Genomic DNA, 57,269 nt, shown 5'->3' on the forward strand with positions numbered 1-57,269 from the left:
ATCGAGATGATCGGCTGCATGGCTGAAAACGGCTGCTTGAAACAGAGTGTTGATTTAATCCGCTGAATGTCGGTCCGCAAATCCGGATGTCAATGCCGCTCCTGACAGTTCTCGACATCGAGGTTCGCCGGAATAGGCAACACCTGCCCGCTCGTCCAGCCAAATTCCATGCAAAAGCAGATTAACCGGCACTGCGGCGTTCCGCCTCGCGGCGGGACGCCGCTTTGACCGTCCGGTGCATCAAGCCTATCCTTCAACAAACAAGCAGCAGCCGGAGCCGCCATGGACCCGCTCATTCTGTCGCGCATTCAGTTCGGCGCGAACATCTCGTTCCACATCCTGTTCCCGGCGATCACCATCGCGCTCGGCTGGGTGCTGCTGTTTTTCAAGCTCCGCTACAACGCGACAAACGATTCAGCCTGGATGCGCGCTTATTTCACCTGGGTTAAGGTATTCGCGCTGTCCTTCGCCATGGGCGTGGTTTCTGGCGTCACCATGAGTTTTCAGTTCGGCACCAACTGGCCGGGCTATATGGAGACGGTCGGCAACATTGCAGGCCCGCTGCTGGCCTACGAGATTTTGACCGCCTTTTTCCTCGAGGCAGCGTTCCTCGGCATCATGCTGTTCGGCTTCCGCCGCGTCTCGAACCGCGTCCATACACTGGCGACGGTGCTGGTGGCCGGCGGCACCACCTTGTCCGCCTTCTGGATCATCGCGCTCAATTCGTGGATGCAGACGCCGGCGGGCTTCGAAATGCGCGATGGTGTGGCGCACGCCACCGACTGGTGGGCCGTTGTCTTCAATCCATCCATGCCCTACCGGCTCGTCCATATGCTGCTTGCTTCGGGGCTAACCGTCTCGTTCTTGATCGCCGGCCTGTCGGCGCTGCGCTATCTCTACGGCGATCGCTCGGAATCGATGTGGAAGGCCTTGCGCACCGGCGTCTTCACCGCCGCGATCCTGATCCCGATCCAGATCTTTGCCGGCGACCAGCACGGCCTCAACACGCTTGAACATCAGCCGCAGAAGATCGCCGCCATGGAGGCCAACTGGAACACCGGTCCCAACGTGCCGCTGGTGCTGTTTGCGCTTCCCGATGAAGCGGCCAGGGAGAACAGGTTCGAGCTCACCATTCCCGACGGCGCCAGCCTCATCCTCAGGCACAGCGCCGGTGGCATCGTACCGGGGCTGAACGACTATGCCGGCAACCATCCTCCGGTGTTTCCGGTGTTCTGGGGCTTTCGCATCATGGTCGGCACAGGCCTGTTGATGCTCGCCGTCTCCTGGTCGGCGGCGTTCTTCCTCAAGCGCCGCTACAGCCTGCCCAAGCCGCTGGCGCTTGTCATGGTGCCGATGGCGCTGTCCGGCTGGCTGGCGACGCTGGCCGGCTGGTACACCACCGAGATCGGCCGCCAGCCCTGGCTGGTCACCGGCGTGCTGCGCACCGCCGATGCTGTCGGCCCGGTCGCCGGCAGCCATGTCGCGCTGTCGCTGGCGGTCTATCTCATCCTCTATGTGCTGCTGCTGATCGCCTATCTCGGCGTGCTGGTGCATCTGGCATTGAAGGCGGCGAAGGATGGTGACACCTCGCCGCTGCCGGGCGTCATGGACAGGCCGCTGTCGCAGCCGGTTGCGCAACCGGGAGAAACGTCATGAGCTTCGACTGGCCGACCCTGCTGCCTCTGATCTTCGCCGGCCTGATGGGCCTCGCCATCCTGATCTACGTTATCCTCGACGGCTTCGATCTCGGCATCGGCATCCTGTTCGCCGCAGCCGAAGACACCGAACAGGATACGATGATCGCCGCCATCGGCCCGTTCTGGGACGCCAACGAGACCTGGCTGGTGCTGGCGGTCGGCCTGCTGCTGGTCGCCTTCCCATTGGCGCACGGCACCATCCTGACGGCGCTCTACATTCCGGTCTTCGTTCTGCTGGTCGGCTTGATCCTGCGCGGCGTCGCCTTCGATTTCCGCGCCAAGGTGCCGGCCGGCAGGAAACATCGCTGGAACCGCATCTTTTTCCTCGGCTCGGTCATCGCGTCGCTGGCGCAGGGTTACATGCTCGGCGTCTATGTGCTCGGCCTCGACGTCGGTCCTGGCGGCGTCGCTTTCGGGGCGCTGGTGGCGCTCTGCCTTGCCGCGGCCTACGCGGCGATGGGCGCGGCCTGGGTCATCTACAAGACGGAAGGCGACCTGCAGAGGAAGGCGGTGCTGTGGCTGCGCACGGCGCTGGTGCTGACCGCGCTCGGCATGGTCGCGGTATCGCTGGCAACGCCCTTTGCCAGCGCGCGCATCTTCGACAAATGGTTCGTCTGGCCGGCCATGCTCTATTTGTCGCCGCTGCCGATCCTGTCGGCAGTGCTGTTCCTGTGGCTGTGGCGCCAGACTTTCCATCTGCCGAAACCCGGCGACCGCCACGCGCTGCTCCCGTTCCTGACATTGGCCGCGATCTTCACGCTCGGCTTTGCCGGCCTCGCCTGGTCGTTCTACCCTTTCGTGGTGCCCGACCGGCTGACCATCTGGCAGGCTGCTTCGGCACCCGAAAGCCTGGCCGTCATTCTGGTCGGGACGGTCGTCGTGCTGCCGATCATCATCTTCTATTCGTTCTTTGCCTACCGGGTGTTCGCCGGTAAGGCGAGGGATCTGACCTATGATTGACCGGCATCGCTGTCGCCGCCTGAAACAGAATATTCATCTTCAAGCGGAATAACCTTCTCTGGCCGGCCCCAGCAGAATCGCCGGCAAGAAGAAGGGCAACAGAATGAACCCCTTTTCTGCGGCAGCACAGGATCGGCTGCTGCTTTTGCTGATCCGGACGGTCGCGCTGATCGGCGCGCTCGCGCTTGCCGGCCTGCTGCCGGCCATGCCGCAGGCGCATGCCCAGGACGCGGCCAACTGGACCGGCGTGTGGGACACGAAGTGGCGCGGCGGCGGCGCCCAGATCAAGTTCGAGCAGACCGGCACTGACGTAAAGGGCGTCTACCCGCTTTACAACGGCCGCATCGAGGCCAAGGCCGAAGGCGGCAAGCTTGTCGGCCACTGGTTCGAAGGCGACCGCCAGGGCGCTTTCACCTTCGTCCAGTCGCCCGACGGCGGCAGCTTCATGGGTCGTTTCGATGCCGCCACCGCCGAATGGTGGACAGGGGTGCGTGTCAGCGCCGTCGAGGACGTCCGTGTCGACCAGTCGAGCCCGATGAGCACCATGCGCTCGTTCCTGCAGACGATGAACGAGAGCGGCGCCGACAACGTGCCGCGCGCCACCGGCGGCGGCATGGGTCTTGCCGGTCTGGCAGCAGGTCTCGTCGACGTCACCGAGGCCGACCGCGGCGGCCTCAACATGCCCGATTATACCAAGCTCCTGTTCACCGTCATCGACAACGCGACGTTCCGTCTGTGGAGCCTGCCGCATGATGCGATTGCCGGAGACGAGGTGACGGCGACGCTGCCGCAATACGGCACCAGGGTTTCTTTCGATCTCACTTTTCGCCGCAAGAATGGCGACTGGTTCATCGTCGGGCCGCCACTTGCCCAGCTTCAGGCCAAGCTCGCCGAATTCCAGGAAGCGCGTGGCGAAGCCGTCGACATGGTCGACGATCCGAGCAGGCTCGCCTCGCCGCGCGACACGTTCAAGGTACTGTTGAGCGGCCTCACCGAAGCCGGCGATCCGGCACAGGCGGCGCTCGACCTGCGCAACTACAGTCAGGCGGTGCGCGGCGACGAGGCGTTCCTGCTCGAGCGCTATCTCAAAAAGGTCATCGACCGCATCGGCTATGTCTATTGGCAGGAGATCCCCGACGACCCGAAGAGCAACACCCCCTTCGTCTATTTCGAGCATCCCGCCGGCAACATCGTCATCGGTCCGGTCGAGACCGACCCCGACGGCACCGGCAAGCGCAAGATCTGGCAGTTTACGCCCGAGACGCTCGCCCACATCCGCGCGCTCTATGCCGATGTCGAAGACGTGCCGGTGGCGCCGGAATTCGCCGCCTTCGCCAGCACCGACCCGTTCTTCATCGCCCGTGGCCTCGCCCGCGAGATCAGCCCCGGCCTGCTCACCCGCGCCGGCCCGATGGAGCACTGGCAATGGTGGATGCTCGGCCTTGCCGTACTGGCCGGCATCGTCTTCGGCTTCATCGCCAATGCGCTGATTTCCTTGTTTGTGCGAAGGACGGACAGCCCGGCCTTCTTCCGCATTGTCGAATGGGCGGTGCGCTCGATCGTGCTTGGCTTCTTCCTGCTGTTGACGCTGCGCCCGCTCGGTCTGCCGCAAGTGGTCGCCGCTCCGGTCAAGGCAATCGCCTGGAGCCTGATCGTGATCGGCGCCGTGCCGGTGGTCTGGCACCTGATCGGCAAGGTCGCCGACCATTATCGCGGGCTGTGGCAGGTGCCCGGCTATCACGACACGCTGATTTCGCTGTCCACCGGCGTGGCGCGCGTCGCCGTGCTGGTCGTCGCCTTCCTGCTGTTGGCTGAAGTGCTCGCCATCCCTTACGAAGGCGTCATCGCCGGTCTCGGCATCGGCGGTCTGGCGGTGGCGCTGGCGGCGCAGCCGACGCTGCAGAATTTCCTCTCCGGCCTGACGCTCTATGCCGACCGGCCGGTCAGCGTCGGCGACTTCTGCAAGTTCGGCGACCAGTCCGGCACGATCGAGCATATCGGCATGCGCTCCACCCGCATCAGGTCGCTCGACCGCACGATCATCTCGGTTCCGAACTCGGACTTTGCCGGCATGCAGATCGAGAACTACGCGCATCGCGACCGCACCCGGTTCGCGACGACGCTGCAGCTGCGCTACGAGACGACGCCCGATCAGCTACGTTACGTCCTGGCTGAGCTGCGCAGGCTGCTGATCGCCCATCCGCGCGTCATCGACGAGCCGTGCCGCGTGCGCTTTGCCGGCTTCGGCGCCTATTCGCTCGACATCGACGTGTTCACTTACGTCAAAACCGCCGACGTGGCGGACTTTCAAGCCATCCGCGAGGACATCCTGTTGTCCATGATCAACATCATGGATGATGCCGGCGCGCAGTTCGCCTTCCCTTCGTCACTGGAATACAGAGCCACCGACCTTCCGGTCGACGACGAAAAACGCATCGCCGCGGAGAAACGGGTCGGCGATTGGCGCGAGGCGCAAAATCTGCCTTTCCCCGACTTCAGCCAGATCGATAAATTCGCCCTCAACAACACGCTTGCCTACCCGCCTGAGGGCTCGGCGCACTATCGCGAGACGGAGCCCGACCCGGACTCGGCCGAGGCAAAGGCGACGCTGGAGAAAGTGCGCTGGAGCCTGCCCTGGAAAAAGGGGGTATAGGGTCGTTGCACGGAGGCGAAGGCGATCCTTCGCGCCCCCCTCTGGCCTGCCGGCCATCTCCCCCACTTGGGGGGAGATTGGATGTCCCGCGGCTTTCGCCAATCACCGATGTTGGAAGAAGGGAGCCGGCGCGTAAGCTGCGATCTCCCTCCTTGTGGGGGAGATGGCCGGCAGGCCAGAGGGGGGCGCTGTCCCGCCGACGCTTCCAATTTAGGCAGGCCCCAAAAGCTCAACTCTTGCTGGCGGCCAGCACCAGCACCGGCTTTTCGCTGTAGAGGTTAGGGAACAGCCGCTTCAGATTCTCGACCTTGGGCAAATCATTGTAGACGATATAGGGATAGGTCGGGTTGAGCGTCAGAAAGTCCTGGTGATAGTCCTCGGCCGGATAGAAGGTCTTACCGGTCTCCAGCGTCGTCACGATCGGCTTGGGAAACACCTTGGCTTTGTCGAGTTGGGCGATGTAGCTTTCGGCGATCTTTTTCTGGGTGTCGTTTTCGGCAAAGATCGTCGAACGGTACTGGGTGCCGCTGTCCGGGCCCTGGTAGTTCAGTTGCGTCGGATTGTGCGCCACCGAGAAATACACCTGCAGCAGCTGGCCATAGGTCACCTTGGATGGCTCGTAGGTGATCTCGACGGATTCGGCATGGCCCGTCCGGCTGGTGCCGACCATTTCATAGACGGCCGTGTCCTTGTCGCCGCCGGCATAGCCGGAGACGGCGCTGGTGACGCCCTTGACGTGCTGGAACACGCCTTGCACACCCCAGAAGCAGCCGCCGGCGAAGACCGCCTTTTCGGTGCCGGCGGTGGCCTTCTCGTCCATTGCCGGCGGCGGGATCACCACCGCGTCTTCGGCCGAGACTGCCGGCGTCTGCCAGAATACGGCGGCGGCCGCCGTGAGGATAAGCGCGGCAAGTGCTGCTTTTGCGAAAATCGACGATCGTTTCACGGCTGCGGTCATGTCTGATCTCCCATGATGCTGGTGTGGATTATACGACGGATAGGTCCGCCGGGCTCTCACTTTGCTGTGCGCATCGCCTATTTGGCCGGAGCCATGGCATCGCAGGCCTTGGTCGCTTCGGCTTTCTTCATGGCGTCCGTCTCGGCGGCTGCCTTGTTCATGCAGTCGGTCTTCATCGGATCTGTCGCCTTCATCGCAGTCGTGGCCATGGCGCCAGCTGGTTTCATGGCGTCCGTTGCCGGTTTCATGGCGTTTGTCGCCATCGCCGGCTTCATCGCATCTTCGGCCCTCGCCGCGCCACCGGCGAACAGCGCCGTCGAGCAAAGTACGAAGGCCGCCAGGGTCGGGCGATTGGTCAAACGATTGGTCATGGTGGTCTCCTTGGGTTTGGCACGGGTTGACGGCATGCGGCGGCGCCGCTGCGCGTTGGGGAATTTCGCGAGGGTTTCTAGTTCGTGGCGGCAGCCAGGATCGGCCCGCCGCCCGGCACTTGGAGCAGCACCGCGGTGCTGAGGCCGCCCGTCGTCGCCGGCAGCGGCAGCGCGGTGGCGTCGCCGGTCCAACTGCCCAGCCTGGTCAGCGAATGCACGACATTGGCGTGCGGCAGCGTGCGGCCGGTGTTTTCGCCGCGCGCCACCGGCACCTCGATGACGCCCTTGCCGTAACGCACCAGCCAGACATCGGCCTTGCCGCCGGGCACCGCACCGGCGCCGATGCTGACCTTGCCGCCGGCGAGCGACAGCGAAGGTCCATCGGCGTGGCCGCCGCTCGAAATCAGCTGCTCGATCTCGCCTGGCCTGGCGCCGACCGCATCGGCCTTGCCGTTGACCACCACTTGCGGCGTGAACGGGCCGGAACGGCCGAGCGACGGTTCATAGCGGACCTGGCGCTGCGTGAATTCTTCCTTGCCGAATGTGTCCTTCCAGCCGAGATAGTCCCAGTAGGTGACGTTGAAGGACAGCGCCAGCACGCCGGGCCGGTCCTTGACCTTGATCAGATTGGCGTTGGCCGGCGGGCAGGACGAGCAGCCCTGGCTGGTGAACAGCTCGACCACGGTCAGCGTCTGGCCGGCAGCCGCGCTGGCTGCCGATAGCACAGTCGCCGAAAACAGTGCCGCGGCGAGCCCCATCAGGGCTGTGCTGCGTTTCGATCCGGTCATCGCTGTTCTCCTGTGCGGTTCCATGCCCACACTTCGCCGCCGACACACGGTTCGTTACAGCATCACCGCTTCGTGATTGAGGAGAAGTCCGAGTTTTTCGTCCTGGCGCATTGGCGAGAGCCGAGGCGACATCCGATCTCCCCCCTTGTGGGGGAGATGTCCGGCAGGACAGAGGGGGGCGCCACAGAGCGTCATCCTACGTGGACGCCGAGTAACGCCAACTCAATGCAACAGCGGGCCAAGCGAGTCGCCAGACTTGCAGATTACGAGGGCCGCGGGACAGCGCCCCCCCTCTGGCCTGCCGGCCATCTCCCCCACGCGGGGGGAGATCGGATGTCGCCTCGTCTATTGTGTAAGCACGGTCTCCGAAGGCCGCTTGTTGAAGGCGCACTTGCCGGTCACAAAATAGGAGAAATCCGCGTCGTCGATGGTGTTGTTGGTAAGTGACCCGCCGTCTTCCCACGCTTGACTGCTGGTGATGCCGCACGGCACGGCCGTAAAGATGTCGACAGTCGTGTTGGCTAGCGTCTTGACCTTGTCGATGAACAATCGGTCGGAGGTTACCGGATCGTCCGATCGCAGGGTTGTTTTCGTGCCCGTCTCCAGGTAGCCGCCGCCAAGACCAGGATTGGGATTCGGAATCTTCATCTCCAGAGACAGGTTATCCATGTCCTTCACGTCGATCACCGCACCGGCGCCGGTCGCGGGATACATCGTGTTGACGCAGGTGGTTGCGTATTTCCTGGTGCCGCTGATCTGGGTGATTGTGCCCGTGGGCAAGCCGTAGAAGCTGAGCACCGTGGTGGTCGTGCATACTTGTTTCTGGACCAGCGTCTCCGTCGTTCCATTGATCGTGTACACAGAGGAGGTTCCGTAGCCTTTCGGATCGCCAAACCTGTTGTAGGCGTAGGAAATCCTCATCAGCTTGTTGGCCACCGTGTCCCCGGATTTCGTGCCGTAGAGCGTCACCGTCTTGTCCCACCAGCCCGAGATCTTGTCGACCTTGAACGTAGCCTCCACCAGTGCCGGCCTCTTGGTCACTCCCGACGCGACGCCGACCTGCACCGTGTTGATCTTGACGATCTGCATGAAACTCGTCGGCATGGCAAAGCCGGCCGAAGCCTTGATGCTGGCGGCGCCGTCGGTGGCGACGACGAAGCTGTCGAGCTTGGCAGTGCCTTGCCCGCCATTGGCCAGGTATGCCTCCTGCAGCTTCACCTGGCGGTCCGCCAACGTCGTGGTCGTCTCCAGCGTCGTGATCGACAGCGACGCTGCATCGAGCGCGTTCTGCATCGAGGCCCTGGTTGAAACCGCAGAGGTATAGTCGACGGAAAAACCCAATGCGGCAACCATCGGGATAAGCAGGATGGCGAGCAATGGCGCGAACGAGCCACTCACCGATCTGAGAAATTTGCATGCTGACAGCGGCATTCCGACCCCCCGAAACGGCGATAGGCCAGTGGGCTATCACGCCGGGCGCGAACTATGCTCTAATCTCATGGATCAAAGTTTAACGACTTTGCCGCCTTGCCGCCGCACCCGCGCCCCGCCGCTTGCCGATATACCGTGCCCCTGCTAAAGCGCGCCGCATGACCACGCCGATCAAGAACATCCGCAACTTCTCCATCGTTGCCCATATCGACCATGGCAAATCCACGCTTGCCGACCGGCTGATCCAGTCGACCGGCGGGCTGGAGCTGCGCGACATGAAGGAGCAGGTGCTGGACTCGATGGACATCGAGCGCGAGCGCGGCATCACCATCAAGGCGCAGACGGTGCGGCTGAAGTACCACGCCAACAATGGGCAGGACTATATCCTCAACCTGATCGACACGCCCGGCCATGTCGACTTCGCCTATGAAGTGTCGCGCTCGCTGGCCGCCTGCGAGGGTTCGCTGCTGGTCGTCGATGCCTCGCAAGGCGTCGAGGCGCAGACGCTGGCCAATGTCTACCAGGCGATCGACAACAACCACGAGATCGTCGTGGTGCTGAACAAGGTCGACCTGCCGGCGGCCGAGCCCGAGCGCATCCGCGAGCAGGTCGAGGAGGTGATCGGCATCGACGCCTCCAATGCCGTGCTGATCTCGGCCAAGACCGGGCTCGGCATTCCCGATGTGCTCGAAGCCATCGTCAACGATCTTCCGCCGCCGCGCGAGGGCGACATTGCGGCTCCGCTGAAGGCGATGCTGGTCGATAGCTGGTACGACGCCTATCTCGGCGTCATCGTGCTGGTGCGCATCATCGACGGCGTGCTGAAGAAGGGCCAGACCATCCGCATGATGGGCACCGGCGCCAGATACCTGGTCGAGCGCACCGGCGTCTTCACGCCCGCCCGCATCAATGTCGACGAGCTCGGCCCCGGCGAGTTCGGCTTCTTCACCGGCTCGATCAAGGAAGTGGCCGACACCCGCGTCGGCGACACCATCACCGAGGACAAGCGGCCGACGGCACAAGCCCTGCCCGGCTTCAAGCCGGCGCAGCCGGTGGTGTTCTGCGGCCTGTTTCCGGTCGACGCCGCCGATTTCGAAGACCTGCGCGCCGCTGTCGGCAAGCTGCGCCTCAACGACGCCTCTTTCTCCTTTGAAATGGAAACCAGTGCCGCGCTCGGCTTCGGCTATCGCTGCGGCTTCCTCGGCTTGCTTCATCTGGAGATCATCCAGGAGCGGCTGGAGCGCGAGTTCAACCTCGACCTCATCGCCACCGCGCCGAGCGTCGTCTACCGCCTGCTGCTCAACGACGGCACGGTCAAGGAACTGCACAACCCGGCCGACATGCCCGACGTGGTCAAGATCTCGGCTATCGAGGAGCCATGGATCCGCGCCACCATCCTCACCCCGGACGACTATCTCGGCGGTATCCTGAAGCTCTGCCAGGACCGCCGCGGCATCCAGGCGGACCTGTCCTATGTCGGCAAGCGCGCCATGCTGATTTACGATTTGCCGCTCAACGAGGTGGTCTTCGATTTCTACGACCGGCTGAAGTCGATCTCCAAGGGCTATGCCTCCTTCGACTATCACCTCACCGACTATCGCGAGGGCGACCTGGTGAAAATGTCGATCCTGGTCAATGAAGAGCCGGTCGACGCGCTGTCGATGCTGGTCCACCGCACGGCGGCGGAAAAGCGCGGCCGCCAGATGTGCGAGAAGCTGAAGGAGCTGATCCCGCACCATCTGTTCAAGATCCCGATCCAGGCGGCGATCGGCGGCAAGGTCATCGCCCGCGAAACGATCTCGGCGCTGCGCAAGGACGTCACCGCCAAATGCTACGGCGGCGACGTCTCACGCAAACGCAAGCTGCTCGACAAGCAGAAAGAGGGCAAGAAGCGGATGCGCCAGTTCGGCAAGGTGGATATTCCCCAGGAGGCGTTTATCCAGGCCTTGAAGATGGGGGATTGAGCGGGGCCGTTCCCGATTTCGAGCTGACCGAACCGCCTCCCGATGCGATCAAATACGCGCCGGCCAATGCCCTTCGCTCTAGGCAGCGGGCCGCCATTGGAGAACGTCCCGTCTTGAAGTATCCTTGAGCTTGGAAAGGGAGGTCTCGATGCGTCCCGCCAGCCCTGCTATCTCCGACGTTATCGCCGCGATCGGCCTCGCCATCGGCGGCGCTCTGGGCCTCGCCGGCACCTTCGTGGCGAGCGCCGCCCTTCGCGAAACGCTCTGGACGATCGACGGCGTGGCGCTCGTGGTGGCGACCGCGCTGTTGACGATGAAGTATCAGCGGCTGGGCAATGACTGGGTGGCGGCCGGATTTTTGACCTTTCTCGCCGGCGAAAGCCTGCTGCTCGCCGGCAATGCGGCGGGGCTTGAGGCCAGCGTTCCCTCCTATGTCGGGGGTATCTCGCTCTGGGCGGCGGCGCTGGTTATGGTCAGCGCGCCGAAAACCTTCGCCCTGTGGATGCGGCTTACCGCTGTCGTGGCGGCTGTGCTGTTTGTCGTCTCAGTGGGCCTGATCCTGTGGGACGCGCCTTTGCTGCCGACCTCGGTGCCGCTGCCCGCTGCCGGATATCCCTTCCTGGTTCTCACATTCATCGGCTGGATCTGGACGCTGCTGAAGCCTGGCCGTTGAGCCCGGTCGGACTGCCCCCTCTCCGGTTTGCTTCGCAAACCACCTCTCCCCCATCAAGAATGGGGGCGAGGAAACGCCAATCGCCGAAGCTGCGCCCTCGCAAGACTTGGGTTCCTCGCCCCACGGAGTGGGGAGAGGTGGTTTGCGAAGCAAACCGGAGAGGGGACTTGCTTAGCAACGGTGCGCCTTTCGCTACGCAAAATGCCGCAATCGCCTCTTCCACCCGTTTAGCCGCCATGCCATGTTCCCCCTCGCGGCCGGACAGGCCGTTTCGTTCCGGGGGGAATTGCAATGTCGTCTTACGCTTTCGCGCGCCGCGCTGCCGCGGCGCTTTGCCTTGCCGCCTTGTTTGCGCCCGTCGCGCATGCCGGTGATGTCACTTTCGAGATCAGGAACAGCCATCCCAACGCCATGCGCGTCGAGCTCTACAGCCAGGAGCGCGACCATGTCTGGCCGGGCAACAATCAGGATTATTATCTCAACGACGGCGAGACCAAGTCGATCCCGCTGTCCTGCAATGACGGCGAATCGATCTGCTACGGCGCCTGGGTCGACGGCGACGAGAACACCTATTGGGGCGTTGGCCCCGGCAACACGGAAAAATGCGACGATTGCTGCTACACCTGCAGCGGCGGCGAGACCGAGGAAATCGACCTGGTGCCGTGAGTTGGCAGATCTCCCCCTTGAGGGGGAGATGTCGCCAAAGGCGACAGGGCCGCGCATAGAGCGCCAACCTGTTCTGCAGTAGTAGGCCGAGTCCGGTCGTGCCGACCCCCTCTGGCCGCTGCGCGGCCATCTCCCCCTCGAGGGGGGAGAGGGCCGTCCTGCAGGCCGGCAACACCGGAATTCAAAGCTGAGAAACAAAAAACCCGCCTCGGTGGGCGGGTCCTTGGAGCCAATTGGCACCATACCCAAATTAGTAGCATAGCTGCCGGCACAAAGCAAGAACAAAATGTGGCGCGGCGGCAAAAAAGCGAATTCGCTCCCCCGCCGCGCTTTGCCCCCGATTCTCGAGAGGCTGCCTTGACGCCGTCCGGGCCGCCGCCATAGCGTGAGGCATCAGCAAGGAGATGCGTCCATGGCCGTAGTCGAAGGCGAGAAGATCGATGTCGGCTTTGCCGGAAAGCGCTGCATCCATTCGCGCAATTGCGTGCTTGGCGATCCCCATGTCTTCGTGCCCAACGCGCCCGGGCAGTGGATCCACCCCGAGGCGGCCAGCGTCGAGAAGATCGTGGCGCTCGCCGAAGCCTGCCCGTCCGGCGCCATCACCTATGTCCGCAAGGATGGCGGGCCGCAGGAACAGCCGCCGGTGGTCAACACCGTGCGCATAAGGGAAAACGGCCCGCTGGCCGTCCATGCCGAGATCGTGCTGGGCGGCGAATCGGTTTTCCGCGCCACGCTGTGCCGCTGCGGCGCCTCGGAAAACAAGCCGTTCTGCGACGGCAGCCACGCCAAGGCGGGCTTCACCGCCACCGGCGAGCCGCCGCTGAAGGATACGCCGGCGCTGGAAGCGCGGGATGGGCCGCTGACGGTGACGCCGACGACCAACGGCCCGCTCAAGCTCGAAGGCAATGTCGAAATCGTCACCGGCACCGGCCACACCGTCGACCGTACGCAACGCGCCTTCCTCTGCCGCTGCGGCCATTCGGCGAACAAGCCGTTTTGCGATGGCAGCCACAAGCGTGTGGGGTTTGTCGGGTAGGTTGACGCTGCGGATCTCCCCCCTCGAGGGGGAGATGGCCGGCAGGCCAGAGGGGGTCGTTGCGCGTGGAGCGCCGGCTTCTTCTTCGCAAAAAGGACGACTTCCTTTGCAGAGAGGGCGTCGCGTCAGGACATTACCGACCCCCTCTGTCGTCTTCGGCGACATCTCCCCCTCGAGGGGGGAGATTAGGCGTCGCGGCAAAGCGCTCGCCGCCAATATCGGCCTTCGACAACTGAGCCCGGTTGATGTTAGATCTTTGCTACCGGTGCGTGCATGTGCCGGAGTGGCGGTTCGTCGGGCTTGGGGACTTCAAATTGCGCAAATATGTCTTGCTGTTTCTCAGCCTTTGTATCGATTACGTCTGGGTAAATGCCGCCGTCGTCCTGGCCGACCAGCTGTTTCCCGGCATTGCCGAGACCGTTCTTGGCCAGCCGGCGTCATGGGCGGCACGGCAGGTCCTTTCGCTGATCCTGTTCAGCCTTGTACGGGTGGCAAACGTCTCGGTGGGCGAATGGCTGCTGTCCTATGCGCAGATGGAGCAGTCGGCCGGCCAGCGACAATGGGCCAATCTGTTGCTTGGCACGCTTGGTGTCCTGTCCGGGATTTGGTACCTGCTGCGCCTCACCGGACCAGACGACGGCGCGCCGTTCCTTTTCATGGTGGAGGACACGCCGCTGAAGACCGCGGCCGTTGCGCTTTACAGCGCCGTATACAGTTGGTGTGGCGTGATGCTGTTGCGGTTCGAGCCCAAGGCGAAGCTCTGCAATGCCCTGCTGTTCGCCTCGGTCCTGCCATTGACCGCGATAAACCTGATCTTCTCCCGCGACGCACTGGTTGCCTCGATGGTGGCGCGCGCCGCCAGCCAGGGCCGTTCGTTCCCGGTGGAAAAGGCGGAGCTCTATGCCCGCGTGTCGATCTACTATGCCATCCTGCTTGTCGCGGTGATGCTGACGATCTTGTATTTCTGCCGCGAACGGCCCATCGCTTCTGTCGGCAGGCCGCTCGAAGGCTCGCCGGGGGCGTAGCCCTATTCGGCCAACAAGCCTTTTCTTGTGGGGTAGGCGGCCAAGCTGCCAATCTCCCCCCTCGAGGGGGAGATGGCCGGCAGGCCAGAGGGGGTCGTTGCGCGTGGAGCGCCATCGCCCTCCGTCGGCGACAGGAGGGCCGCATCAGGACGTACCGACCCCCTCTGTCGCCTTCGGCGACATCTCCCCCTCGAGGGGGGAGATCGCAGCTTGGCCCAGCCATCACGGCTTTATCGATCGGCCGGTATCCGCTAAGGGGCGGTGACGAATTCTCCGGACCCAAATATGACCGCCAAGACCAAACCCTCCCCCCTGTTCCTCGGCATCGACACCGGCGGCACCTATACCGACGCGGTGCTGTGGTCGGAAGCCGGCGGCCCCGGCGGAAAAGTGCTGGCCAAGGCCAAGGCGCTGACCACGCGCCACGACCTGGCGGTCGGCATATCGGGCGCGGTCGATGCGGTGCTGCAAAAGGCCGGCACCGACCCGACTGCGATAAAACTGGTGTCGATGTCGACGACGCTGGCCACCAATGCGCTGGTCGAGGGCCAGGGCGGGCGGGTCGCACTTGTGATGATCGGCTTTGCCGAGGGCGACCTGGCCCGCGACGGGCTGAGGGCGGCGCTCGGCACCGACCCGGTGGTGTTCTGCGCCGGCGGCCACGACGTGCACGGCAATGCGGCAAAGCTCGATCTTTCCGGGCTGGAGGCGGCGCTGCCGGAACTGGAAAAGTCGGTGTCCGGCTTTGCGGTCTGCGCCTATTTCGCCACCCGCAACCCGGCGCACGAGCTTGCCGCCCGCGACCTCATCCGCGAAAAGACCGGGCTGCCGGTCACCGCCAGCCACGAGCTTTCGGCCAAGCTCGGCGGCCCGCGCCGGGCGCTGACGACGCTGCTCAACGCCCGCCTGATCTCGATGATCGACCGGCTGGTCGCGGCGACCGAAGGCTTTTTGGCCGCGCGCAACATCGCCGCCCCGCTGATGGTCGTGCGCGGCGACGGCGCCTTGGTCTCGGCCGCCTTTGCCCGCCAGCGGCCGATCGAGACCATCCTGTCCGGCCCGGCGGCCAGCCTTGTCGGCGCCCGCCACATGACCGGCCTCGACGATGCCGTGGTCTCCGATATCGGCGGCACCACCACCGACGTTGCCGTGCTCGACAAGGGCCGGCCGCGGCTCGATCCGGAAGGCGCCACCGTCGGCGGTTTCCGCACCATGGTCGAAGCCGTCGCCATGCGCACTTTTGGCCTCGGCGGCGATTCCGAAGTGGCGCTGGAGGACGGCGTGCTCAGCCCGAAGATCCTGCTCGGGCCGCGCCGCCTGGTGCCGCTGGCGCTGGCCGGCTTGATGCATGGCGAGGCCGTCACAGCAGAGCTCGAACGCCAGCTGCGCGCGCCCAATCCGGGCCGCATGGATGGCCGCCTCGCGGTGCGCACCGGGGTGCCGGAGCGTCTGGCGGCCGGCCTGACCGGCGCAGAGGCGAAACTCTATGAGCTGATTGGTGCCGTGCCGCTGGCTCTCGACAGGTTGCTGACCTCGAATGCCCAGAACGCCACCTTGAACCGGCTGGTGTCCCGCGGGCTGGTGCATATCGCAGGCTTCACGCCGTCGGACGCCGCGCATGTGCTGGGCAGGCAGGCCAATTGGGATCCGGCCGCGGCGCGTCTGGGTGCCGAGCTGTTCGCGCGCAGGCGTGACGGCCGCGGCCAGTTCATCGCCGCCTCGCCGGAGGCGATCTCGGAACGGGTGCTGACCGCGCTGACCCGTCTGTCGGCCGAAGTCATCCTCGAAACCGCCTTTGCCGAGGATGGGCTGGATGGCGCCGCGACCGTCGCTCATGCCCTGGTCCAGCGCGCCGTCGATGCGCATCCTGGCATCGCTCGCCTCAGCGTCGCGCTCGACCGTCCGGTGATCGGCCTCGGCGCCTCGGCGCCGCTGCATTATGCCGGCCTGGCCGAGCTGGTCGGCAATCGATGCGTGGTGCCCGAGGATACTGACGTCGCCAACGCGCTCGGCGCCGTCGTCGGCCAGGTCCGGGTATCGGCCGAGGCGCGGGTCAGCCAGCCCAAGGAAGGGCTGTTCCGCGTCGCCTCAGGCGAAAGCGTGCGCGATTTCAACGACGAGGCGGCGGCGATCGCCGCGGCGGAGAAAGACGTGCGCGCCATCGCCGCCGGGCGGGCGAAGGACGCCGGCACCGACAGCGCCGAGATCGAAATCGCCAGCGAATTCCGCGTCTCCACCGTAGAGGGCCAGCGCATGTTCATCGAGGCGCATGTCGTGGCGGTGGCGTCGGGACGGCCAAGGATTGCGGTGTAGGTTCAGTCGATCTCCCCCCTCGTGGGGGAGATGGCCGGCAGGCCAGAGGGGGGCGCTGTCCCGCCGACCTCTCAGTCGTTTGCTGTTGTGCCCTCAGACTTGCGGCTGGTCGTAAATGACAAGGTCCGCGATCCTTCACGCCCCCCTCTGCCCTACCGGGCATCTCCCCCACAAGGGGGGAGATTGGCAGCTTTGGCCAGCGGCGAAAATGCCCTACCTTCGGCCTAAGCGAATTGACCCTGTAGCCATGGCATGTCAAACGCCCCGGTGCCGGCAACCCGGCCAAGCCTTGGAGAAGCCCTGATGACCGATCGCGTCGAGATCGCCGGATTGCGGATTGCCCGCGAGCTTCATGATTTCGTCGTGAACGAGGCGCTGCCGGGCACCGGCATCGAGGCTGGGGCATTCTGGAACGGCTTTTCGGCGATCGTCCATGATCTCTCGCCAAAAAACCGGGCGCTGCTCGATAAGCGCGATGCCATGCAGGACAAGCTCGACCGCTGGTATCGCGACAATGGCGCGCCCGTCGACATGGAGGCCTACAAGAGCTTCCTCCGCGAGATCGGCTATCTCCTGCCCGAGGGGCCGGCCTTCGGCGTGACGACCGAAAATGTCGACCCGGAAATCGCTTCGGTCGCCGGGCCGCAACTGGTGGTGCCGGTGATGAACGCGCGTTATGCGCTGAATGCCGCCAATGCGCGCTGGGGCTCGCTGTACGATGCGCTCTACGGCACCGATGCCATTCCGGAGACGGACGGCGCCGAGAAGGGCAACAAATTCAATCCAGCGCGCGGCGCCAAGGTCGTCGCCTGGGTGAAAAGCTTCTTCGACGAGGCGGTGCCGCTCACGACAGGCAAATGGGCGGGGGTCAACGGGCTTTCGGTCGCCAACGGCATGTTGCGGCTGGGCGAGGGTGCCGGCGCCACCACGCTTGCCGACCTCAAGCAGTTTGCCGGCTATCGCGGCGATGCCGCCGACCCCGAAGCCGTCCTTTTGGTCAAGAACGGCCTGCACATCGAAATCATTGTCGACCACAACAACCAGATCGGCCGCACCGATCCGGCCGGCATTGCCGATGTCGTGCTGGAATCGGCGCTGACCACCATCCAGGACTGCGAGGATTCGGTGGCGGCCGTCGATGCCGAGGATAAGGTGCTGGTCTACCGCAACTGGCTCGGCCTGATGAAGGGCGACTTGGCGGAGGAGATCACCAAGGCCGGCAAGAGCTTTGTCCGGAGGCTCAACCCCGACCGTACTTACACTGCGCCGGATGGCGGCACGCTGACCTTGCCCGGCCGCTCGCTGATGCTGGTCAGGAACGTCGGCCACCTCATGACCAATCCGGCGATATCAGACCGCGACGGCAACGAGGTGCCGGAAGGCATCATGGATGCGGCGCTGACGGCGCTGATCGCGCTGCACGACATCGGCGTGAACGGGCGCCGCGCCAACTCCCGCGCCGGCTCGATGTACATTGTAAAGCCCAAGATGCACGGGCCCGACGAAGTCGCCTTCGCCGTCGAGATTTTCGACCGCGTCGAAGCGCTGCTCGGCATGGCCAAAAACACCATCAAGATGGGCATCATGGACGAGGAGCGGCGCACCACCGTCAACCTCAAGGAGGCGATCCGCGCCGCGAAAGACCGCATCGTCTTCATCAACACCGGCTTCCTCGACCGCACCGGCGACGAGATCCACACCTCGATGGAAGCCGGCCCGATGATCCGCAAGGGCGACATGAAGCAGGCCGCCTGGATTGCCGCCTACGAGGCCTGGAACGTCGATACCGGGCTGGAATGCGGACTGGCCGGCCACGCCCAGATCGGCAAGGGCATGTGGGCGATGCCCGACCTGATGGCGGCGATGCTGGCCGAGAAAATCGCGCACCCCAAGGCCGGCGCCAATACCGCCTGGGTGCCATCGCCCACGGCGGCAACCCTGCACGCCACGCACTACCACAAGGTCGACGTCCACGCCGTGCAGCAGGCGCTGAAAAGCCGGCCCAGGGCCAGGCTCGACGACATCCTGTCGGTGCCGGTGGCAAGGCGGCCGAACTGGTCGCCTGAAGACATCCAGAAGGAACTCGACAACAACGCACAAGGCATTCTGGGCTATGTCGTGCGCTGGATCGACCAGGGCGTCGGCTGCTCCAAGGTGCCCGACATTCACGATGTCGGCCTGATGGAGGACCGCGCCACGCTGCGCATCTCCTCGCAGCACATCGCCAACTGGCTGCATCACGGCGTCTGCACGCCCGCGCAGGTGATGGAGACGATGAAACGCATGGCGGCGATCGTCGACCGCCAGAACGAAGGCGATCCGCTCTACCGGCCGATGGCACCGGATTTCGACAAGTCCATCGCCTTCCTCGCCGCCTGCGACCTCGTCTTCAAAGGCCGCGTCCAGCCCAACGGCTACACCGAGCCGGTGCTGCATAAGCGGCGGCTGGAACTGAAAGCGAAAGAGCAGGCGGGATAAAAACCTATGACAGTCAGGCTGTGAACGGTCGCGGATCCTCAGGCATTAAATATTTGAACAATGTACTGTAGGGTGGGGTGAGCGTGACTGGATACCGCCACGACAACGTGCGACGAATTTCTCAGGGGCCAAATGAGCAACAACAGGTCTGAACTAAACGTCAGAAAATTCTTTGTATCGATAATAGTCATTTGGGAAGCATTGCTATTCAATTCGCTGCCGACCCAGGCTACGGAAGAGGTGCCATTAGCTGTTCCTCTGATAAAATTGGAGTACCCGGGAAATCCACCCAATATCCGGATGTTGTATGTTAAGGTGCTGTCCCTTGGTAACCGAAAAGTAAATCAACCGCTCTTATTGGATACCGGATCCAGTGGCATGACGATCGACTGTGCTTCTGTGCTTCCCAAGAAGCTGTGTTCCGTCGAAGGAATAAAAATCACGAAAGATCTGGAACGGGATGGGATAACTGTTACCACCCAAAAAGCCGTCATGAATTACGGAACCTACGACGAGTACGGAAATGTTGCGTTGGCCCGAGTGACTTTCGGCTCCCGAGGCTCTTCCATCTCCACCGAGGCATCCATCCCCTTCCTTATTCGCTATAAGGAGGTCAGACGCAGCACAGGTGAAATTGTCGGTGGCCGGCTCTGACCAAAAGGAATTTTTGGCATTTCTCCTATTGGGGGTGGTGGACCAAATCAAATGCTGAAATCCCCGATGGATGCCGTGAGTCCCAGAAATGGCTTGCGAAAGGGGTATTATCTTTCTCCGGTAGGAGCCGATTGGAGAGCTTGCACGAACGAGGAGGCGAATTGCCCGGCAGTTAAGGCACTTCACATTGGGATATCGGACAGCGTGAAAAGCGGGTTCAATATGGATAAATGGAAAACCGCTAGCGATCGCTATAATTTCCCAACCATAGGTTCATGTATACTGTTGAGAGAAAAGACAACTTGCCGGCCGACGCTTTACGACACGGGAAATTCGACAATCGTAATAGCGGACAGCCCGCCAAAAGATTCGGGCGGATCAATGGATGTCGGGACCAGAGTGGCGGTAAAAATCGCGATGCTGGGGGAGTGGAAGTTCGACACGTCATACAGATCCGAGTTGGAATTCTCTCCAACGATCGCCCACAACATCATTGGCATACGGTATTTTGAAACGAATAGTTTACTTGTTGATCTTGAAGCGAAAGAAATCGGAATTCGTATCGGGAATTGACCAGAGCTCTTTGTCGTGTTCGGCCGCAGGACGGGACGCTCCTACGCCGCTTGTGCCATTCGTTCCGAGCTCATGCGGTAGGAAATCGCTTCGGCCAGATGGATGCGGCCGACCGTTTCGCTGGCCTCGAGATCGGCCAGCGTCCGTGCCACCTTCAAGACGCGGTGATAGGCGCGCGCGGAAAAGCCGAGCTTTTCGCTGGCGTCCCTGAGCAGCGACAGGCCGGCGGCATCGGGCATGGCGATCTCCTCGATGACCGACGGCGAGCAATGCGCGTTGGTGGTGGCGGAGGTCGCGCCGAGCCGCTCGAAGCGCTCGCGCTGGATCGTACGGGCACGAGCGACGCGCAGTGCCACGGCTGCACTCTTCTCAGCCCGGTCCGGCCGGATCAGATCGCTCGCCGAAACCGCCGGCACCTCGATCCTGAGATCGATGCGATCGAGCAGCGGGCCGGAAATGCGGGCCTGGTAGTCGGTGCGGCAGCGGTCGCCGCGCAGGCAGCGATAGCCCGGCTCGCCGGCCATGCCGCAACGGCACGGGTTCATCGCCGCGACCAGCTGGATACGCGCCGGATAGGTAACGCGATGATTGGCGCGCGCGATCATGCAGTCGCCGGTCTCCAGCGGCTGGCGCAGCGCATCGAGCGCCTGCGGCGAGAATTCGGGAAACTCGTCGAGGAACAGCACCCCGTGATGGGCAAGCGAAGCTTCGCCCGGCCGCACGCGCAAGCCGCCGCCGACCATCGCCGCCATCGAGGCCGAATGATGCGGAGCCCGGAACGGCCGCCGGTCGGTGAGTTTTCCTTCGCCGAGCTCGCCGGCCACCGAGGCGATCATCGAGACTTCGAGCAATTCCCTGGGCGCCAGCGGCGGCAGGATCGACGGCAGCCGCTGCGCCAGCATCGATTTACCGGAGCCCGGCGGACCGACCATCAGAAGATTGTGGCCGCCGGCTGCCGCCACCTCCAGCGCCCGCTTAGCGGTCTCTTGCCCCTTGATGTCGGCAAGGTCGGGCAGGTCGCGCGCCGAGGCATGGATGCCGGCTTCCGGCCGCGACAGGACCTGCGTGCCGCGAAAATGATTGGCGATGGCGATCAGGCTGCGCGGCGCCAAGATGTCGAAATCCTTGCCGGCCCAGGCCGCTTCCGGGCCGCAGGCGAACGGGCAGATCAGGCCTTTGCCTTCGGCATTGGCGCCGATCGCCGCCGGCAGCGCCCCGGCCACCGCGGCAATGGTGCCGTCGAGCGACAATTCGCCAAGCACGACATAGCCGGCCAGCATGTCGCCCGGAATGGCGCCGAGCGCCGCCATCAGCCCGAGCGCGATCGGCAGATCGTAATGGCTGCCTTCCTTGGGCAGGTCGGCGGGCGCCAGATTGACGGTGACCTTCTTCGACGGCATCGACAGGCCGGATGCATGCAGTGCTGCCTGTACCCGCTCGCGGCTTTCCGCCACCGCCTTGTCGGCCAGCCCGACGATGTGCATGTTGACCTTGCCTGGCGCGATCATCACCTGCACGTCGACCGGCACGGCCTCGATGCCCTGGAAAGCAACCGTGCGAACCCGCGCCACCATGTCGTCACCCCGGATGCAGGCTTTGCCCCAAGCCTTTGCGATCATGCCGCGAACGGCGTCACCGGAGACAACCACAGATTTCCGGCGAAGGGCGATTATATATTTGACAAACCCAACGGGATGAGCGATAACGATTCCAAGGAGTTATCGCCATGTCCGTTTTGTCCCGCCCCTACTTCCATAACGAAGCCGCCGCATTTGAGCATGTAGAGGGTATGCTGTGGCCGCAGGGCCCGGTCTGCCATCACTGCGGATCAATGGATAAGCACTACAAGCTGGCTGGCGTCCGCTCGAAGCCTTCCAAGAAGAACCCGCACGGCGTTGAGCGCCACGGCCTCTACAAGTGCGCCGCCTGCCGTGCCCAGTTCACCGTCCGCATGGGCACGATCTTCGAGGAAAGCCATTTGCCCCTGCACAAGTGGTTGCAGGCCATCCACCTCATGTGCTCGTCAAAGAAGGGCATTTCCTCGCACCAGATCCACCGCGTTCTGGAATGCACCTACAAGACCGCGTGGTTCCTGTCGCACCGCATCCGCGAAGCCATGCGCTCGGATGACTTCACGCCCATGGGTGGCAACGGCAAGTTTGTCGAGGTGGACGAAACCTACATTGGCCGTCTGGCTGGCGTTCCCAAGCAGAGGACCGGCGCGGCTCACAAGAACACCGTGCTTACGCTTGTGGAGCGTGGCGGCATTGCCCGCTCGTTTCACATCGACAGCGCTTCGGTTGCCCGCGTCCTGCCGATCGTCAACGCCAACATCCACAAGGAAAGCGTCTTCATGTCGGATGAGGCGCGCGTGTATGACAACATCGGTCCCGAGTTCGCGGCGCACGGCAAAATCAACCACGGTCGCGAGGAATACGTTCGCGGCATGGTCCACACCAACACCGTGGAAGGCTTCTATTCGATCTTCAAGCGCGGCATGAAAGGCGTTTACCAGCATTGCGCCGAGCACCATCTGCACCGCTATCTGGCTGAATTCGATTTCCGCTATTCGAACCGTTCGGCCATGGGCATTGAGGACAGCGTTCGTTCGCTCATCGCTTTGAAGGGCGCCAAGGGCAAGCGCCTTACCTATCGACAAGCTTATTGATGCCAAAAAAGAACACTACCGCAAACCGGTGCAGTTGAAGCTTCCTTTATGGAGGGGAGAACCGTTTCGGAAGCGATACAAGCGGTGAGACATAAGCGGTCAGTGGACTATTTTATTTTCCGGATTCACAGATCGTATCTGGTTTGCTAGAATTGCTTCGCTTAGCGAAGGGGTCCGCAGCTTCTCTTGGGAGGGAAAGGCACTAGTTAAGCCATTCGGACGCGCGACACGGTGAAATTCTGCCGGCCGTGGCACTACAGTGATGTAGGCGCATATTGTGGGGTTCGTGGCAGGCCCCACCGCGTTCATTGGGCGAGCGGCAAACAGCCGCTCGCCACCCCATCTAGGATTATCCCGCGCTTCAACAATGCTTCAAGCTGTCGATCGCCGAAGCGATGGAATGTGGATACGTACGGCTCGAAGCCTCCCGCCGTTACTTTGATGGCCGCTTTGTATCGTTTTTTGGTGGCCGGGTGATCATAGATCACGACAGCGTTCTTTGGCCTGTCAGCCACCCATACCCCATCGCGGAGCATCATGGGCAGGCAGAGAAGGTCAATCATTGTGATGTCACAATGGTCTTTGAGAATGTGCCGCAGAGATGCGCTAGAAAGGTAGGCAATGCCGAGGCTGCACCCTAAATGTGTGGAAGTGTTCGCAGGCATATAGCCGACAGGAACCGTCCTATCAGGCGGCTCAAGAAGCCCTTCCAACTGAGTGAGATCGAGACAGATGCCCAAAGAAAAACCGCCAGAAGCCAAAGAACAAATCGAAAAATTCCGCGAGGCCGCTCGCGAACTGGAAACGGACCAGTCAGAAGAAGCCTTTGACCGCGTGTTGAAGAAGGTGGCGAAGGCGCCGCCGCCCAAGGAAAAAAGTCCAAAGACGACGGCCAAGTCGGGTTAAGCGGCTCGCGGCTTAGGAAGCAGCTTTGGCAGGTACTGCAATGCAGCGCTATCTCGACCCTTGAAGTACTCTATCGCCTTGAGCGGCAGCCATTCCTCGCGGAAATGACGCCGCCAATCAGCGAGGAGGCTTTCAGGATACGCCTTCGCCTGAATCCGGCGACCATCTTCGTACAGGTGCCAATATTTCGGTAGGGCGTTAGTATCGACACCCTTGGCACGCAGCCATCTGCAAAACATCAGCCCGTGCGAGATGTCGGGAACCATGTGCTCGGGCAACGTATAGCCCATGATTTCCAACGGGGCGATCAATGCCTGGGTCAGTTCGGTTAAGATAGAGAAGTGTCCCACCGGGACGTTCTGTTGGTTCGCGACATAGCGTCTGAGATGGTATGGCATCTCTGTCTGGGCGGGTTTCCCCTTCCCAGACATCCAATCGTAGACCCATTGGCTGACCTTGACGGCAAACTCAGCAGAACACCATTGAGCCAGATTGATAGCCACTTGAGGATGAACCCATGTGCCTTGAAGGCGCGGGTCACCACCACTTATCGACTGCACCAAATCCGTCCTGTTAATCTGCAGGACGGATTCCAGTGCAGCTAAGTAGTCTGCGGACGTGGCGAGACGTCTGTAGCCTGACCACTCTTTACCCGCCGCTTGGCACATAGCGGTGGCGTTAATGTACCCGTCCTTGGGGCGCTGATAAATGATAGTACCTTGCGCTTTATGCGGTATGAGATCGAAATGCTGCTGCATGTGACATAAACCTTTTGACATGTCGTTATGCGGCAAGTGTCGAAAAGCGCTTGACATGTGGAAAGGACTTCCCACATATCCGTCAAGTGATCACGACACCCACCGCGAGGTGGTTAAAATTAGGCCCGGAGGTGTTAGCGCACCGCCGGGCCGTCCTGTTTCTACCGAATCTGTTCCGGTAAACCGACAGTATATCGGTAACCATGCGGCTCCCCACAAGGGCATGCCGCAATTTTTTTGCGCGAACTTGGGCGATGGCGAAATAATCGACTCAAAATGTCGAACGTACACTAACAATATTTCGCCCGGGCGGGGAGCGTTGCGCTCTATCTCCACTTATGAAGGGGTAGCCATTCCCCCTACGGCTGGGTAACGCGGCTCTAGCCCCTTTCGCAGCCTATCCCGTCGTGATCGCGATCAAGATCATAGATATCTGCACCTACGACAGTGACCGGTCCGCGTACATACGCTGGGCCATTGCCGCTCCCGGATGAACAATCGACATCGCTGGCTATGGGGACGCAAGCGCCTGTGTAGTTTGGATCGCAGGATTGCTGGGCATGAGCGGAACCAAAGAGTGACGTTACGCCAAGAGCGACAACGCACAGACGACGAATGGCCATGACTGCCCCCCGGGCTTTTAGACCCAAAGAACACCTTAGAGGCGCAGATGGGCCAGCGCAAGTTCGGCTTGGTCCTGATAATTGTCATCTAGGAATGCAAAATATTGCAACGCACCCTTTTACCATGCGGTGCAACATAGGTCCGTGTTGCTGTCAGATATTCAAAAACATTATTCGAGAATAACTGCAAAGCGGACTCTCAAGAGTCTTTCTGCTAGGTATCGTCGCGTTAGAAACACATCGATTCGGAGAAAGTGATTGTCAAAAGTTACCGCCTTCCACTCAAAGCTTCCGGGCACAAGCGTGCATCACGACGACAACAAGTGCACCGAAGGCAATAACATCGAAACGAAGAACCGGGTCTCTGGGACCGGTGGTCTGCCGAAGTGCGACCATTGCAAGCGTCTCTAGACGCCTTCAGACTGGGCCTTTTTGGAGAACACCATTTCCCAAAGAGGCCCAGTTAGCTCGCCGTCATCAACAGTCCAGATGCGACGTACGCACAACACCGGCAGGCCATGAGCCGCCGCTATAGCGAAGGCCCTAAAGCCTTCAGCCTTGCCACCGAAGAAGCGAATAGTCGGCTCGGGGAAGACATGACCGCTCCCGCCTTCGCAGGATTCTGAGGTCTCAATCCCTTCACCGCGCAAGACATGCACGTACGGCGCAATCCCTGCATCCATAGGCATGTCCAGTTCAAGGCCATGCGAAGTTCGTAGGCTATGGATATCCTGGTCCATTCGCTCCAACGCGGGCGATTTGACACGGTTCCTTGGTGCTGGGTGAGTTGCCGGCCTGTCGAGGATCATATTCCTACACTCCTGCCGGGTTTGTCAAATATATAATCGCCCGGCGAAGGCAAGAACATTTGGGGAACGGGTGAACGCAACGGCTGCAATGGTTTGCAACGCGGCCGCTCCCGAAGCGAGACTAGTTACGCTTCTCCTCCACGGCATCCCAGAACAGGCTGGCGATGTCGGCGCCCCCAAAACGCTGCACTTCGCGTATGCCGGTCGGTGAGGTCACGTTGATCTCGGTCATGTAGTCGCCGATGACGTCGATGCCGACGAGGATGAAGCCGCGCTCTTTCAGCGAGGGGCCGATGCGGGCGCAGATCTCGCGTTCGCGTTCAGTCAGCTCGGTCTTTTCGGCGCGGCCGCCGACGTGCATGTTGGAGCGCGAATCATGCTCGGCCGGCACGCGGTTGATGGCGCCGACCGGCTCGCCGTCGATCAGGATGATGCGCTTGTCGCCGGCGCGCACCTCCTTGAGGTAGCGCTGCACGATGTACGGTTCGCGGAACATCTGGCCGAACATTTCGAGCAGCGAGGCGAGGTTGCGGTCGGCCTCATGCAGGTGGAAGATACCGGCGCCGCCATTGCCGTAGAGCGGTTTGACGATGATATCGCCGAACTCCTTGCGGAAGGCGGCGACCTCGAGCGGGTCCTTGGTAATCAGCGTGTCCGGCATCAGGTCGGGAAATTCGGTGACGAAGATCTTTTCCGGGCTGTTGCGCACCCAGGCAGGGTCGTTGACCACCAGGGTCTTCGGATGGATGCGCTCGAGAATATGCGTGGTGGTGATGTAGTTCATGTCGAAGGGCGGATCCTGACGCAAAAGGATGACGTCCATCTCCGATAGGTCGGTGCGGACTTCTTCGCCCAGCGAATAATGGTTGCCCTTCTCGTCGCGGACCTGCATCTCCTCGATACGGGCAAACACCTTGCCCTCGCGCAGCGACAGCCGGTCGGGCGTGTAGTGGAACAGCTGGTGCCCGCGCCGCTGCGCTTCCAGCGACAGCGCAAACGACGTGTCGCCGGCAATCGACACGGTGGAGATATGGTCCATCTGGACGGCGACTTTCAGGGGCATGGCAGCTCTCCGGCGCACTTGGGGCGATCCACTTGGATGCACAAAGTACGCTCCAACATTTTTCAATCCATGCATCGTGCTTTTCGAAAATCGATTTCCGATTTTCGGGCCGATGCATCGACGACAGCGATATAAGGAAATCGGCGGCTTCTGCCAATCGGCCAAGGTCATGATGAGGCTGCGCTTCGCTTGGCGCAGATCCCAACGCGATGTGCCTTCAGCGGTCGAAGACCAGCTTGGAATAGCCGAGGAAGGACAGCGCCATGGCAATCAGCGAGGCGACCGCAAGAGCTATGAGCGGCGACACCATCGGCAGCGCAAACAGCATGGCGCAATAGACGAGATAATTGACGAGGCTGGTGGCAATGCCGACGCCGCCATAGCGTGCGCCCTCTTGCGCGACGCCGCGGCTGGAAGGCGAGAAGGTCAGGTGGCGGTTGATCAGCCAGGTGACGGAAAGGGCAAAACCGATCGAAATGATGCTAGCCGCGAAGGGTCCGAGTGGCGCTATCGTCAGCACCAGCCAAAGCGCAGCCGCGTCGGCGACGAAGCCGATACCGCCGGCGACAATGAAGCGGGCGAAGCGTCCCATTTAGGCTCTAAGCCGCCCGCGGGGTCTTGCGCGGTCCGGCCTTCAAAGTCGCGAGCGCGCTTGCGCGTTCGCGTTCGACGCGACCGGAAGGCATCGATAGATAGAAGATGCGCTTCTGCTCGGCCCGGCCGCGCGACACCGAATCGAGTATTACCCCGGTCACCGCCGCCAGCATCGACAGCAGCAGCAGCCCGACCGACAGTACCCAGGTCGGCATGCGCGGCACCAGTCCGGTTTCGGCGAACTCGATCAGAACCGGCGCCATCAGAAATAGGCTCGATGCCAGGAAGAACACCGAAAAAGCGCCGAAGAAACGCAGCGGCTGCGTCTCCTTCATCAGCATGGCGAACATCCACAGGATCTTCGCGCCGTCGCGAAAGGTCGACAGCTTCGACGAGGAGCCCTCCGGCCGGCGGCCATAGTCGAGCCCGATCTCGCTGACCGGCAATTTGAGCTGCGAGGCGTGCACCGACATTTCGGTCTCGATTTCGAAGCCGCCGGAGACGGCGGGAAAGCTTTTGACGAAGCGCCGGGTGAAGGCGCGGTAGCCGGAGAAGATATCGGTGAAGTCCGAGCCGAACAGCCGCTTGTAGAGGCTGTTGAAGATGCGGTTGCCGAAGGCGTGGCCTGTCCTGCCGGCATCGTCGACGACGCCGCGCCTCGTGCCCACCACCATGTCGGAGCGCTCGGTCAGCAGCGTGTTGATCAGTTGCGGCGCGTCCTCCGGCGCATAGGTGCCGTCGCCGTCGGCCATCAGGTAGATGTCGGCCTCGATGTCGGCGAACATGCGGCGCACGACATTGCCTTTGCCCTGGCGCGGCTCGCGCACCACGATGGCGCCGGCGGCGCGGGCTCGGAGCGCCGTCAGATCGCGCGAATTGTTGTCGTAGACATAGATCGCGGCGGAAGGCAGCGTTTCGCGAAAGCGCCGCACCACTTCGCCGATCGTCAGCTCCTCATTGTAGCAAGGCAGCAGCACGGCGATCCTCGGCTCATGGCGCACTTCTTGTGGCATTTTCGTCTCCGGATGCCCTGTGAGGAGGCCCCTGGCCGCTCAAACGCCGGCCTCGCTCGGGCGGCTTTACTATTTATTGAAGCTGTTAAGGCTAGGTTTAAACCGCCCCGTATTCCTTCCAAAGGTCCTGATATGAGCACAGCCGACGATGGCGCCTCCAGTTGGAGGTCCGATATCGCGCTGGCGCTGCTTGCCATATTGCTGGCGCTTGCCGTCAATGCCTTTGCCGGCTTCCCGGAACTGACCAATGCCGGCGGCGACAACGATAATCTGCTGCGCCTTGTCGAAGTTCGCGACATGCTGGCCGGCCAGGGCTGGTTCGATCTGCACCAGTACCGGATGGGCCTGGAAGGCGGTTTCGTCATGCATTGGTCGCGGCTGGTCGATGCGCCGATCGCCGCCGTCATCATCGCCGTATCGGCCCTGACCGGCAGCGCGGCTCTTGCCGAGAATGTCGCTCAAGTGTTGTGGCCGGCGCTGCTCTTCTGCCTGACCGTGTTTTTCACCGCTCGCGCCGCGCGCAGCTTTGCCGGTGACGGCGCTGTGCTGCCGGCTGTCGTCGTCGGCGCCGCAGCACTGTATTTCCTTGGCATTTTTTCGCCCGGCGCGCTCGATCACCACAACGTCCAGCTGATGCTGAGCATGGCCAGCCTGAGCCTTCTGCTTGAAGCGCCGTCGCGCAGGGCGGCGGCATTGCTCTCCGGCCTGTGCGCCGGATTGATGCTGGCCGTCGGCATGGAAACCGCGCCTTATGTCGCCACCATCGGCGCCTCTGTCGCCACGCTGTTTGCCCTCGAGGCCAATGGCGAGAGGCTGATCGCCAGGGATTTCGGCCTCGGCTTTGCCGGCGTGTCCGCTCTCGTCTTTGTCGCCACCATTGCGCCATCCGCCTGGGGTCAGGCGCAATGCGACGCCTTCTCGACCGTGCAGTTCGTCGTCGCAGCGATTGCCGGAACCGGCCTTGCGGCGATAGCGTCGATCGAGCCGGCCGGCCGCACGCGCGGGAGGCGGTTCGCCTCGCTTGGCCTGCTTGCACTGGCATTGGGCACTGTCGTCGTCCTTTTGTTTCCGCAATGCCTGGCAGCGCCCTATGCCAATCTCGATCCGCGCCTCAAGGAGCTATGGCTTGATCACATCGACGAGGCGCAGTCGCTGTTCAAACTGCTCGCCGAGGATCCGGCCGAGGTGGTCGCGCGCTATGCCACGCCGCTCATTGCGCTCGTGCTGATGGCGCTTCGCCTTGGCCGTGGCGGCTGGCGACGGCAGGACAGCCTTGTCGGTTCGCTGCTTGTCGTGGCGTTCATCGTCAGCGCCTGGCAGGTGCGCGGTTCGACATTCTCGATCGCCTTCGCTGTCATCCCGCTTGCCGCCTGGATTGCCAAATGGCGTCAACGGGCCGAGGCCAGCGCATCGCGCGGCGTGGCGCTGCGCATGGCTGCCGTCTGGCTGGTTTCGGTGAATGCGGTCTGGACTGGGGCTGCCGCGGCGACCTCGGTGGCCTTCGACGACAGCAACGCCACGGCCGATAATGGCACTGATGTCGCTTGCCAGCGCATGGCCTCCTTTGCGGCACTTGGCCGCCTGCCCGGCACCACGGTGCTGGCAATCTCCAATCTCGGATCGCCGATCCTGGCCTATTCCGGGCATCGCGTCTTCGCCGGGCCTTATCATCGCAACATCGCCGGCAACCTGCTGGTGCTCGATGCCTTCCTTGGGTCCGATGCCGATGCCAGGACGGTCCTGGCCGATCATCATGTCGGCCTCGTCGCGTTGTGCCCCGGCAGCGCCGAAAGCAAGCTCCTCGCAACCAAGGCGCCGGCAGGCTTTCTTGCCGGGTTGATGCGCGGCAGCGTGCCGGAATGGCTTGAGCCGGTCGCCGGGACCAGCGGAGCCGCCGTCGAATTGTACCGCGTCCGGCTGGGCAGTTGATCGATCGGCGGCCCGTGCGGCCTTTTGTCGGACATAAGTCCTGACAATCCACTCTTTCGCCCTTGCCCGCCCGACACGGCTGGATAGGATGCGCGCCGGCCGACCGAGATCATTGGACCGGGAGAGAATTCATGATGCCATCGGCACGCTTTGCCGACCTCGAAGGCGCTTCGGTGCTGATCACCGGCGGCGGCTCCGGCATTGGTGCTGCCTTGACCGAAGGTTTTGTCCGCCAGGGGGCAAAGGTCGCCTTTATCGATATCGCCGACCATCCGAGCCTGGCGCTGGCCGATCGGTTAGACAAGGAGCTCGGCCGGCGACCGCTCTATCTCGAGACCGACATACGCGACATCGAGGCATTGCGGCTATCAGTCGCCAAGGCCGCCGAGGCGCATGGCGACGTCACCGTGCTGGTCAACAATGCCGCGCAGGATGACCGTCATGCCGTCGAAGACGTCACGGTCGAGTTCTGGGACAACAACCATGCCATCAACCTGCGCCCGCATTTCTTCAGCGCACAGGCGGTGGCGCCGGGCATGAAGCGGGCCGGCGGCGGCTCGATCATCAACTTCACCTCGACGTCGTTTCTCATCAACCATCCCGACATGCCGGCCTACACCGCCGCCAAGGCCGGCATCGTCGGTCTCACCAAAGGTCTTGCCGGCAAGCTCGGCGTCGACGGCATCCGCGTCAACGCGATCGCGCCCGGCTGGGTGATCACCGAGCGGCAGAGAAAGCTCTGGGTCACCGAAGAGGCGCTCGCCGCCCACGTCGCCAAGCAGTGCATCAAGCGTGTGATGCAGCCGGACGACATCGTCGGCACCGTGCTGTTCCTGGCGTCGGATGCTTCACGCATGCTGACCGCGCAGATGCTGATCGTCGACGGGGGGTTCCTGTGATCTCACCGAGCAAGGCGGCGTCTGTCGCGGCCGTCGACTGGGGCACCACCCGTATGAGGGTCTGGCTGCTCGACGGCACCGGCAAGGTTCTCGCCGAGCGGCGCGGCGATGACGGGCTGATCACCGCCCAGGCCAAAGGATTTGCGTCCATTCTCGAAGGGCATCTGGCCGCCATGGGTGCAGCCGAGGCGCTGCCGGTCATCATTTGCGGCATGGCCGGTTCGCGCCAGGGCTGGCTGGAGGCGCCCTATGTCAGCGTGCCGGCGCCGATAGGCGCTATCCTCGCCGGTGCTGCCCACATCCCCGGCCAGCACCGTGACATCCGCATCGTGCCTGGCCTTGCCCAACGCCTCGCCGATACACCTGACGTCATGCGCGGCGAGGAAACCCAGCTTGCCGGCGCCGGTTTGCCGGCAAAGGGACGCCACCTCGTCTGCATGCCCGGCACCCATTCGAAATGGGTGCTGGTCGAGGACGGCTCCGTTGCCGGCTTCGGCACCTGGCCGACCGGCGAGCTGTTCTCTGTGCTGGCCGCGCACTCGATCTTGCGCCATTCGCTGGGCGAGCCGCCGAAGCCGGTTGCCCCCGAAAGTCCGTTTTTCCGGGACTGGTGCCTGAAGGCGCTGGCCGAGGGCGGTGACATCGTTTCAAGACTGTTCTCGATCCGCGCCGCCAGCTTGCTGCAGGATCTGAAGCCGGAGGATGCCGCCGCCTGCCTGTCGGGCCTGCTGATCGGCGGCGAGATCGCTTCGGCAAATCGCCGTTATGGGGTAAGCGCTGTGCCCGTCGTGCTGATCGCGTCGGGCGCACTTGGCACGCTCTATGCCGAGGCGCTCGGCCTTGCCGGGCTCGCTTTCAGGGCGGTCGACGCCGACGAGGCGGTGCGTGCCGGCCTTGCCGAAGCCGCGCGCGAAAATGGCATGATCGCCAAAAATGGAGTTGCCGCATGACAGAGACCGCACCTTTTCCAAAGCTCGAGCGGGGTCTGGTCGCGATCCTGCGCGGCCTGAAGCCAAGCGAGGCGGTGGCCATCGGCCAGGCGGTCTTCGGCGCCGGCATCGAAGCGATCGAGGTGCCGCTCAACTCGCCCGAGCCCCTTGTTTCGATCGCCAGCATTGTCGAAGCGCTTCCTCCGACAGCGCTGGTCGGCGCCGGCACGGTGCTCACCGCCGCCGATGTCGATGGCCTGCACAAGGCCGGCGGGCGGCTGCTGGTCAGCCCCAATATCGATGCCGAGGTCATGGGCCGTGCCATGCAGTACGGCATGGTGACAATGCCCGGCGTGTTCACGCCGACCGAGGCATTCCAGGCCATCCGGCTCGGCGCCTCGGCGCTGAAATTCTTCCCGGCAAGCGTGCTTGGCGCGGCGGGCATTTCGGCGATGCGCGCGGTGCTGCCAGCCAGTGTGCTGGTCGGCGCGGTCGGCGGCGTTTCGGATAAGGATTTTGCCGGCTACAAGGCAGCCGGCGTCAGCGTCTTCGGTCTTGGCTCCAGCCTCTTCAAGCCGGGCATGAGCGTCGACGAAGTAGCAGCACGGGCGAAAGCCGCAGTTCAGGCCTGGGACGCGGCGTTTGGAGTGGCATGATGAGCGAGACAATCGTTTCGGTTTTTTCCGACCATGTCTGCCAATTGGGCGAGGGGCCAAGCTATGACCCTGCGACCGACACGCTCTACTGGTTCGACATCGTCAACGGCCAGCTCCTGGAAAAGCGTCTGTCCGGCGGTGCGGTCAAGATCCACGAGCTCCACCAGATGGCCAGTGCCATTGCCGTCATCGACGACCGGCGTCAGCTGATCGCCACCGAGACCGGCCTGCATGTCCGCGACGTCGCGACCGGCAAGCTGACGCTGCACACGCCGATCGAGGCCGACAATGCGGTCACCCGCTCGAACGATTCACGCGTTCACCCTTGCGGCGCGCTCTGGGTCGGCACCATGGGCAAGGGCGAGGAGAAGGGCGCCGGTTCGATCTACGGGTTCTTCAAGGGCGAGCTGCGCCGGCTCTATGCGGATATCACGGTGCCCAATTCTATCTGCTTTTCCGAGGATGGGACCATTGCCTATTACACCGATACCGGCACCGGCCTGTTGATGCGCGTCGGCTGCGATCCGATGACCGGCCTGCCGGTTGGCGAACCGAAGGTCTTCGTCGACCACCGTTCGGCCAAGGGCTATATCGATGGTTCGGTGCTCGACCGCGACGGCATATTGTGGAACGCCTGCTGGGGCGGCAGCGTCGTCGAAGCCTATGGGCCCGACGGCAAGCTTGTCCGCTCGGTGGCGATGCCGGTCACGCAACCGTCCTGTCCGGCTTTCGTCGGCAGGAATGCCGACCGGCTCGCGGTCACCTCCGCCTGGTCGGGCAAGAGCGAGAAGCAGCGCCTGCTCGACCCGCAAGCCGGCCTGACGTTTATGCTCGACATTCCGGTCAATGGTCGCTTCGAGCCACGCGTGCTGATTGGCTGACCATGATCCTGAACCTTTGGTTCGGGAAAGATCATGGTCAAACAAGAACATGGTGCACTTGCTGTCGTGCAGGCGTCCGATCGACGTCGGTTCCGCGCAAGCCGAATGCGTTCGCCGTGCGATGGTAGGCAATCGTGCTGCCAGGAGCCGTCCCACCCATGTCAACCCGCAAGCCGAAACTGATCCTGGTTTATGAGCCGGAAAAGGCCTGCTTCGATCGGCTGATCGCCGACAATCATGTGCCGGCGCGTGCCGCCGAAATCGCCTCCTATCTGGCGCAATCGACCGACATCGCTGCTGAATTCGACGCACTTGCCACCGCTTGCCAGAAGCGCCGCCTGACCTTCGCGCCGGTGGCGCTCGACGATGCCGCGACCGTTCTCGCCAGCGAGGACCCGAAGACCACGCTTGTCTGGACGCTGACCGACGGCATTGCCTATTTCCGCGGCGGCGCAGCACCAGCTCTGGCGCGGCTGAACGGCCTGAAGACGATCGGCGCCGAAGATGCGCTTTTCGCGCTCTGTCAGGACAAGTTCCGTTCGGGCGCCGTGCTCGGCGCGTTCGGCTTGCCGGTGCCGCAGGCGGGCCTTGCCCGCGACGGTGCCTGGCTGGTCGCGCCACCGGCCTCGCCTGCCGGCTGGTTCGTCAAGCCGAACCGGCTCGGCGCCAAGATCGGCATCTGGCCGGATTCGCGCTGCGACGATCTCGGCCATGCGCTGGAGCTTAGCCGGCGCGTATTTGCCGCCTATCGCGACGATGTCGTGGTCCAGCCCTATGTCGCCGGGCGCAACGCGCGGGCCAGTTTTCTCGGATTGAAGCCGGATACCGGCGTCGAGGCGTTGGGCATCGCCTTTGTCGATTCAGGCGGCGATTTCCAGACCATGCAGGACAGCCTGGCGCTTTACGGCAATACCGGCGCAGCGGCGAAAGCGTCGGGAACATACGCAGAGCCGGCGTTGCTGCCGGTCGCCGACGGCCAGCCTCGAGCCGATGCCAGAATCCGTCGCATCGCCGAAAGCTTGATGGTCGGGCTTGGCCTGAGGGATGTGTTTTCCATCGACTTCCGGATCGAAGCCGACGACAGCGTGCACCTCATCGAGTTCGAGGTCTGTCCCGGCCTGCCCTGCTTCGATTTCCGCGATTACTGTCGCCGGCAATGGGGCCTGAGCCTCGCCGATGCGATGGCTGAAACCGCGACGAACCGGCTTCTCGCCTAAATCCCCTCGACCAGCACGATTTCGCCGTCAGCCACCTTCTGGCGGATCGCGACGGCGCGCTGGTATTCGGGCGAGTGGTAGCAGTCATGCGCCGCCGCAAGCGACGGAAACTCGATGATCACGTTGCGGTCGCGGCCCGGCCCCTCTGCCTTCTCATGCGCGCCGCCGCGCGCCAGGAACTTGGCGCCGAAGCGGTCGAAGGCCAGCTTGGCAGCTGCGACGTAGTCCTTGTAGCCTTCCGCATCGCGTACATCGACGCGAGCGATCCAGTATCCCTTGGGCATGGCTTTTCTCCGGGTCTTTGGCAGAGCACGGACCGATTTTGAAAGTCGCTCCGGCGAGTTGGCTGGGGGTGTTTTCGAGAACCGGAGCGGAGCGTACTCAAAGTACGTGAGCACCGGAAGCGGAGAAAACGCCGCCAGACGGCCGCCGGAGTAGAGTTTCGGAATTGGTCCTTAGGCCGAGCGCATTTCATCGAGGATGGCTTCCGCTGCCGCCCGCCTGTCGGCCGCGCCGACGATCGGCCGGCCGACGACGAGGTGGCTGGAGCCGTTGCGGATCGCCTGCGCCGGCGTCACCACGCGTTTCTGGTCGCCATGGTCGCTGCCCTTCGGCCGGATTCCCGGCGTCACGACGGCCAGGTCGGGGCCGACGATGCGGCGCACCGCCTCCGCTTCCTCGGCCGAGCAGACGATGCCTCCCATGCCGGCATGCAGCGCCTGCTCGGAGCGCCTCAGCACCAGCGTATGCGGATCATACTCATAGCCGGCGTCGATCACGTCCTGCTCGTCCATCGAGGTCAGCACAGTGACCCCCAGCAGGCAAAGGTCGCTGCCCTTCGCAGCCTCGACCGCCGCCTTCATCGTCTTCGGATAGGCATGGATGGTCAGCATGCTCATGCCCATTTTGACGATGTTGTCGACCCCCTTGGCTACCGCGTTGTCGATGTCGAGCAGCTTCATGTCGAGGAAGATCCTGGTGCCGCCGCTGGCCAGCTCGCGGGCGAAGTCGAGCCCGCCGGCAAAGGCGAGCTGGTAGCCGATCTTGTAGAAGGAGACGATCCCGTCGAGCTCGCGCACCGCCTTCTCGGCTTCCTTCAGCGTCGGCAGGTCGAGGCCGACGATCAGCCTTTCCTGCATTGTGTCGGCGTGCGCGGCGTCCGGGATCATGCCTCGATCCGCGTCGACAGCATGCGCGAGGTTTCGATCAGCGTGCGGCATAGGTGCTCCATCGATTGGTGTAGTCTCTCATCCCTGAAGTTGCCCTCGTCGTCGAAGGCGTTGCCGCCCTCCGGCACCGAACACTCCGGTGTCACCACCTCCATCCGGCAGCGCACCAGCACGGCGCGCAGATGGTTGATGCAGCGTATCCCGGCGAAGGGTCCGTTGGAAGACGAGCAGAGGCCGGCGACCTTGCCGGCAAACGGCCTGAACGTCCGGCCGCCATCCTTGCGCAGCTGGCTCACCCAGTCGATGGTGTTCTTGAGCAGCGGCGGAATGGAGCCGTTATATTCGGGCGTCGCGATCAGCAGCCCGTCATGGGCGGCGATCATCCGGCCGAGCTTGACGGCGTTTTCGGGAATACCTTCGTCCTTTTCCAAATCCTGGTCGAGGATCGGCAGTGGATAGTCGGCAAGCGAGATGCGGGTCACCTCGGCGCCCTGCATGGCAAGTTCCTTCTGCGCCACGTCGGCGGTCCTGCCGCTATAGGCGCCGTTGCGCACCGAACCGGCGAAGACAAGAATTTTCGGGATCACAGCCATGGGTCTGCCTTGTCACCCGATGGGTATATGACAAATGCTATTCAAACCCAACGCTTCAATTCAAGCGGCCCCGCGCCGGTAGATCCACAGCTGCGTCGGCGGAATGTTGCGGATGACGAAATGGAAATGCTCGACCGTATAGTCGCCGCGGCCGGGCGGGATCGGCGACAGCGGCCCGTAAGTCAGCTGCACGATCGGCCGGCCTGCCGGGATGCGGTCGAGCAGGCTCTCGACATAGGCGATGCGCTGCGCGACCGGAAAATTGAGCAGCGGCACACCCGATATCACCGAATCGAAGATCAGGTCGCGCTTGTCGCCGAGCGTCGCGTCGAGATTGAAGGCGTCGCCCTCGATGACGTTGACGCCTGGATAAAGCTGGCGCAGATGGCGCACGAAATCAGTGGAATATTCGACCGCGTAGAGGTTTTCAGGCTTTATGCCCTGGGCGAGGATGGCGCGCGTGATGACGCCTGTGCCGGGCCCGACCTCGAGCACCGGCAGGCCGGATGTCGGATCGACGATCGAGGCCATCTTGCCCGCGGTGATGGAACTGGTCGGGACGATCGAACCGACCGCCTTCGGCTTGTCGATCCAGCCCTTGAAGAACTTCAACTCGTCGTCGAACTTTTCTGCCAGCGTCTTTCGCAGTCCGGGACTACGCGTCATCGAAAGTCCTCCTCAACGCTCCCTCGCATGCTACTTAGCAGTTACGAGGTGCAAGACAAGGCGAATCCCCGGATAAGGTGTTGATCACGCTCGGGAAGCGTTTCCAGGGATCAGCTTCAGTGCTCGCCGAACGTTTCGAAAAAGTCCTTCATGCGTGCGAAAAATCCGCTCGACTGAGGCGAATTGTCCTTTGAGGAAAGCTGCTCGAATTCCTCCAGCAATTCGCGCTGACGGCGCGAAAGGTTCTGCGGCGTCTCGACCGCGGTCTGGATATAGAGATCGCCGACATTGGGCTGGCGCAGCACCGGCATGCCCTTGCCCTTGAGGCGGAACTGGCGACCGTTCTGAGTGCCTTCCGGCACCTTCACCTTCGTCTGGGTACCGTCCAGTGTCGTCACCTCGAACGAGCCGCCAAGCGCTGCCGTCGTCATCGAGATCGGCACCTTGCAATAAAGATCGGCGCCGTCGCGCTGGAAGAATTCGTGCGGCTTGACCGCGAGGAAGATGTAGAGATCGCCCGACGGGCCGCCGCGCAGGCCGGCCTCGCCCTCATTGGCCAGCCGGATGCGGGTGCCATCCTCGATGCCGGCAGGGATGTTTACCGACAGCGAGCGCTCCTCGGTGACACGGCCCTGGCCGGCGCATTTCGGGCACGGATCCTTGATGGTCTGGCCGCGCCCCTGGCATTGCGGGCACGTGCGCTCGATCGAGAAGAAGCCTTGCGTGGCGCGCACCTTGCCGTGGCCGTTGCACATCGAGCAGGTGACGGGCTGGGTGCCGGGCTTGGCGCCGCTGCCCGAGCATTCCGAACAGGAGATCGAGGCCGGCACGCGAATTTGCGCGGTCTTGCCGGAAAATGCCTCTTCCAGCGTAATTTCCATATTGTAGCGCAGGTCGGCGCCGCGCTCGCGGCCGCCGGACGAGCGGCGCTGGCGCCCGCCCATCATGTCGCCGAAAATGTCCTCGAAAATGTCGGCGAAGCCGCCAGCGCCAAAGCCTTGCGCCGCGCCATTCATACCGCCGTGCTCGAAGGCGGCGTGGCCGAAGCGATCATAGGCGGCGCGCTTCTGCGGGTCCTTCAGTGTCTCGTAAGCTTCGTTGATTTCCTTGAACTTGTGCTCGCAGGCATGGTCGCCTGGGTTGCGGTCGGGATGGAACTGCATGGCGAGCTTGCGAAAAGCGCTCTTGAGCTCCTTCTCGTCGGCGCCCTTTTGCACGCCCAGCGTTTCGTAAAAATCAGCTTTCATGTTTTCCCGCAGTCCGGATATTCAACGTCTTGAAGCATCGTTGCGTCGTTTGCCGGCACGCTGTTCCGATTTAGGTGTGATGGAGCCGGGATGCCAGTGTCTACGAGGCTTTGTCCGCATTTTTTCGGGCAGTTCCGCGTTTTTCCGGTAAAGGGTTGCAAAAAAGCCCGGCTGCGCGCCGGGCTTTTTCCTTACCTGTACCGTCAGGCGGTTCAGGCCGACTTCTTCTTCTCGTCGTCTTCGTCGATTTCCTCGAAATCGGCATCGACGACGTCACTGTCCTTAGCGGCATCAGCCTTGGCGTCGGCCTCGGCGGCTTCCTTCTGCGAAGCCTCGTACATGGCCTGGCCGAGCTTCATCGAGACTTCGGCGAGCGTCTGCGTCTTGGCCTCGATCTCGGTCACATCGTCGCCTTCGGCAGCGGTCTTCAGCGCCGCGATCGCATCTGATATCGCCGTGCGGTCGGCCTCGGAAACCTTCTCGCCATATTCCTTCAGCGATTTCTCCGAGGAATGCACCAGCGCCTCGGCCTGGTTGCGGGCCTCGACCAGCGCGCGCCGCTTCTTGTCGGCTTCGGCATTGGCCTCGGCGTCCTTGACCATCTTCTCGATGTCGGCATCCGAAAGGCCGCCAGACGCCTGGATGCGGATCTGGTGCTCCTTGCCGGTGCCCTTGTCCTTGGCCGAGACGTTGACGATGCCGTTGGCGTCGATGTCGAAGGTGACCTCGATCTGCGGCACGCCGCGCGGCGCCGGCGGGATGCCGACCAGATCGAACTGGCCGAGCGCCTTATTGTCGGCGGCCATTTCACGCTCGCCCTGGAAGACGCGAATGGTCACCGCCGACTGCGAATCCTCGGCCGTGGAGAACACCTGGCTCTTCTTCGTCGGGATCGTCGTGTTGCGTTCGATCAGCCGCGTGAACACGCCGCCCAGCGTCTCGATGCCGAGCGACAGCGGCGTCACGTCGAGCAGCAGCACGTCCTTGACGTCGCCCTGCAGCACGCCGGCCTGGATGGCGGCGCCCAATGCGACGACCTCATCCGGGTTGACGCCCTTGTGCGGCTCCTTGCCGAAGAACTGCTTCACGATCTCCTGGATCTTGGGCATGCGGGTCATGCCGCCGACCAGGACGACTTCGTCGATTTCGCCGGCCTTCAGGCCGGCATCCTTGAGCGCCGCCTTGCATGGATCGATCGTGCGCTGGACGAGATCCTCGACCAGGCTCTCGAACTTCGCCCGCGTCAGCTTCAGCGTCAGATGCTTGGGGCCGGTGGCATCGGCGGTAATGAAGGGCAGGTTGATTTCGGTCTGCGTGGTGGACGACAGCTCGATCTTGGCCTTTTCAGCCGCTTCCTTGAGGCGCTGCAGGGCGAGCTTGTCGTTCCGCAGGTCGATGCCCTGTTCCTTCTTGAACTCGGCCGCCAGATATTCGACCAGACGCATGTCGAAATCCTCGCCGCCGAGGAAGGTGTCGCCATTGGTCGACTTCACCTCGAACACGCCGTCGCCGATTTCGAGCACCGAAATATCGAACGTGCCGCCGCCAAGGTCATAGACGGCAATCGTCTTGCCTTCCTTCTTGTCGAGACCATAGGCAAGCGCGGCCGCCGTCGGCTCGTTGATGATGCGCAGCACTTCGAGGCCGGCGATCTTGCCGGCATCCTTGGTCGCCTGGCGCTGGGCGTCGTTGAAATAGGCCGGAACGGTGATGACCGCCTTCTCGACCTTCTCGCCGAGATAGGCCTCCGCCGTTTCCTTCATCTTCTGCAGGATCATCGCCGAGATCTGGCTGGGCGACTGCTTCTTGCCGCCGGCCTCGACCCAGGCGTCGCCATTGTCGCCCTTGACGATCTTGTAGGGGACAAGCTTCTTGTCCTTCTCCGTCACCGGATCGTCGTAGCGGCGGCCGATCAGGCGCTTGACCGCGAAAATGGTGTTTTCAGGATTGGTAACCGCCTGGCGCTTGGCCGGCTGGCCGACGAGGCGCTCGCCGTCGCTGTTGATGGCGACGATGGAAGGGGTTGTGCGGGCGCCTTCCGCATTCTCGATGACCTTGGATTCCTTGCCATCCATGATGGCGACACAGGAGTTGGTTGTTCCCAGATCGATACCGATTACTTTTGCCATTGTTCTAATCTCTCCGCTAAGCAGGCTCTCAGGACCCGTACAGGCGTTCCGACGAAAGCCCCTGTTCACAAGAAATTCCGCTCCGGCAACCGGCATTCGGCGCTGGACGGCTTGGCGCGTATATAAGAACAGGCTGCGTGACGCGCAAGCATTCTGCGCAAGGCGTTCACCATTCATCGCGGTTGATCGGATTCGGGACCGGCAGGCCGGTATTTTCCGGCGGTGATCCAGCCGGCCCGGCCCCCGGCCCATGAACCTTTTCGCCTCGCCCCGCGACTGACGCTCAGGTGCCGCGTCGTGCGGCCCCGGAAAGGAAAACCCCATGACCGCAGATCCAGAGGCTCCATGGTCTACGGGAACAGCAGGAGCTCAGCGCGACTATCGCCTTCGGGACCGGGTCGATGCGCTGGGCTTTTCGCTGGTTCCGTTGACCCTGCGCGGACGCAAGCGTATCGTGACGTTGAGGAAAGCAGACAATTCGATCAGGGATGAACGTGCTGGAACGCCGCGCCTTGCCCTGATTTGCGCGCCGGGACCGGATGTTTCTCCCATGACCTGTGGGGGGAGATCCATGTCTTGCGACCACGGCGCGTTGGTGCGCTCTCGCGCCGGCCGTTTGCGCCGCGCCATCCAGGCTGCCAGCGGCCAGGCTGCCAGCGGATTGTCGGTCTTGGCGCTCGCCGCTGGGCTCTGGCTCTGCGGCTCGGCCCAGGCTCAGGAAACCCGGATCATCTATCCCGGCTCGATGGCAATGACCGGATTCTCCGGCACCATCATCCCCAATTTTGAGGAAGGCCTGCCACCGGGCGTCGATCCCGTCGACGAAACCTTCATCGACACGGCGCGCGCGACCTTGCGCGTCTTCGACGTCTCAAGGCTGGGCGGGCCGGCGTCTGGCCAATTGGTATTCACCCCGCCACCGTTCGAGGTCACGGCCGGACAAATCGGCCAGGTGTTCGGCATCGCCTATGACGACGGCGTGCGCGACGGCGTTCCCTCGGCCATTCCAAACCTCTATGCCGGCGCCACGTCGCTGAACGGCATCCGCATCGTCACACCAGACGGCGATGCCGATGGCCGATCGGAGCGGCAGCGCCGCGGCTCGGCTGACGCGGTCTTCATGGAGGGCCAGTTCGGCACCGAGAACGGCGGCGGCCCCGGAACGATCTGGAAGATCGACGGCATCACGGGCGCTGTCTCGAGATTCGCCGATATCGACGCCAATAGCGGCCCCGGCATCGGCGACGTCACTTTCGACAATATCCACCGCCAGTTCTTCGCCAGCGATCTCGACACCGGTCTCATCCACCGCATCGACGCCAATGGCGCGCTGCTCGACACGTTCGACCACGGCATAGCCGGCCGCCCGGCGCACGGGCTTGCCGCCGTTGCCGACGACGGCTCGGTGATGGACATCCAGGGTGCTGCCTTCGACAGCGAGGACCCCGACAGCTGGGGCTACACACAGGACGAGCGCCGCGTCTGGTCGGTCGCCTATCGTGGCGGCCGGCTCTACTACTCGGTCGGGGAAAAGGCGGAGATCTGGTCGGTGGGCATTGCCGGCGACGGCAGTTTCGCCGGCGACCCGCGCTGGGAACTGACGGTCAAGGCCGACAAGGATTACGCGGTCACCGACATCGCCTTCGACAACAAGGGCTTCATGTACCTGGCCCAGCGCGGCCCGGCGGAGAACCGCTACGACTACAGCCAGTTCGCCGATTCCGGCAAGGGTGAGGTCATGCGCTACTGGCGCGAAAATCCGGACGATCCGGCGACCGAATCGGCCTGGGTGGAAGTGCCGCAGGAATATGCGGTCGGCTTCCCGCAAGACAACCGGCAGTCGGCCGGCGGCCTCGACCTGCAATATGGCTACGATGCCGAAGGCAATCTCGATAGCGGCGTCTGCACCGACACGCTGGTCGATACCGGCGACAAGTTACGCGACAACCCGGAGCTTGCCGAACAACTCGCTGCCGGCGGGCCGCTTGCCGTGCACGGCGTGCAGATCACGCCGACGGCGCTGGTCAAGCCGGCCAACGTGCCGCCTTTCGGCTCGTGGTTCGTCGACTTCGACACTTATTTCGAAGACCCGGAAGTCGAGGGCCATGTCGGCGACGTCGAGGTCTGGCGCCCCTGCGAAGGCCGTGCCGGCTATTACGAGCAGGTGCCGGGCGGCTATCTGCCACCGTTCTATCCGCCGGACTTCCCGCCTCCCGGCAATCTGCCTCCTTGCCTCGACGTCGAGGATGTCAGGTATTTCTGCACGCCCTCCGGCCTCGAGGCCAATCTCTATCTCAATGACCATGCCGGCTTCGGCGGCGATTCGATCAAGGCTCTGTCCAGGACGCCTGGCGTCGGGGTGACTTCACCTCTGTCGCATGCACCCGGCGCGCCATTCACGATCGGCATCACCGGCCATTATCCTGGCGACAGGGTCGATGTCGGGCTCTGCTTCTACAGGCAGTCCGACCGCGACAAGGCTGGCTACTACCCTTGCTGCAAGATGACGTTGCCGCTCAGAACCCCAGCCGTCAGCTGCGAACCGTGAGGAGGGGAAGATGAGCAATCTTGCACTTTTCCCGCCTGCGACGAGCAGCCAATCAACCGGCAAACAATCATTCGTCATGGAGACCATCATGAAACCCCTGTCACTCGCCAGGCGCGGCGCGCGCTGGCTGATGGCGGCCGGTATCGCGGTCGCCATGCTGAGCCCGCTGCAAGGCTTCGCTGAAGACCTTGCTCCGGCCAAGGTCAAGCCTGCCGGTTCGGTCACAGTCATTCCCGATACCAAGCTCGATTTCGACAATCCTCGTATCGTCAATCCAGAGCCGGGCCGGATCGTGCCCTTCTTCACCAAGAAAGGCACCCAGCGAGGCTGCGACTATGTCGTATACTCGCTGAGCTTTGGCTTGCGCGGCAATCCGCAGGGTTTTGCCAGCCCGGGCGTCGCGGCCATGCTGAAAAAGGTCAGGCTCGATTTCAGGGACCAGCTCCCGCACGGCCTGCGCATCGTCGGCGTACATGTGACCGGCGACGGCACCGATGCGTCGGGCGGACCGCTGCCCGGCGCTGCGATCAGCAGTTCGGCTGGCCCGGACGATACCGCGACGGTGTCCGATTTCCGGATTTCCGCCGGCGATCTCGACGGCGTCGGCGCTGCGAACGAGCGCGTCATCACGTTCCAGATCACCGCCAACATCGATCATGCGGCGTTTCCGTCGCCGACGATCGTTCACAACCAGGGCATGGTCAAGGTGAGCCGCGAACGCGGCGCCGGCATCGAAATCCCGTCGCAGGACCCGGGCAAGCCGGACGACGGCAATTACCTCACGGGTGTAAAGACCTCGATCAAGATCGACGTCACCAGGTGCAACCCGCCGCCTCCACCTCCCGGCAAGGAATGCTTCAAGGTGGAGCGCGGCACGGTTGATTGCGTGCCCGGCGGCGGCGCCTTCATCTACCACATGCCGGTCGGCCCAGAAATGGCCGGCAAATGGGTGCAGCTTTCGACGACGACACCCGGCATCACCATCATTCCCGACACGCAATTGGTGCCGGCCGGCGGCGGTGTGCTCAATTGGAAGATCGTCGGCGCTTCACCCGGCGACGTTATCCACATCATCGTCACCGGCATCGAAACCTATGCCGGCCCGAAGGAGGGCTGGGGCCTGTGCTGCACGCAGACCATCGACATCGTCATCCCGCGTGATCAGCGCTGCCCGCCGAAGGACAAGGAACCGGATCTGAAAGTCGAAAAGCGCGCCGACGTGCAACGTTGCACGATGGACGGCGGCTGCGACTTCACCATCAGGGTCACCAATGTCGGCGATGCACCCTACCACGGCAAGATCGTGCTCGACGAAGTCACCCCGCCGGCCGGCTCCATCCTCGATTCAGGGCCGAACCCGCCCTGGGTCTGCGCGCCTGGAACCACCCCGATGATTTGTACTCATCCGGTAACCACGCTCAATCCGGGTGCCTCTGTCGACCTCGAGCTCGGCTTCAAGCCGGCCGCAGGCTGGCGAGGCAGCGTCTTGCGCAACTGCGCCACCTATAATTACGGGGCCAGCGGCAAGCCGCTTTTCGGCAACCAGCAAAACGATCGCGGCTGTGCTTCGATCCCGGTCTGCCGGCGTGGCGATCGTGACCGCGATTGCCGGCCGCCGGTGGAGAAGAAGGTCGACCTGATCCTGAAGAAGCGCGCCCGCACCGAATTCTGTTCGGCCGATGGCGTCTGCACCTTCGTGATCGACATTATCAACAATGGCAGCGTCCCCTATAACGGGCCGCTGACGGTCGTCGATACCTATCCGGGCGGCGTGCCGGCATCCTCGACCTTCGGCCCGACGCCGCCATGGACATGCGGACCGAACGGCCCCGGCCAGTTCCGCTGCGACAATGCCGGCATCGTGCTGTTGCCTGGCGCCTCGACGCCGATCTTCGTCAGGGCGGTGATGCCGGCCAATTACCGGCCCGATACCGTCGAGAACTGCGCCGAGGTGAAGGCCATTCCCGGTGAGAACGACATCACCAACAACAGGGCCTGCGCCAAGGAACGCATCCGTCATCCGAATGGCGGCCAGCCAGCCCTGCGCATCACCAAGGTGTGCAATGGTTCGCTGGCCGGCGCTGCGGCCGTTTCCTGCCGTATTGCCGTCATCAGCCTGGGCACCGCTGCCCCGACCGGTCCGGTGCGGGTCAACGATGCCGCAACGCTGATAGCCGGCGGGGCGCCGGTCCAGATCCAGACCGTCACCCCAGACGGCGCGGAATGGGCCTGCGGACCGGTTCCGGCCAATGCGCTGTCCTGCCAGATTCCCGGCGCCGTCATGACGCCTGGAACCAGCCGGCATTTCGACGTGACGGTTGCCGCGGGTGGCGAATTCGAAAACTGCGCACGCGGCTCCTACGGCCCGGCTCCGGGGGATGACATCGTCTATCCGATCGGCCGGGCCTGCGCCAAGGGCGGCGGCGCCTCGATCATCCGCGTCGAGAAGACCGGCGACGCCGAATGCCAGCCCGGCCAACCCTGCTCGTTCGAGATCACCATCACGAACGATGGCGCGAGCGCCTTCTCCGGTCCGGTTCGCATCGGCGATGCCATCGGCGTCGAAGGCCTCGGCCGGCTGGAAGGCGTTGCGATCACCTCGATCGATCCGCCCTTTGGCTGCTCGCCGGAGCCGGCAACCTTGCCGCTATCCTGCATCGCCAACTTGACGCTTGGCGCCGGGGAAAGCCACGTGCACAATGTGATCGTGACCATTCCCGACGACGGCCGCCTGGCCACTCTGCAGGGCACGGTCAATGGCCAGAACTGCGTCGGCGTGCTTTCTCCGAACACGCCGGTGCAAGGCGCGGGCGACGTGTTGTCCCGCGGTGCGGCCAACGTGCAGGGCGATCGCGGCAAGGCCTATGCCTGTCATCCCTTCACCATCAGGAATGAGGTGAAGAAGGAATGCTCGGCAGGCTTCGTCATGAACGACGCCGGCAACTGCGTCTGCCCGCCAGGCACCACCTTCCGCAACGGCCAATGCTCGTCCGGCGGCGGCACGGTCATCGTGCCGAAGCCAAGACCTTGCGTTCTGCTCAAAGGCCAGATCCGTACCGAAGACGGACACTGCGTCTGCCCGCGCGGAACCGAACTGGAAAACGGCGCTTGCGTGGGGAAAGAGCCCAAGCCCGAGCAGTGCACGATCCGCGGCCAGATCCACGACGCTGCCGGCGATTGCGTCTGCCCGCGGGGCACCGAAGTCAGGGGTAGTGCCTGCCGGCCAATCCAGCCGAAGCTTGAGCAGTGCACCATTCCTGGCCAGATCCGCAACGCTGTTGGCGATTGCGTCTGCCCGAGGGGTACGGAAATCAGAGGCAATGCCTGCCGGCCAATCCAGCCAAGGCCCGAGCAGTGCACGATCCGTGGCCAGATCCACGACGCCGCTGGCGATTGCGTCTGCCCGCGGGGCACCGAAGTCAGAGGCAATGCCTGCCGGCCAATCCGGCCAAAGCCCGAGCAGTGCACGATCCGTGGCCAGATCCACGATGCCAACGGCGATTGCGTCTGCCCGAAGGGCACGGAAGTGCAAGGCAATGCCTGCAGGCGCAAGAAGCCTGTTGTGGTGGAGTGCCCGATACCTGGTCAGGTCCACAACAAGCGTGGCGTCTGCGTCTGCCCGCGTGGGACAGAGCTGCGCGACGGCGCCTGCCGCAAACCACGGCTGGAATGCGCACCTGGCGCGCGGCCGATCAATGGCCAGTGCCAGCCGATCCGCAACCCGAACCTGCTGCTGAATCCAAAGGTTCTTCAGCAGGTCGTGCCAAGGCGCAAGCCGCAGCTCGAGCAATAGGATCGCGCACGGAACTTCAAACGGTGATGGTTCGCGTCACCCAAACCCGCCGGAGCGGTCCGGCGGGTTTTTTCTTTGGCGGGCAGATGAAAGGGCAGCGCAAACCTGAAGCCGTGGCGTCGGCGGAAGGACAAACCGGCTTCCACTTTCCGCACTCATGGTCTAGGCAGTCGATACAGAGGGTCTGTAAACTGAGGCGTTCAGGAAGGCCGCACCATGAGCAAAAAAACCCTGATCGCGCCATCGGTGCTGGCTTCCGATTTCTCGAAGCTCGGCGACGAGGTCGAGGCGGTGGCGGCGGCCGGCGCCGACTGGATCCATCTCGACGTCATGGACGGGCATTTCGTCCCGAACATCACGTTCGGGCCACCGGTGATCAAGGCGATCCGCAATCGCACCAAGGCCTTCTTCGACTGCCATCTGATGATCGCCCCCGCCGACCCCTATCTGGCCGCCTTCGCCGAGGCCGGCTGCGACGGCATCACGGTGCATGCCGAAGCCGGGCCGCATCTCGATCGCTCGCTGCAGACGATCAAAAACCTTGGCAAGAAGGCCGGTGTGTCGCTCAACCCGGCGACACCGGAAACGATGATCGAATACGTGCTCGACCGGCTTGATCTGGTCCTGATCATGACGGTCAATCCTGGCTTCGGCGGCCAGGCTTTCATTCCGGCGATCGTCGACAAGGTGAAGCGGGTGAAGGCGCTGATCGGTGCCAGGCAGATCCGGATCGAGATCGACGGCGGCATTTCGCCTGAAACGGCGCCCCTGGTCACTGCCGCCGGCGCCAGCGTGCTGGTCGCCGGTGCGGCCATTTTCAAGGGCGGCAGCGTCGAGGCCTATCGGGCAAATATCGAGGCAATCAGGGCAGCGGCGGACAAGGCGGCCGGCTGACCGCTGCCGCCTGGCCCGGAAACCGCGGCTCGGGGGAAACATGAGCAACCATCTGTTCGATGCTTTCCGTGCCCGGGTGCCCGCGCCCGAACGCCTTTTGATGGAGGCAGAGGATGGGCGCTCGATCAGCTATGGCGAAATGCTGGCGCGCTCCGCTCAACTGGCACATGCGCTGTCGCAGCTGGGCGTCGAAGCCGGCGACCGCGTCGCCGTTCAGGTCGAGAAGAGCCCCGAGGCCATTTTCCTCTATCTCGCCTGCCTGCGTGCCGGCGCGATCTTCCTGCCGCTCAACACCGCCTATACGCTGGCCGAGCTCGACTATTTCTTCAGGGATGCCGAGCCACGACTGATCGTCTGCGACCCGGCGCGAGTGACTGAGATCGGCGCTTTGGCGCAGGCCTCGGGCGCTGCGGTCGCGACACTCGGCAGCAAGGGCGAGGGTTCGTTGACCGACCGCGCCTCTGAGGCGGCCGTGGACTTCCACGATGTGGCGCGCGGACCGGACGACCTTGCTGCGATCCTCTACACGTCCGGGACCACAGGCCGTTCGAAAGGCGCCATGCTCAGCCACGAAAACCTCGCCTCGAATGCGCGGGTGCTGGTCGACCTCTGGCGCTTCACTGCCGCAGACGTGCTGATTCACGCGCTGCCGGTTTTCCACACGCATGGCCTTTTCGTCGCCACCAATGTCGTCCTGATGGCCGGCGCCTCGATGCTGTTCGAAACCAAATTCGACCCGGCCCGCATCGTCTCGCTGCTGCCGCGCGCCACCGTCCTGATGGGCGTGCCGACATTCTACGTCCGCCTGCTGCAGCAGGACGGTTTGAACCGGCAAGCGGCGAAAAACATCCGCCTGTTCATTTCCGGCTCGGCGCCGCTTTTGGCCGAGACGCACAGAGCCTGGCGCGAGCGCACCGGCCACGCCATCCTCGAGCGCTACGGCATGACCGAGACCAACATGAACACGTCGAACCCCTATGATGGCGAGCGGCGTGCCGGCACGGTCGGGTTTCCCCTGCCCGGCGTCTCCCTGCGCATCGCCGATCCCGATGGCGGCGAAACACTTGCCCGGGGCGAGGTCGGCATGATCGAGGTCAAGGGCCCGAACGTCTTTTGCGGCTACTGGCGCATGCCCGAAAAGACCAGGGCCGAATTCCGTGACGATGGTTTCTTCATCACCGGCGATCTCGGGCTGATCGATGCCGACGGCTATGTCCACATCGTCGGCCGCGGCAAGGACCTGATCATTTCCGGCGGCTATAATATCTACCCAAAGGAAGTCGAGAGCGAGATCGACGCGCTGCCTGGTGTCGCCGAGAGCGCTGTCATCGGCGTTGCCCATCCGGATTTCGGCGAAGGCGTCACCGCTGTCGTGGTACGGGCGCCGGGCTCGGCCATCAGCGCCGCAGGGATCATCGAGGCCATCGCCGGGCGCCTCGCCAGGTACAAGCATCCGAAGCGGGTGGTCTTCGTCGACGAACTGCCGCGCAACACGATGGGCAAGGTGCAGAAGAACCTGCTGCGCGAAGCATACAAGGACCTCTATACGTCCAAAGCCGGCTAAGCCGGAGGGATAGTGTTGGCTGCAAAAACCTTGGCGCCGTCGATCCAGACGCTTTTCACGTCCAGATCGTCCGACAGCGAAACGATGTTGGCGGCGGTGCCTTTGGCGAAGCGCCCGAGCCGGTGCGACTGACCGATCGCTTGCGCCGGATAGAGCGAGGCCATGCGCAAGGCTTCGTCGAGGTCGAGGCCGACGACCCGGTGCACGAAGCGCACCGCGGAAATCATGTCGAGATCCGCGCCCGCCAGCGTGCCGTCGGCAAGTGTCAGCCTGCCATCCTTGCGGTGGATAGTGCGGCCGTTCAGCGTGAACGAGGTCATGTCGGTACCGATCGTCGCCATGGCGTCGGTGACGAGCAGGATCTTGCCCGGCCCCTGCTTGGCGCGCAAGGCGATGGCCATGGTGGCCGGATCGACATGGATACCGTCGGCGATGATCCCGGCATAGAATGTGCCGGTATGGATTGCCGCGCCCGCCAGCCCCGGCTCGCGATTGCCGATCTGGCTCATCGCGTTGAACAGATGGGTGACCACCGTTGCGCCGGCCTCGGCAAAGGTGCGAGCCGTGGCATAGCCGGCATCGGAATGGCCGATGCTGACGACAATGCCGGCCTTGCTGAGCGCCGACACCTGACGGGGCTCGACGGATTCGGGCGCCACCGTCGTCAGCAGCACCGGCAGGTTTTTCCGTGCGGCGATCAGCATCGCCTGGTCGGCAACTAGCATCGGCCGGATCAGGGCCGGGTCATGCGCGCCCTTGCGGGCGATCGACAGATGCGGCCCTTCGAGATGCAGGCCCAGGAAGCCCGGCACCTTCCTCTGTGCCGCTGCGGCTCCGGCGGCAACCGCCGCGGCGGTAATGTCGGACGTGTCGGTGATCAGCGTCGGCAACAGCGCCGCCGTGCCGAAGGGCGCGTGCGCCCGGCAGATGGTCTCGATCGAGGCGACGTCGGGATGATCGTTGAGCATGACGCCGCCGCCGCCATTGACCTGCAGATCGACGAAGCCAGGCGCCAGCATGCCGCCGGTCTCGATACGCGCAACATTGGATGGAATGGCGCCGGCGGCAACAATGGCCTCGACGAGGCCGTCGCGCACGACAAGCGCCGCATCGTCGTGCCAGTCGTCGCCATCGAAAATCCGGGCGCCAGTCAGGGCAAAACGGTCGCTCATAGGGTTTCGGTCACCTTGCGCAGATTAGGCGGCGTGTCGGGGTCGAGGCCGCGATGGCGGGCAAAGGCCTCGACGAAACCATAGAACGACACGATCAGCGTTAGCGGGTCGGTCAACGGATGACCGGTGGCGACATGCGGCAGCGGCCGCGCGCTCTTTGCCTTGTCCGACGTCACAAAGACGGCGGCGCCCTTGCCGGCCAGGCTATCGGCGGCATCGGCCACCGACGGTTCGGATGCATCGCGAGCGGCAAGTGCCAGGACCGGGAAGCCGGTACCGACCAGCGCCAGCGGGCCGTGCATGACTTCGGCGGCGCTATAGGCCTCGGCATGCATGGCGCAGGTTTCCTTGAATTTCAGCGCCGCCTCGTTGGCGATCGCCGCCGACGGGCCACGGCCAAGGATGAACAGCGATTTTTGCGTCTCGAGTGCCCCAGCCAGCGCCATCCAGTCGCAAGCGATCGCCTTGCGAAAATGCTCCGGCAGGCGGGCGAGTGCGGCGAGCAACTTGTCGTCGCCGGTGCTGTGCGCCATCAAGGCGAGGCCGGCGACCGCCGAATTGACGAAGGTCTTGGTCGCCGCGACGCTGAGCTCCGGTCCGGCCAAGATATCGATGGCGTAATCCGAGGCTCGCGCGAGCGGCGAATCGGCGGTGTTGGTGATGGCGACGGTCAGCGACCCGCCGGCCCGCGCCGCTTGCGCCATTGCAACAATGTCCGGGCTCTTGCCGGACTGCGAGATGGCCAGGCAGGCCGAGCCGCCCAGCTTGAGCTTGGCGCCATAGATCGAGGCGATCGACGGGCCGACCGATGCAACCGCCAGGCCCGCGGTCAGCTCCACGGCATATTTCATGAAGGTCGCGGCATGGTCGGACGAGCCGCGCGCCACGGTGACGACGAAATTCGGATCGCGCTCGCGAATGCCGCGTCCGGCCTCCGTCAGCACCGCGGCCGAGCCGTCAAGCAGGCGGGCGGTGGCCTCCGGGATCTCCTCGATCTCGCGCCGCATATGGGTCGTTGTTGCGCTCATGGCCGGCCCTCTTCGCCCGGCCCGCTCAGCCGGAGTTCGGCGACGAAATCATAAGCGTCGCCCCTGTAGATGGAGCGGGTGAACTCGATCACCTTGCCGCTCGCCAGATAGGAGATACGCTCGATATGCAGGCCGGCAATGCCCGGCGGCACTTCCAGCAGATGCGCGTCGCTATCGCCAAGATTGGTTGCGGAAATGCGCTGCACCGCCCGCACCGGCCTGTTGCCGGTCTTTTCCAGCGCCGCGTAGAGCGACGAACCGATCGCCGCCGGATCGGGCAGCACGCTTGTCGATAGCGAGGCGCGCTCGATCGCCAGCGGCGTGTCGTTGGCGATGCGAAGGCGCGCCACGCGCGCCACCAATTCGTTCGACGCCAGGCCGAGCACCATCATCTCGTCGGGCGACGGCGGATAGAGGCCGCGGTCGAGCCAGGCCGAACGCACCGCCATGCCGCGCCGCGCCATGTCTTCGGTAAACGAGGTCAGCATCGACAGCGACTGCTCGACGCGCTCCATGCGCGGCGCAACGAAGGTACCGGAACCATGGCGCTGGACGAGGATTCCGCCCTTGACCAGGTCCTGCACTGCCTTGCGCACGGTGACGCGCGAAATGTCGGCCTTACTGGCGATGTCGCGCTCGGACGGCAACGCATCGCCCGGTCCGATCAGCCCGCGTTTGACCGCATCCTCGATGCTTTTTCTCAGTTGCAGATAGAGTGGCGCGCCGCTTTGCGAGGATTGTTTCAGCGCCGCGAATATCTGGTCGGCGGCCTCGCTCATCGCGCTGCCTCCGTCGTGTTCGCGAAAATCCGAACCGCCATCTGCACCGCGCCGCCCAGCGCGTCGTCGAGCGGCGGTTTCAGCAGCGCCCGGTAGCGGGCCGACAGGCGCGGCGCGTAAAGCGGCGCCAACCCGCCGAGCAGGCAGAGCGGATCGTCGCCACCGAGGTCGAGCACGCCAAGTGCTGCCTCGACATCGGCGACCGCCTTGTCGAGGATCCATATAGCGACGGCGTCGCCTTTTTCGGCATGTTCGAACACCTTGGGCGCCAAGCCGCCGAAGTCGCCGGGCTTGGCGTTGGTGGTGAATTCGACGACATCCTCGGGATTGTTGCGGAAGATGGCGAGCATGGCCTCTGTCAGCGGCGATCCCTGGCGGATGCAGTCATAGGCGAGCAGCGTCTGCTCGAGCAGGTCGCGGCCGATGCGGGCGCCGCTGCCCTGGTCACCGACCTGGAACCCCCAGCCGCCGATGGCGCGCGACTTGCCTTGTTTGCGTGCCATATAGGCGGTGCCGGTGCCGAGGATGGCCATGGCGCCGTCGCCGGAGCCAACCGCGCCTTCCAGCGCGATCTCGGCGTCGGTCTCGACACGGCTGATGCGAAACGGCAGGATCGCTTCGAGCTGCTGCCGGTAGGTGCCGACATTGGCGCCGGCTAGGCCGAGAATGGCCGGAGTTTGCGGGATCAGTCCGGGATCCCTGCCCGCGGCGACAAAGGCCTGCTGCGCTGCGTCGACGATATTGGCCCTGGCGCCGGTGAGATCGGTGCGGATGTTGGCGGCACCGCTTTTGGCGCGGCCGAGGACGATGCCGTCGGCCGTTGCAAGGGCCGCCCTGCAGCTGGTGCCGCCGCCATCGATGCCGAGCACGAATTTCACGCGATTTCTCCTCCCGGCGGATAATACCAATAAAATACCAATAGCCAAGGATTAATTTCCGTTTCAAAAAAGTTAAGGCGTAGTTTATTGGAAAATCGGCCAATTTCGTTCGCAAGCCCGCACCGCCGCAAGGATTTCATTAATGCGTGTGGACAAGTGGTATTTTTTTGGTATGGTTTTCTGGATTGGAGGAAAGCGGATGGCCGAAACGCGCACCGAAGCGCTTCACCACAATGCCGAGGGACTGGATATCCAGGCCCCGGAAGCCGTCCTTTCCTCTTTGGCCAACGCACAGATCGAGGCTGCCAAGGCCGTGCATGGCGCCATTCCTGCCATTGCCGCGGCAGCCGAAATCATCGCAAGCAGACTGAAAAGCGGCGGCAAGCTCGCCTATGCGGCTGCCGGCAGCTCGGGCCTGATGGCACTGGCCGATGCGCTTGAGCTGCCGGGCACTTTCGGCATCCAGCGCGACCGTATCGCCATCCTGATCGCCGGCGGCGGCGAGGCTTTCAAGACGCTGGCCGGCGGGCCGGAGGACGACACCGAGGAAGCTTCGGCAGCGGTTGCTGCCGCCGACATAGGCAAGGGCGACTGCCTGATCGCCGTCTCGGCCAGCGGCTCGACACCTTATGCTGTCAGGGCGATCGAGGACGCCAGGCGCCGCGGCGCGGCGACCATTGCCATCGCCAACAACCGGCATGCGCCGCTGCTGCGGCTGGCCGACATCGCCATCCTGCTCGAAACGCCGCCGGAGCTGATTGCCGGCTCGACGCGCATGGGCGCTGGTACCGCCCAGAAGATCGCGCTCAACATGCTGTCGACGCTGGCCGCCATCCATCTCGGCCATGTCCATGACGGCTACATGGTCAACCTGATGGCCGACAACATCAAGCTGCGCGACCGCGCCGCACGCATCGTGGCCGCCGTAAGCGGGCGCGACAAGGACGAGGCAGCCCGCCTGCTCGAAAAGAGCGGCGGCGTCGTCAAGACCGCCATTCTGCTCGCCGCCGGCGCCGCCAGCGCCGACGCAGCCGAGAAGATATTGGAAGGGACCGGCCACAAGCTGCGGCCAGCCCTTTCCGCGATCGAGGGGAGCAAGGGGCGCAATGCCTCTGTTCTCATCAAAACCGAACCTGAAAAAGGTCAACAGGGAGACTGAGCATGACAACGAAGCTACTGACGGCACTTCTTCTCGGCACCAGCATTCTCGGCTCCGCCGGGGTGGCTTATGCCGACGACGTAACGCTCAACATCGAAAGCTGGCGCGGCGACGACCTTGCCATCTGGAAGGACAAGCTGATCCCGGCCTTCGAAGCCAAGAACCCGGGCATCAAGGTGGTGTTCGCGCCGTCGGCGCCAACCGAATATGACGCCGCCCTCGGTGCCAAGCTCGCCGCCGGCTCGGCCGGCGACCTGATCACCTGCCGCCCGTTTGACAAGTCGCTGGAACTCTTCAAGAAGGGCAATCTTGCCGATATCTCGACCCTGCCCGGCATGGAGAACTTCTCGCCAGTGGCCAAGGCGGCCTGGCAGACCGACGACGGCAAGGTGAGCTTCTGCGTGCCGATGGCATCGGTCATCCATGGCTTCATCTACAACAAGGACGCCTTCGACAAGCTCGGCATCAAGGTGCCGACGACCAATGAGGAGTTCTACTCCGCGCTCGACAAGATCAAGGCCGACGGCACCTACATCCCGATGGCGATGGGCACCAAGGACCTCTGGGAAGCGGCGACCATGGGCTACCAGAACATCGGCCCGAACTACTGGAAGGGCGAGGAAGGCCGCCTGGCGCTGATCAAGGGCGAGCAGAAGCTGACCGATCCGCAGTGGGTCGAGCCCTTCAAGGAGCTGGCCAAGTGGAAGGACTATCTCGGCGACGGCTTCGAGGCGCAGACTTATCCGGACAGCCAGAACCTGTTCACGCTCGGCCGCGCCGCCATCTACCCGGCCGGCTCGTGGGAGATCGGCCTGTTCAACACGCAGGCGCAGTTCAAGATGGGTGCCTTCCCGCCGCCGGTGCAGAAGGCCGGCGACACCTGCTACATCTCCGACCACACCGACATCGGCATGGGTCTCAATGCGGCTTCGAAGAATGCGGATGCGGCCAAGACCTTCCTGTCCTGGGTGGCCTCGCCGGATTTCGCCACCATCTACGCCAACGCGCTGCCGGGCTTCTTCAGCCTGAACAACACCCCGGTGAAGATGGAAGACCCGCTGGCCCAGGAATTCGTCTCCTGGCGCGGCAAGTGCAAGTCGACGATCCGCTCGACCTACCAGATCCTGTCGCGCGGCACGCCGAATCTCGAAAACGAGACTTGGGTTGAATCGGCCAACGTCATCAACGGCACCGACACGCCGGAGGCTGCCGCCAAGAAGCTGCAGGACGGCCTCGACAGCTGGTACAAGCCGGCGAAGTAAGAGCGCGGCAATGAGCTAAGTCGCGCTTCGCGCGACTTAGCGTACAAAATGCTTAATGACGCCCGGTTGCGCCGCCCCTCAACCGCCTGCCGGCACCTTCTCCCCGTATAGCGACGGGGAGAAGGGGATGGCCGCAACGCTGGCGACCCCCTCTCCCCGTCCTTCACGGGGAGAGGGTAAGGGTGAGGGGCAGCGCCGCCATCGAAAGCGATAGCAAGACCTGATCGGCGGGGACCGAACGCATGGCCGCAGCACCGAAAAGACCGTTCCGCTGGCATATCGGCGTTTTCCTGGCGCCGGCGTTGCTGGTCTATACGGCGATCATGATCCTGCCGCTGGCCGGCACGCTGCAGCTTTCCCTGTTCCGCAACATCAACCAGTCGCAGGTCTTCGTCGGACTGGAAAATTTCCGCATGCTGTTCGGCGAACCCAACTGGTCGGTCAATTTCTGGAACGCGCTCAGGAACAATGTCTGGTTCTTCATCATCCATATGCTGGTGCAGAACCCGATCGGCGTCCTTTTGGCGGCACTTCTGTCCAGCCCCAGGCTGCGGTTTTCCGCCTTCTACCGCACGGCAATCTTCGTGCCGACGATTCTGTCCTTTGTCATCGTCGGCTTCGCCTGGAAGCTGATCCTGTCGCCGCTATGGGGCGTGGCGCCGCATATGATGGACCTTGTCGGCCTGAAAAGCCTGTTCACGCCTTGGCTCGGCAAGGCGCAATACGCGCTGACCGCGCTCAGCCTGATTTCAGTCTGGCAGTTCGTCGGCATCCCGATGATGCTGATCTATGCGGCATTGCTGTCCATCCCCGAAGAGGTGATCGAAGCGGCCGAATGCGACGGGATCACCGGCATGGCGCAATTCTGGAAGATCAAGCTGCCGCTCATCCTGCCGTCGATCGGCATCATCTCGATCCTGACCTTCGTCGGCAATTTCAACGCTTTCGACCTGATCTACACCGCGCAAGGCGCGCTGGCCGGGCCGAACTATTCGACCGATATTCTCGGCACCTTTCTCTACCGCGCCTTCTTCGGCTTCCAGCTGCAGGTCGGCGATCCCAACATGGGCGCGGCGATCGCCACGATGATGTTCCTGATCATCCTCGGCGGCGTCTGCGTCTATCTGTTCCTCGTGCAGACGCGTTTGCGTCGCTATCAGTTTTAGGGGAGCGACCATGAGCACCGCAACCCGTTCGCTGCCC

The 57,269-nt window shown here is 63.4% G+C and carries 50 protein-coding genes (2 of these 50 only partly in view); 28 read left to right on the forward strand and 22 right to left on the reverse strand.

The genetic code is table 11. The features are described from left to right. Window positions 1–20: the 5' portion of an ABC transporter ATP-binding protein gene (locus tag NKI19_RS13795; protein ID WP_352491167.1), read on the reverse strand. The gene continues 907 nt to the left of window position 1, outside the view; only the first 20 of its 927 coding nucleotides appear in the window; it begins with the start codon at window positions 18–20; the stop codon falls past the left edge of the window. Between the two features lie 262 nt (window positions 21–282). Here NKI19_RS13795 and NKI19_RS13800 point away from each other — a divergent pair, with 262 nt between their 5' ends. From NKI19_RS13800 to NKI19_RS13810, 3 genes are all read left to right on the forward strand, one after another. Next, window positions 283–1,656: a cytochrome ubiquinol oxidase subunit I gene (locus NKI19_RS13800; protein ID WP_352565506.1), complete on the forward strand. Its 1,374-nt coding sequence runs from the start codon at window positions 283–285 to the stop codon at window positions 1,654–1,656. Continuing rightward, complete coding sequence (locus tag NKI19_RS13805) at window positions 1,653–2,657, forward strand: cytochrome d ubiquinol oxidase subunit II (RefSeq protein ID WP_352491165.1); 1,005 nt, start codon at window positions 1,653–1,655, stop codon at window positions 2,655–2,657. The genes NKI19_RS13800 and NKI19_RS13805 overlap by 4 nt, the downstream gene beginning before the upstream one ends. 103 nt (window positions 2,658–2,760) lie before the next feature. Next, the gene (locus NKI19_RS13810; protein ID WP_352491164.1) at window positions 2,761–5,310 is read left to right on the forward strand and encodes a mechanosensitive ion channel family protein; all 2,550 of its coding nucleotides are present in this window, start codon (window positions 2,761–2,763) and stop codon (window positions 5,308–5,310) included. 229 nt (window positions 5,311–5,539) lie between these two features. Here NKI19_RS13810 and msrA read toward each other — a convergent pair whose 3' ends face one another. From msrA to NKI19_RS13830, 4 genes are all read right to left on the reverse strand, one after another. After that, a complete protein-coding gene (gene msrA / locus NKI19_RS13815; protein WP_352491163.1) occupies window positions 5,540–6,268 on the reverse strand; it encodes a peptide-methionine (S)-S-oxide reductase MsrA in 729 nt (242 codons plus the stop codon). A 77-nt stretch (window positions 6,269–6,345) separates the two neighbouring features. Further along, entirely contained in the window at window positions 6,346–6,639 is a 294-nt protein-coding gene (locus NKI19_RS13820; RefSeq protein WP_352491162.1) for a hypothetical protein, read from the reverse strand. A gap of 77 nt (window positions 6,640–6,716) precedes the next feature. Further along, window positions 6,717–7,427: a DUF1223 domain-containing protein gene (locus NKI19_RS13825; RefSeq protein ID WP_352491161.1), complete on the reverse strand. Its 711-nt coding sequence runs from the start codon at window positions 7,425–7,427 to the stop codon at window positions 6,717–6,719. 345 nt (window positions 7,428–7,772) lie between these two features. Continuing rightward, window positions 7,773–8,858 carry a TadE/TadG family type IV pilus assembly protein gene (locus NKI19_RS13830; RefSeq protein ID WP_352565505.1) on the reverse strand — a complete coding sequence of 362 codons (1,086 nt, stop codon included), beginning with the start codon at window positions 8,856–8,858 and terminating at the stop codon, window positions 7,773–7,775. A 158-nt stretch (window positions 8,859–9,016) separates the two neighbouring features. On the opposite strand from NKI19_RS13830, the gene lepA reads away from it, so the two are divergent. From lepA to NKI19_RS13875, 9 genes are all read left to right on the forward strand, one after another. Further along, complete coding sequence (gene lepA, locus NKI19_RS13835) at window positions 9,017–10,822, forward strand: translation elongation factor 4 (RefSeq protein ID WP_352565504.1); 1,806 nt, start codon at window positions 9,017–9,019, stop codon at window positions 10,820–10,822. Window positions 10,823–10,970: 148 nt separating this feature from the next. Next, window positions 10,971–11,495, forward strand: a complete 525-nt coding sequence (locus NKI19_RS13840) for a hypothetical protein (RefSeq protein ID WP_352491158.1) — start codon at window positions 10,971–10,973, stop codon at window positions 11,493–11,495. A gap of 291 nt (window positions 11,496–11,786) precedes the next feature. Further along, entirely contained in the window at window positions 11,787–12,161 is a 375-nt protein-coding gene (locus NKI19_RS13845; RefSeq protein ID WP_352491157.1) for a hypothetical protein, read from the forward strand. Window positions 12,162–12,573: 412 nt separating this feature from the next. Continuing rightward, window positions 12,574–13,197: a CDGSH iron-sulfur domain-containing protein gene (locus NKI19_RS13850; RefSeq protein ID WP_352491156.1), complete on the forward strand. Its 624-nt coding sequence runs from the start codon at window positions 12,574–12,576 to the stop codon at window positions 13,195–13,197. Between the two features lie 245 nt (window positions 13,198–13,442). After that, a complete protein-coding gene (locus NKI19_RS13855; protein ID WP_352491155.1) occupies window positions 13,443–14,222 on the forward strand; it encodes a hypothetical protein in 780 nt (259 codons plus the stop codon). Window positions 14,223–14,507: 285 nt separating this feature from the next. After that, complete coding sequence (locus NKI19_RS13860; RefSeq protein WP_352565503.1) at window positions 14,508–16,535, forward strand: hydantoinase/oxoprolinase N-terminal domain-containing protein; 2,028 nt, start codon at window positions 14,508–14,510, stop codon at window positions 16,533–16,535. A gap of 303 nt (window positions 16,536–16,838) precedes the next feature. Next, a complete protein-coding gene (locus NKI19_RS13865) occupies window positions 16,839–19,013 on the forward strand; it encodes a malate synthase G (protein ID WP_352565501.1) in 2,175 nt (724 codons plus the stop codon). A gap of 132 nt (window positions 19,014–19,145) precedes the next feature. Next, a complete protein-coding gene (locus NKI19_RS13870; RefSeq protein ID WP_352565499.1) occupies window positions 19,146–19,667 on the forward strand; it encodes a hypothetical protein in 522 nt (173 codons plus the stop codon). A gap of 51 nt (window positions 19,668–19,718) precedes the next feature. Then, window positions 19,719–20,240: a hypothetical protein gene (locus NKI19_RS13875; RefSeq protein WP_352565497.1), complete on the forward strand. Its 522-nt coding sequence runs from the start codon at window positions 19,719–19,721 to the stop codon at window positions 20,238–20,240. A gap of 41 nt (window positions 20,241–20,281) precedes the next feature. Here NKI19_RS13875 and NKI19_RS13880 read toward each other — a convergent pair whose 3' ends face one another. Then, window positions 20,282–21,814: a YifB family Mg chelatase-like AAA ATPase gene (locus NKI19_RS13880; RefSeq protein ID WP_352468148.1), complete on the reverse strand. Its 1,533-nt coding sequence runs from the start codon at window positions 21,812–21,814 to the stop codon at window positions 20,282–20,284. 152 nt (window positions 21,815–21,966) lie between these two features. Here NKI19_RS13880 and NKI19_RS13885 point away from each other — a divergent pair, with 152 nt between their 5' ends. Then, on the forward strand, window positions 21,967–22,908 hold the full coding sequence (locus tag NKI19_RS13885; RefSeq protein ID WP_352565496.1) for an IS1595 family transposase: 942 nt from the start codon (window positions 21,967–21,969) through the stop codon (window positions 22,906–22,908). 305 nt (window positions 22,909–23,213) lie between these two features. Here NKI19_RS13885 and NKI19_RS13890 read toward each other — a convergent pair whose 3' ends face one another. Next, a complete protein-coding gene (locus NKI19_RS13890) occupies window positions 23,214–23,471 on the reverse strand; it encodes a hypothetical protein (protein ID WP_352565494.1) in 258 nt (85 codons plus the stop codon). 169 nt (window positions 23,472–23,640) lie between these two features. On the opposite strand from NKI19_RS13890, the gene NKI19_RS13895 reads away from it, so the two are divergent. Then, entirely contained in the window at window positions 23,641–23,814 is a 174-nt protein-coding gene (locus NKI19_RS13895) for a hypothetical protein (RefSeq protein WP_352565492.1), read from the forward strand. Here NKI19_RS13895 and NKI19_RS13900 read toward each other — a convergent pair. The 5 genes from NKI19_RS13900 to NKI19_RS13920 form a co-directional block, all read right to left on the reverse strand. Next, the gene (locus tag NKI19_RS13900; protein ID WP_352565491.1) at window positions 23,811–24,572 is read right to left on the reverse strand and encodes a KilA-N domain-containing protein; all 762 of its coding nucleotides are present in this window, start codon (window positions 24,570–24,572) and stop codon (window positions 23,811–23,813) included. The genes NKI19_RS13895 and NKI19_RS13900 overlap by 4 nt on opposite strands. A 1,030-nt stretch (window positions 24,573–25,602) precedes the next feature. Continuing rightward, window positions 25,603–25,935: a hypothetical protein gene (locus tag NKI19_RS13905; RefSeq protein ID WP_352565489.1), complete on the reverse strand. Its 333-nt coding sequence runs from the start codon at window positions 25,933–25,935 to the stop codon at window positions 25,603–25,605. A 190-nt stretch (window positions 25,936–26,125) separates the two neighbouring features. Beyond that, complete coding sequence (gene gshB / locus NKI19_RS13910; protein WP_352565487.1) at window positions 26,126–27,067, reverse strand: glutathione synthase; 942 nt, start codon at window positions 27,065–27,067, stop codon at window positions 26,126–26,128. A gap of 217 nt (window positions 27,068–27,284) precedes the next feature. Continuing rightward, window positions 27,285–27,659 (reverse strand): GtrA family protein, encoded by a 375-nt coding sequence (locus NKI19_RS13915; protein WP_352565485.1) that lies wholly within the window; start codon window positions 27,657–27,659, stop codon window positions 27,285–27,287. 7 nt (window positions 27,660–27,666) lie between these two features. Then, complete coding sequence (locus NKI19_RS13920) at window positions 27,667–28,674, reverse strand: glycosyltransferase (protein ID WP_352565483.1); 1,008 nt, start codon at window positions 28,672–28,674, stop codon at window positions 27,667–27,669. Between the two features lie 132 nt (window positions 28,675–28,806). Here NKI19_RS13920 and NKI19_RS13925 point away from each other — a divergent pair, with 132 nt between their 5' ends. The 6 genes from NKI19_RS13925 (at window position 28,807) to NKI19_RS13950 (ending at window position 35,185) form a co-directional block, all read left to right on the forward strand. Beyond that, on the forward strand, window positions 28,807–30,603 hold the full coding sequence (locus NKI19_RS13925) for a GtrA family protein (RefSeq protein ID WP_352565481.1): 1,797 nt from the start codon (window positions 28,807–28,809) through the stop codon (window positions 30,601–30,603). Between the two features lie 131 nt (window positions 30,604–30,734). Further along, window positions 30,735–31,502, forward strand: a complete 768-nt coding sequence (locus NKI19_RS13930; RefSeq protein ID WP_352565479.1) for an SDR family NAD(P)-dependent oxidoreductase — start codon at window positions 30,735–30,737, stop codon at window positions 31,500–31,502. After that, window positions 31,502–32,452, forward strand: a complete 951-nt coding sequence (locus NKI19_RS13935) for a 2-dehydro-3-deoxygalactonokinase (RefSeq protein ID WP_352565568.1) — start codon at window positions 31,502–31,504, stop codon at window positions 32,450–32,452. Before NKI19_RS13930 ends, NKI19_RS13935 begins: the two co-directional genes overlap by 1 nt. Next, window positions 32,449–33,087 carry a 2-dehydro-3-deoxy-6-phosphogalactonate aldolase gene (locus NKI19_RS13940; protein ID WP_352491146.1) on the forward strand — a complete coding sequence of 213 codons (639 nt, stop codon included), beginning with the start codon at window positions 32,449–32,451 and terminating at the stop codon, window positions 33,085–33,087. Before NKI19_RS13935 ends, NKI19_RS13940 begins: the two co-directional genes overlap by 4 nt. Then, window positions 33,087–33,968 (forward strand): SMP-30/gluconolactonase/LRE family protein, encoded by an 882-nt coding sequence (locus tag NKI19_RS13945; protein WP_352565477.1) that lies wholly within the window; start codon window positions 33,087–33,089, stop codon window positions 33,966–33,968. Before NKI19_RS13940 ends, NKI19_RS13945 begins: the two co-directional genes overlap by 1 nt. 158 nt (window positions 33,969–34,126) lie before the next feature. Next, complete coding sequence (locus NKI19_RS13950; RefSeq protein ID WP_352491144.1) at window positions 34,127–35,185, forward strand: D-alanine--D-alanine ligase family protein; 1,059 nt, start codon at window positions 34,127–34,129, stop codon at window positions 35,183–35,185. Here the strand turns inward: NKI19_RS13950 and NKI19_RS13955 are convergent. The 6 genes from NKI19_RS13955 to dnaK form a co-directional block, all read right to left on the reverse strand. Next, window positions 35,182–35,469 (reverse strand): DUF1330 domain-containing protein, encoded by a 288-nt coding sequence (locus NKI19_RS13955; protein ID WP_023718908.1) that lies wholly within the window; start codon window positions 35,467–35,469, stop codon window positions 35,182–35,184. The two genes, NKI19_RS13950 and NKI19_RS13955, sit on opposite strands and share 4 nt — an antisense overlap. Before the next feature lie 171 nt (window positions 35,470–35,640). Continuing rightward, window positions 35,641–36,354, reverse strand: coding sequence for an orotidine-5'-phosphate decarboxylase (gene pyrF, locus NKI19_RS13960; protein ID WP_352491143.1), 714 nt, complete (start codon window positions 36,352–36,354; stop codon window positions 35,641–35,643). After that, on the reverse strand, window positions 36,351–36,947 hold the full coding sequence (locus NKI19_RS13965) for an NADPH-dependent FMN reductase (protein WP_352491142.1): 597 nt from the start codon (window positions 36,945–36,947) through the stop codon (window positions 36,351–36,353). Before NKI19_RS13965 ends, pyrF begins: the two co-directional genes overlap by 4 nt. A 60-nt stretch (window positions 36,948–37,007) precedes the next feature. Then, window positions 37,008–37,613, reverse strand: coding sequence for a phospholipid N-methyltransferase PmtA (gene pmtA, locus NKI19_RS13970; protein ID WP_023679853.1), 606 nt, complete (start codon window positions 37,611–37,613; stop codon window positions 37,008–37,010). A gap of 116 nt (window positions 37,614–37,729) precedes the next feature. After that, window positions 37,730–38,860: a molecular chaperone DnaJ gene (dnaJ, locus tag NKI19_RS13975; protein ID WP_352491141.1), complete on the reverse strand. Its 1,131-nt coding sequence runs from the start codon at window positions 38,858–38,860 to the stop codon at window positions 37,730–37,732. Window positions 38,861–39,072: 212 nt separating this feature from the next. Further along, entirely contained in the window at window positions 39,073–40,989 is a 1,917-nt protein-coding gene (dnaK, locus tag NKI19_RS13980) for a molecular chaperone DnaK (protein WP_352491140.1), read from the reverse strand. 322 nt (window positions 40,990–41,311) lie between these two features. Between dnaK and NKI19_RS13985 the strand changes: the two genes are divergently transcribed. The 4 genes from NKI19_RS13985 (at window position 41,312) to NKI19_RS14000 (ending at window position 49,788) form a co-directional block, all read left to right on the forward strand. Beyond that, window positions 41,312–43,537, forward strand: a complete 2,226-nt coding sequence (locus NKI19_RS13985) for a hypothetical protein (protein WP_352565475.1) — start codon at window positions 41,312–41,314, stop codon at window positions 43,535–43,537. 10 nt (window positions 43,538–43,547) lie between these two features. Further along, window positions 43,548–47,330, forward strand: a complete 3,783-nt coding sequence (locus NKI19_RS13990; RefSeq protein WP_352565473.1) for a DUF7929 domain-containing protein — start codon at window positions 43,548–43,550, stop codon at window positions 47,328–47,330. 216 nt (window positions 47,331–47,546) lie between these two features. After that, window positions 47,547–48,224, forward strand: a complete 678-nt coding sequence (rpe, locus tag NKI19_RS13995; protein WP_352491137.1) for a ribulose-phosphate 3-epimerase — start codon at window positions 47,547–47,549, stop codon at window positions 48,222–48,224. Between the two features lie 40 nt (window positions 48,225–48,264). Beyond that, the gene (locus NKI19_RS14000; protein ID WP_352491136.1) at window positions 48,265–49,788 is read left to right on the forward strand and encodes a malonate--CoA ligase; all 1,524 of its coding nucleotides are present in this window, start codon (window positions 48,265–48,267) and stop codon (window positions 49,786–49,788) included. On the opposite strand, the gene nagA is transcribed toward NKI19_RS14000, so the two are convergent. From nagA to NKI19_RS14020, 4 genes are read right to left on the reverse strand one after another with little or no spacing between them, the layout of a single operon-like run. Next, complete coding sequence (gene nagA, locus NKI19_RS14005; protein WP_352491135.1) at window positions 49,785–50,960, reverse strand: N-acetylglucosamine-6-phosphate deacetylase; 1,176 nt, start codon at window positions 50,958–50,960, stop codon at window positions 49,785–49,787. The two genes, NKI19_RS14000 and nagA, sit on opposite strands and share 4 nt — an antisense overlap. After that, window positions 50,957–51,988 (reverse strand): SIS domain-containing protein, encoded by a 1,032-nt coding sequence (locus tag NKI19_RS14010; RefSeq protein WP_352491134.1) that lies wholly within the window; start codon window positions 51,986–51,988, stop codon window positions 50,957–50,959. Before NKI19_RS14010 ends, nagA begins: the two co-directional genes overlap by 4 nt. Next, on the reverse strand, window positions 51,985–52,767 hold the full coding sequence (locus NKI19_RS14015) for a GntR family transcriptional regulator (protein WP_352491133.1): 783 nt from the start codon (window positions 52,765–52,767) through the stop codon (window positions 51,985–51,987). Before NKI19_RS14015 ends, NKI19_RS14010 begins: the two co-directional genes overlap by 4 nt. Beyond that, window positions 52,764–53,645: a glucosamine kinase nucleotide-binding domain-containing protein gene (locus NKI19_RS14020; RefSeq protein ID WP_352491132.1), complete on the reverse strand. Its 882-nt coding sequence runs from the start codon at window positions 53,643–53,645 to the stop codon at window positions 52,764–52,766. Before NKI19_RS14020 ends, NKI19_RS14015 begins: the two co-directional genes overlap by 4 nt. A 199-nt stretch (window positions 53,646–53,844) precedes the next feature. Here NKI19_RS14020 and NKI19_RS14025 point away from each other — a divergent pair, with 199 nt between their 5' ends. The 4 genes from NKI19_RS14025 to NKI19_RS14040 form a co-directional block, all read left to right on the forward strand. Beyond that, window positions 53,845–54,804, forward strand: coding sequence for an N-acetylmuramic acid 6-phosphate etherase (locus NKI19_RS14025; protein WP_352565471.1), 960 nt, complete (start codon window positions 53,845–53,847; stop codon window positions 54,802–54,804). 2 nt (window positions 54,805–54,806) lie between these two features. Continuing rightward, window positions 54,807–56,066 (forward strand): ABC transporter substrate-binding protein, encoded by a 1,260-nt coding sequence (locus NKI19_RS14030; RefSeq protein ID WP_352491130.1) that lies wholly within the window; start codon window positions 54,807–54,809, stop codon window positions 56,064–56,066. 242 nt (window positions 56,067–56,308) lie between these two features. Then, entirely contained in the window at window positions 56,309–57,232 is a 924-nt protein-coding gene (locus tag NKI19_RS14035) for a carbohydrate ABC transporter permease (RefSeq protein WP_352491129.1), read from the forward strand. A gap of 10 nt (window positions 57,233–57,242) precedes the next feature. Next, on the forward strand, window positions 57,243–57,269 hold the beginning of the coding sequence (locus tag NKI19_RS14040; RefSeq protein WP_023718923.1) for a carbohydrate ABC transporter permease. The gene runs 813 nt beyond the window's last position; the window shows 27 of its 840 coding nt (coding positions 1–27); it begins with the start codon at window positions 57,243–57,245; its stop codon lies beyond the right edge, outside the window.

This window comes from Mesorhizobium sp. M0751 (assembly GCF_040320265.1).
In the GTDB taxonomy this organism is placed as follows: Bacteria; Pseudomonadota; Alphaproteobacteria; order Rhizobiales; family Rhizobiaceae; genus Mesorhizobium.

Bases quoted from the DNA above. Each gene is read 5' to 3' on its own strand.
- NKI19_RS13930 (WP_352565479.1), top strand. From the start codon at position 30,735: ATGATGCCATCGGCACGCTTTGCCGACCTCGAAGGCGCTTCGGTGCTG.
- NKI19_RS13875 (WP_352565497.1), top strand. From the start codon at position 19,719: ATGCTGAAATCCCCGATGGATGCCGTGAGTCCCAGAAATGGCTTGCGA.
- pyrF (WP_352491143.1), bottom strand. From the start codon at position 36,354: ATGATCCCGGACGCCGCGCACGCCGACACAATGCAGGAAAGGCTGATC.
- NKI19_RS13850 (WP_352491156.1), top strand. From the start codon at position 12,574: ATGGCCGTAGTCGAAGGCGAGAAGATCGATGTCGGCTTTGCCGGAAAG.
- NKI19_RS13830 (WP_352565505.1), bottom strand. From the start codon at position 8,858: ATGCCGCTGTCAGCATGCAAATTTCTCAGATCGGTGAGTGGCTCGTTC.
- NKI19_RS13810 (WP_352491164.1), top strand. From the start codon at position 2,761: ATGAACCCCTTTTCTGCGGCAGCACAGGATCGGCTGCTGCTTTTGCTG.
- NKI19_RS13895 (WP_352565492.1), top strand. From the start codon at position 23,641: ATGCCCAAAGAAAAACCGCCAGAAGCCAAAGAACAAATCGAAAAATTC.
- pmtA (WP_023679853.1), bottom strand. From the start codon at position 37,613: ATGACGCGTAGTCCCGGACTGCGAAAGACGCTGGCAGAAAAGTTCGAC.
- NKI19_RS13990 (WP_352565473.1), top strand. From the start codon at position 43,548: ATGAGCAATCTTGCACTTTTCCCGCCTGCGACGAGCAGCCAATCAACC.
- NKI19_RS13880 (WP_352468148.1), bottom strand. From the start codon at position 21,814: ATGGTGGCGCGGGTTCGCACGGTTGCTTTCCAGGGCATCGAGGCCGTG.
- rpe (WP_352491137.1), top strand. From the start codon at position 47,547: ATGAGCAAAAAAACCCTGATCGCGCCATCGGTGCTGGCTTCCGATTTC.
- nagA (WP_352491135.1), bottom strand. From the start codon at position 50,960: ATGAGCGACCGTTTTGCCCTGACTGGCGCCCGGATTTTCGATGGCGAC.
- NKI19_RS14025 (WP_352565471.1), top strand. From the start codon at position 53,845: ATGGCCGAAACGCGCACCGAAGCGCTTCACCACAATGCCGAGGGACTG.
- NKI19_RS13870 (WP_352565499.1), top strand. From the start codon at position 19,146: ATGAGCAACAACAGGTCTGAACTAAACGTCAGAAAATTCTTTGTATCG.
- NKI19_RS14030 (WP_352491130.1), top strand. From the start codon at position 54,807: ATGACAACGAAGCTACTGACGGCACTTCTTCTCGGCACCAGCATTCTC.
- lepA (WP_352565504.1), top strand. From the start codon at position 9,017: ATGACCACGCCGATCAAGAACATCCGCAACTTCTCCATCGTTGCCCAT.
- NKI19_RS13965 (WP_352491142.1), bottom strand. From the start codon at position 36,947: ATGGCTGTGATCCCGAAAATTCTTGTCTTCGCCGGTTCGGTGCGCAAC.
- gshB (WP_352565487.1), bottom strand. From the start codon at position 27,067: ATGCCCCTGAAAGTCGCCGTCCAGATGGACCATATCTCCACCGTGTCG.
- NKI19_RS14000 (WP_352491136.1), top strand. From the start codon at position 48,265: ATGAGCAACCATCTGTTCGATGCTTTCCGTGCCCGGGTGCCCGCGCCC.
- NKI19_RS13885 (WP_352565496.1), top strand. From the start codon at position 21,967: ATGTCCGTTTTGTCCCGCCCCTACTTCCATAACGAAGCCGCCGCATTT.
- NKI19_RS13955 (WP_023718908.1), bottom strand. From the start codon at position 35,469: ATGCCCAAGGGATACTGGATCGCTCGCGTCGATGTACGCGATGCGGAA.
- NKI19_RS13825 (WP_352491161.1), bottom strand. From the start codon at position 7,427: ATGACCGGATCGAAACGCAGCACAGCCCTGATGGGGCTCGCCGCGGCA.
- NKI19_RS13905 (WP_352565489.1), bottom strand. From the start codon at position 25,935: ATGGACCAGGATATCCATAGCCTACGAACTTCGCATGGCCTTGAACTG.
- NKI19_RS13890 (WP_352565494.1), bottom strand. From the start codon at position 23,471: ATGATTGACCTTCTCTGCCTGCCCATGATGCTCCGCGATGGGGTATGG.
- NKI19_RS13865 (WP_352565501.1), top strand. From the start codon at position 16,839: ATGACCGATCGCGTCGAGATCGCCGGATTGCGGATTGCCCGCGAGCTT.
- NKI19_RS14010 (WP_352491134.1), bottom strand. From the start codon at position 51,988: ATGAGCGCAACAACGACCCATATGCGGCGCGAGATCGAGGAGATCCCG.
- NKI19_RS13820 (WP_352491162.1), bottom strand. From the start codon at position 6,639: ATGACCAATCGTTTGACCAATCGCCCGACCCTGGCGGCCTTCGTACTT.
- NKI19_RS13915 (WP_352565485.1), bottom strand. From the start codon at position 27,659: ATGGGACGCTTCGCCCGCTTCATTGTCGCCGGCGGTATCGGCTTCGTC.
- NKI19_RS13950 (WP_352491144.1), top strand. From the start codon at position 34,127: ATGTCAACCCGCAAGCCGAAACTGATCCTGGTTTATGAGCCGGAAAAG.
- NKI19_RS13920 (WP_352565483.1), bottom strand. From the start codon at position 28,674: ATGCCACAAGAAGTGCGCCATGAGCCGAGGATCGCCGTGCTGCTGCCT.
- NKI19_RS13855 (WP_352491155.1), top strand. From the start codon at position 13,443: ATGTTAGATCTTTGCTACCGGTGCGTGCATGTGCCGGAGTGGCGGTTC.
- msrA (WP_352491163.1), bottom strand. From the start codon at position 6,268: ATGACCGCAGCCGTGAAACGATCGTCGATTTTCGCAAAAGCAGCACTT.
- NKI19_RS13860 (WP_352565503.1), top strand. From the start codon at position 14,508: ATGACCGCCAAGACCAAACCCTCCCCCCTGTTCCTCGGCATCGACACC.
- NKI19_RS13925 (WP_352565481.1), top strand. From the start codon at position 28,807: ATGAGCACAGCCGACGATGGCGCCTCCAGTTGGAGGTCCGATATCGCG.
- NKI19_RS13805 (WP_352491165.1), top strand. From the start codon at position 1,653: ATGAGCTTCGACTGGCCGACCCTGCTGCCTCTGATCTTCGCCGGCCTG.
- NKI19_RS13845 (WP_352491157.1), top strand. From the start codon at position 11,787: ATGTCGTCTTACGCTTTCGCGCGCCGCGCTGCCGCGGCGCTTTGCCTT.
- dnaK (WP_352491140.1), bottom strand. From the start codon at position 40,989: ATGGCAAAAGTAATCGGTATCGATCTGGGAACAACCAACTCCTGTGTC.
- NKI19_RS13900 (WP_352565491.1), bottom strand. From the start codon at position 24,572: ATGCAGCAGCATTTCGATCTCATACCGCATAAAGCGCAAGGTACTATC.
- NKI19_RS13940 (WP_352491146.1), top strand. From the start codon at position 32,449: ATGACAGAGACCGCACCTTTTCCAAAGCTCGAGCGGGGTCTGGTCGCG.
- NKI19_RS13985 (WP_352565475.1), top strand. From the start codon at position 41,312: ATGACCGCAGATCCAGAGGCTCCATGGTCTACGGGAACAGCAGGAGCT.
- NKI19_RS13840 (WP_352491158.1), top strand. From the start codon at position 10,971: ATGCGTCCCGCCAGCCCTGCTATCTCCGACGTTATCGCCGCGATCGGC.
- dnaJ (WP_352491141.1), bottom strand. From the start codon at position 38,860: ATGAAAGCTGATTTTTACGAAACGCTGGGCGTGCAAAAGGGCGCCGAC.
- NKI19_RS13800 (WP_352565506.1), top strand. From the start codon at position 283: ATGGACCCGCTCATTCTGTCGCGCATTCAGTTCGGCGCGAACATCTCG.
- NKI19_RS13945 (WP_352565477.1), top strand. From the start codon at position 33,087: ATGAGCGAGACAATCGTTTCGGTTTTTTCCGACCATGTCTGCCAATTG.
- NKI19_RS14015 (WP_352491133.1), bottom strand. From the start codon at position 52,767: ATGAGCGAGGCCGCCGACCAGATATTCGCGGCGCTGAAACAATCCTCG.
- NKI19_RS14035 (WP_352491129.1), top strand. From the start codon at position 56,309: ATGGCCGCAGCACCGAAAAGACCGTTCCGCTGGCATATCGGCGTTTTC.